The organism is Vibrio sp. FF266 (assembly GCF_041439695.1).
GTDB lineage: Bacteria > Pseudomonadota > Gammaproteobacteria > Enterobacterales > Vibrionaceae > Vibrio > Vibrio tasmaniensis_A.
The window spans coordinates 1-57671 of record NZ_JBGOOO010000007.1 but is presented as its reverse complement, the minus strand read 5'-3'; the positions used below and the strand labels follow the sequence as shown (position 1 = coordinate 57671).

The window sequence follows — 57671 nt, the reverse complement described above, 5'->3', positions numbered from 1 at the left end:
AAGCGATTGAAGATAAACAGCGTGGCTTGGGTGATGTGTCGGCTGATTTTGCTGATAACGTATTAGATCGCCTCGCTGAACTGGTCAACGGTGATGCTCGTATGTCGCTCAACTATCTTGAGCTGCTGTATGACATGGCAGAAGACAACGACAAAGGCGAGAAAGCGATAACATTGCAGTTGTTAGCGGAAGTGGCTGGTGAGAAGGTTGCTCGTTTCGATAATAAGGGTGATATTTGGTACGACCTAATCTCTGCCGTTCACAAGTCGATTCGTGGCTCTAATCCCGATGCCGCGTTGTATTGGTCGGCGCGAATGATTGCGGCGGGTTGTGATCCTCTGTATATCGTAAGGCGTTTATTAGCGATTGCTTCTGAAGATATTGGTAATGCTGACCCAAGAGCAATGCAGGTTGCGATGTCGGCTTGGGATTGCTTCACACGTATTGGCCCAGCAGAAGGGGAGCGTGCGATTGCTCAGGCGGTTGTCTATTTAGCGTGTGCACCAAAGAGTAACGCTGTTTACACGGCTTGGAAGCAAGCCTTAACGGATGCTCACAACCTTCCTGAATATGAAGTCCCTCATCATTTACGTAATGCACCCACAACTTTGATGAAGGACATGGGCTACGGGCAAGAATACCGTTATGCTCATGATGAACCAGGTGCCTACGCGGCTGGCGAAAAGTATTTGCCGCCTGAAATGGGCGAAACACAATACTATTTCCCAACAAAACGAGGCTTAGAGACCAAAATTGGCGAGAAGCTAGATTATCTGGCGGATTTGGACGCAAAAAGCCCACAAAAACGCTATGAAAAGTAGTCTTTTTTGGATATCGTTACCTAGTCATAAAAATTCAATTAAATCGTTACAAATTGGTCGAAATAGCACCAGTTTTAGGGGTTTAGCAGTGATTCAGTAGCAATCTACTGAATATTCAAATAACTAAAGCATAGGATTAGCAATGCTGGATTCTAAATTACTTCGAGCTGAGCTGGATGAAACAGCGGCAAAATTAGCACGTCGAGGCTTCACCCTTGATGTAGAGACAATTCGTGAACTTGAAGAAAAACGTAAGTCCCTTCAGATGAAAACTGAAGAGCTACAAGCGTTACGTAACTCTCGATCGAAGTCCATTGGTCAAGCGAAAGCAAAAGGCGACCATGAAGAAGCTGAGCGTATCCTTGCAGAAGTAGGCAACTTAGGCGCAGAACTAGACCAAGCTAAAGTAACATTGGCTGAGCTTCAATCTGAGCTAGAAACGATCACAATGTCAATTCCTAACCTACCTGACGCAGAAGTGCCAGATGGTAAAGATGAAGACGACAACGTAGAAGTTTCTCGTTGGGGTCAACCTAAGACTTACGACTTCGAAGTGAAAGATCACGTGGATCTTGGCGAAATGTCTGGCGGTCTTGATTTTGCTAGCGCAGTTAAAATCTCTGGTTCTCGTTTTATCGTGATGAAAGGCAAATTCGCACGTCTACACCGTGCTATTGCTCAGTTCATGCTGGACCTTCACACTGATGAGCACGGCTACACAGAAATGTACGTACCGTACCTAGTGAACCACGATAGCCTATACGGTACTGGTCAACTTCCTAAGTTCGGCGAAGACTTGTTCCACACAAGCCCGCTAACTGAGCAAGTAAGTGATGTACCGCTTAAGACGTTATCGCTTATCCCTACTGCGGAAGTACCGGTAACGAACATGGTTCGTGACACGATTACTGATGAAGCTGAACTGCCACTTAAGATGACAGCTCACACTCCATGTTTCCGTTCTGAAGCGGGTTCTTACGGTCGTGACACTCGTGGTCTTATCCGTATGCACCAATTCGACAAAGTTGAATTAGTACAAATTACTAAGCCAGAAGACTCAATGGCAGCGCTTGAAGAGCTAACTGGTCACGCTGAGAAAGTACTTCAACTTCTAGAGCTTCCTTACCGTAAAGTGATTCTATGTACGGGTGACATGGGCTTCGGTTCTGCGAAAACTTACGACTTAGAAGTCTGGGTTCCAGCACAAGAGACATACCGTGAAATTTCTTCTTGTTCAAACATGTGGGATTTCCAAGCGCGTCGTATGCAAGCTCGTTTCCGTCGTAAAGGCGAGAAGAAACCTGAACTTGTACACACACTTAACGGTTCTGGTCTTGCTGTTGGTCGTACTATGGTTGCTATTCTTGAGAACAACCAAGAAGCAGATGGCCGTATTGCTATCCCAACAGTACTTCAACCATACATGGGCGGCGTAACGCACATCGGTTAATACCAATTTAGGTTCATCGAATTTAGATTAGTCTATCTCGTTAGAATTGTTAAAAGGCTTTGCTGTAATGGCAAAGCCTTTTTTGTATGCGGACGTTGTTTAAATAGAAGCTACATATATGAGAAGGCAGCCTCGGAAGTATTGTTTGCTTGTTTCCAGGCCAAATCTGCTTGCTTGCATGCCAGAAGCGCCTTTCGGTAATAGTTTTGATAGTTGTTTTGTGTCAGCTCATCAATCGTATAAAGCTGTGTGATCACTTCGTCACATTGCTTGATGATGGTTAGCACTTGTTTTGCACCCATTGAGTCAGGCCAAATAACAGAGAGCAGTTTTATCGTATTCATACATACGTTCTTGATCATCGGACATCGTTTATGAATATCTAAGTAAGTCACAAGCACCTGTTTGTAGTCTGACTTTGCTAGTTTGATGCCGATATTCTTCTCTTTGAGCCAGTTCATTTTTGCGGTGTTGCGATGTTTCAACTCAGTGCACATCGTTATCTGACTTGAAACCACTGTCTCGCTCGCTGTTTTCACTATCAACATGCTGCAACGGTTTTCCGCAATTTTAAACTCGTTTTCACAACTCATCCTATCCAATAACCATGCATGGTGATAAATCACAGGGAAGGCATCAAAGTCATTCTTGTCGTGCAATGCGGTTAGTATAGTGACTGCTTTTTGATATTGGTTAGCTTCCATCGCGATGTGAGCTGCGATAAGTGCTAAGTCAGTTTGAAGCCCTGATCTTGCCTCGGTAGGGATCTTCGAAATTAAGTAGTTGACGTGACCCAAATTTGCTTGCTTATCGATGCCATCTGAGGCGCAATAGAGCAAAAATCGTATATGATTTAGCTTCATATATAGGTTGTCTCGAAAGGTGTCCTTATTGATTTGCACATGGTTTTGGTAGTGGAATAGCGCTGTTTTAGTATCATTAACCGATAAGCATAGATTTGCGATTGCCAGTTCTCTCTCAGAGTTACCTGGTGTTAGTTTACTCGCTAACTTGAAGTGAGCAATGGCTGCCGGAACCTTATTGCTGATCAGGTTTACTTGAGCTGCTTGGTCTCGATACAAAGTGCAGGTTGGTGCAGAATTGATCAAACTTTCAATCATCGACTGTGCTTCGCTAAGCTGCCCCAAATTCGCAAGGCTGTTTGCTAATCCTGCTTGAGCCCAATCAAAACTGCCTTCATCTATCGCTTTCTGATAGACATTCTTGGCTTCCTCGTAGAGCTCTAGTTTTGATAGAAAGCTCCCTCGAAATTGCTGGATTGTTGCGAAGTATTCGGGATGAAACGCGGCAAGCTCTTCGCAATGCTCTAGGCCCGCTTCATAGTTATTCTCTCTCTCAGCTTTATAAATGTCTTGTAAAATCAGCTTCTTCCTTAAGGAACTGGTGATGCGCTGCTTTAGAGTTTCGCGGTTAAACGGTTTTAACAAATAGTTGTCAGGTCGTAGTTCAAGGATAGGGCGTATCGATAGAGCTGAATTTTCACCTGTAACAAGAATAAATATTCCGTCATCTCTTAATCTGTTGGCTTGCTTTAATTCTTCAAATAGCTGTTTGCCGTTGATCGTGTTACCAAAGTTATAATCACAAATGATGACATCAAAAGTTGTGTCATTCGTGATGGTCATTGCAACACGAGGCGATTTCGCAATGGCAATCAAACGTTCTGAAAAACCAATATGAACCAGCATGTTACGAATGGTTGATAACACTATCGTTGAGTCATCAATGATAAGTGCATTTAGTTGGGTTAATTTCATGCTTACTTTAAATTATTTACTGACGTGAATTACGTAGCTATTGCGGATTGTCTTGATGTCTTGCACGACCGACAAAACAAGAAGCGTTAGGTTTCTACGAAGTTGATATAAGCCTTCGCTAGAATTGGATTCTTTTTTTGCGAATATTTTTATCTAATAGGAGTTAAAAATATTGGCTAATTTGATTCTGAGATGAACTCGAATAAGGAAGGTCATTCATTATATTCAGTCCCAAAATGGCGCGTATTTTATGACGGCTTTTTACCCGATAGGTAACACTCTTTTGCTAATTGTTTTTATGGAGACGATTAAATTTATTTGTGGGGTTTTTCGAGTTCAAATCAAAGATAAAACAATGGCTTGGGGTGTGTTTGTTGGCTGGTTTTTCACGTGAAGGATAAGCCGCCGTTAGTATTTTATGGGCGGCTTATAGGTTTTCTAAATGATGTTTGTTAAATCAACTTGGTTTGAAGCAAGCAGATTGTTGGAGGGCTTTATCAATAGATGAAACAAGTTGTTCGATGTGCTCAGCCTTGCTAATGAAAGGAGGCATCATATAAATCAACTTCCCGAACGGACGTATCCAAACGCCTTGTTCAACAAAGTGAGCTTGGATGGTTTCCATATCGACAGGTGTGTGGGTTTCAACGACGCCAATGGCGCCCAACCAGCGAACACCTTTGACAAGAGCATGCTTGAGTAGAGGCGGTAGTAACTCAGAAAAGAGTTGTTCAATCTGATGAGTCTGATTTTGCCAATGACCTTGCTCTATGATGGACAAACTTGCCGCACCTACTGCACAAGCTAAAGGGTTGCCCATGAAGGTTGGCCCGTGCATAAAGCACCCGGCTTCACCGCCACATACCGTGTCGGCGACATCTTTACTCGCAAGCGTCGCTGACAGCGTCATGTAGCCACCAGTTAAAGCCTTCCCTACGCATAAGATATCAGGTTGAACATCGGCATGTTCGCAAGCAAACAATTTCCCTGTACGGCCAAAGCCGGTCGCAATCTCATCCAAGATCAGTAAGACGTTGAATTCATCACACAGCAAGCGTACTTGTCTCAGGAATTCAGGGTGGTAGATGCGCATACCGCCAGCGCCTTGAACGATTGGTTCTAAGATCACAGCTGCCACTTCTTTGTGGTGGACCGTTAGCTTTTCTCGAAAGCTATCGATGTCACTGGAGTTCCACTCATCCCAGAAGCCGGTTTTTGGTGAATCGGCAAAGACGTGTTCAGGCAAAAATCCCTTGTAGAGACTATGCATTGAGTTATCAGGATCGGTCACTGACATTGCCGCAAAGGTATCACCGTGGTAACCATCTCTTAGTGTGAGGAACTTTGAACGAGGTTGTCCTTTAGCGTGCCAATATTGCAGTGCCATCTTGAGGCTAACCTCTACGGCTACTGAACCTGAATCAGCCAAGAATACGTGCTCGAGATTATTTGGTGCTAGGTTCAAAAGTTTCTTACATAAATCGATAGCAGGCTGGTGGGTGATACCTCCAAACATAACATGCGAAACCTTATCGATTTGGCTGTGAGCTGCAGCATTGAGCTCTGGATGATTGTAGCCGTGGATGGTTGACCACCAAGAGGACATACCATCAATAATTCGTTTTCCGCCCTCTAATTCTAGGTAAACGCCGTCTGCGTTAGTGACTGGGTAGCAGGTCAGAGGTGTCAACGTTGATGTATAAGGATGCCAGATATGCTGGCGGTCAAAGGCGAGATCCATAGTAACTTCCATTCTTGGTGTGGTTAAAAAGTAACCAGATGTAAACTTTTGATATTATCAATGTGTTGACAGTCTAAAGCTTGTCGGTAGACTATCCAAGCATAAATACAATCTCTATTGATAGAGATGTAACATCAAATAATAAAAAAGGATCGACACGTGGAAGTTCGTCATGACTGGACAGTTGCTGAAGTAAGAGCACTGCTTGAAAAACCGTTTATGGATTTAATGTTTGAAGCTCAAGTGGTTCATAGACAGTACCAAGAGCACAACCACGTGCAGGTGAGTACACTGTTATCGATTAAGACAGGTGCTTGTCCTGAAGATTGTAAGTACTGCCCTCAGAGTGCTCACTACCGAACGGATGTCGACAAAGAACGCTTAATGGAAGTCGAGCGTGTTTTGGATGCGGCGCAAAAAGCTAAGAACGCGGGCTCGACTCGCTTCTGTATGGGCGCCGCATGGAAAAACCCGAAAGAACGCGATATGCCTCACCTAACTGACATGATCAAAGGTGTGAAAGGCATGGGCCTAGAAACATGTATGACACTAGGCATGTTAACGCCTGATCAAGCAGGTGAGTTAGCGGACGCAGGTTTGGATTACTACAACCATAACCTTGATACGTCTCCGGAGTTCTACGGAAGCATTATCACCACTCGTACTTACCAAGACCGTTTAGATACGCTATCTCATGTGCGTGATGCCGGTATGAAGATCTGTTCTGGTGGTATTATTGGTATGGGCGAAAGTACTAATGACCGTGCAGGCCTGCTGGTAGAGCTTGCGAACCTTCCTGTTCACCCAGAAAGTGTACCAATCAACATGCTCGTAAAAGTCAAAGGCACACCGATGGAAAACGTCGATGATGTTGAGTCTTTCGACTTCGTCAAACTGATAGCGATTGCTCGTATCATGATGCCAATGTCTGCGGTTCGTTTATCAGCAGGCCGTGAGAACATGAACGAACAGATGCAGGCGATGTGTTTCATGGCGGGTGCGAATTCTATCTTCTACGGCTGTAAGCTACTGACTACGCCAAACCCAGATGAAGACACGGACATGCAGCTGTTTAAGAAGTTAGGTATCAACAGCCAACAGGTGGCTCAGAAGCCAGACGAAATTCAAGAAAATGAACTGTTAGATCAAGTGGTGGAGCGCGTTGCTGCTCGTCCAACGAAAGATGACATGTTCTACGATGCCACTGTTTAAATCTCGCATCAAAAGTGCCCTTGCTCATCGCCGTGAGCAAGGGTTAACTCGTCAACTTAAGGTGCTCGAAAACAGCAATAGCCCTTTGCTCAATAGTGAAGGTTCTCGCTTTATTAACTTTTCGAGTAATGATTACCTAGGCTTGGCAAACGATCCTGAACTGGTCGATGCATGGCAAACCGGACTTTCCAAATATGGTGCTGGAAGTGCAGCATCGCCATTGGTCACGGGTTTTAGTCCTGCTCATCGAAATTTAGAGGCTCAGCTGTGTGAATGGCTTGGCTTTGAACGTGCCATTCTATTTAGTTCTGGTTTCAGTGCTAATCAAGCTTTGTTGTTTTCTCTGCTCGATAAAGACGACTCTCTGTTGCAAGACAAACTTAACCACGCCTCATTGATGGAAGCGGGGATGCTTTCACCTGCAACCATGAAACGCTTTAAGCACAACGACACGCAACATTTAGAGTCGCTATTGAGTCGCACTCCACAATCCTTGGTCGTGACTGAAGGTGTGTTCAGCATGGATGGCGATCAAGCGCCTCTCAGCCGGATATCTAACCTAACTCATCAATACGACAGTTGGTTGGTGGTTGATGATGCCCACGGTATCGGCGTATTAGGTGATAAAGGGGCAGGGAGCTGCAGTGCGGCACAAATCTCCCCCGATATTTTGGTGGTGACCTTTGGTAAAGCATTTGGCCTTTCTGGTGCTGCGATTCTTTGTTCGTCAGAAGTGGGTGATTACTTAACTCAGTTTGCTCGGCATCATGTGTATTCGACGGCGATGCCACCTTCACAAGCGGTGGCTTTATCTCATGCGTGTCAGATGATTCAGACGCAAGAGTGGCGTCGTGAGAAGTTGACAGAACTTGGCGCCCTTTATGCTGAGCAGATGAGTGGCGTGAAAGGCTTTATTGATACTCAGACGCCGATCAAGCCATTTTTAATCGGCGAAGCCCAAGCTGCACTATCTATTGCTGAAGAGTTAAAGCGCAATCAAGTTTGGGTAACGGCAATAAGGCCACCAACGGTGCCTATTGGGACTGCTCGTTTGCGTATTACCTTAACGGCGAACCATAGTCAGGAACAGATTCTTCAGTTAACTGACTCGTTGCTTCAAGCAATAGAGCGAAGCAACGACTCTGGAAGCAAACCAAGCATAGAATCAAGCTTTGAATTAAAGAAAGAGGCTCAGTAAATGTCACAAGAAGCAGTAGTGCATAATTACGTAAGCCAAGATAAGAGTGCGATTGCTGAAGCCTTCGGCAAAGCAGCTGCAACCTATGACAAACACGCTGAGTTTCAGCGCGATGTAGGCCACCGACTATTGGATAAGCTACCGAGTGACCTCTCTGGGTTAAAGGTGCTCGATCTAGGTTGTGGTACAGGGTATTTCTCTGAACAGTTAGTTAAGCGAGGTGCTGCAGTGGTATGTGCTGACCTTTCCAATGGAATGTTGGACGAAGCAAAACAGCGCTGTGGTGTATCAGTCTCTTCATATCAACAAGCCGATGCCGAGCAATTACCGTTTGAAGACGGGCACTTTGACATCGTTTTCTCTAGCCTTGCGTTGCAATGGTGTGACGACTTGTCGTCGCCTTTGAGAGAGATGAAGCGTGTTACAGCGGTTGGTGGACGTGTTATTTTCTCAACTTTGCTTGATGGATCACTGTTTGAACTGAAAAAGTCGTGGTCCAAAATTGACGCACATCAACACGTTAACCATTTTATTACAATCAATCAGGTAAAAATTGCGTTAGCGCAATCTAGCTGTACTGCTCATCAACTAGACTTGCCCACCATCACCGTTTGGTACGACACTGCGTTTGAACTGATGCGCGACCTTAAAGGTATCGGCGCTAATCACGTAAGTGGTCGCTCACAAGGTTTAACAAGTCGCCGAATGTTGCGGCTTGTTGAGCGGGAATATAGAGAGTTTAAAAACCATCAAGGTTTCTTACCAGCAACATATCAAGTTTGTTTAGGGGTTATTCAATTATGATTGATGCATTATTCATTGCAGGTACGGATACCGAAGTGGGAAAAACTGTGGTTTCAAAAGCGATTCTTCAAGCTTTAGCCGCACAAGAGTTATCAACAATAGGCTACAAGCCAGTTGCCGCAGGGTGTGAACAATCCCCTGAGGGATTACGTAATAGTGATGCACTGCATCTTCAAGAAGCTGCGACGCAAGATATCGCCTACGAAGACGTTAACCCGTATGCGTTGTTGCTACCATCATCACCACACATTGCAGCAAAGCATGATGGTGTCGTGATTGATGAAACCGTATTATCAGCTAAGTTGGCAGAGCATAAGCGAAACTCTGACATCGTGTTAGTTGAAGGTGCTGGTGGTTGGCGTGTACCGGTTTCTGATGAAGAATATTTGTCTAGCTGGGTCAAAAAAGAGCAGCTGCCAGTGGTATTGACGGTCGGTATTAAGCTTGGCTGTTTGAGTCATGCACTGCTAACCGCAGAAGTAATTCGTGCTGATGGACTGAACCTAGTGGGTTGGGTTGCAAACCGCATTAACCCAGGTACTGAACATTACGCTGAAATTATAGCGATGCTTGAAGATAAGCTAGGTGCACCGAAGTTAGGTGAAATTCCGTATGTGCCAAGAGCAAAGTCTAAGAACATTGGTAAGTATATTGATATACAGCCATTGCTCGACCTTTAAACTTCGAGTTATACGTTAAACAAGAAAAGGGCTGCGATTGCAGCCCTTTTGCTATGTTAAGCCTTTTGGCCATGAGTTTATAAACAACTGGCCTTTGAACAAGTCGCTATGGGTTAGTGTTCTTTTGTAAGTCCCATTAGTGCTTGCTGTGTTTCTGTGATTTTTGTCTGTGCCGTTTGCGGTGTTAGGATCCCAATCTGCTTTTTTGCTTCTTCTTCAGTAATCCCTAGGTGACAGCACAGTAAATCGATAGCCATTTGAGTGTTAGTACCTTCAACCATGATTCTTCCCTTTTTGTACATGGACTAGCCAATAAATCATCTGAAGCCACTGTAAACGGATTGTTATACCGACACCATACGACTTAGGTCTAATAGACTGGAGGTGATTCGAATATGGTCTCGTAATCAAATGTTGCAATTTAATGCTTAACCTTGTTTTCTTAATCTAAGACTATATGTATAAGTAAGTATAAGTCTTCAAGGTTGGAATAAATTGCTGTCTGCCTTGTCTATAATAATAAGTTTTATAAAAACAGCTTTCATGCGGAGATAAGTAATGAAGCGAGTAATGTTGTTCCTTGCAACCAACCTAGCGGTTGTATTGGTACTAAGTGTTGTTCTTAATATTGTATACGCAGTTACAGGTATGCAACCTGGTAGCCTATCAGGCTTATTGGTGATGGCTGCAGTATTTGGCTTTGGTGGCTCATTCATTTCATTGATGATGTCAAAGAAAATGGCGCTACGATCGGTAGGCGGTATGGTCATTGAAAGTCCACGTAACGAAACCGAACATTGGTTGATGGAGACAGTAAGCCGTCAGTCTCAACAAGTTGGTATTGGTATGCCAACGGTGGCGATTTACGATTCGCCAGACATCAACGCGTTTGCGACGGGCGCTAAGCGTAATGATTCATTAGTAGCAGTCTCTACGGGTCTGCTACACAACATGACGCGTGATGAAGCTGAAGCAGTGTTAGCGCATGAAGTGAGTCACATCGCGAACGGTGATATGGTGACCATGACGCTAATGCAGGGCGTGGTGAACACGTTCGTTATCTTCCTATCTCGTTTCATCGCCAACATTGTTGCGTCGAATGACAACGAAGAAGAGGGTGGCAGCAACATGATGGTGTACTTTGGTGTGTCTATGGTGCTGGAATTAGTATTTGGTTTCTTAGCAAGCTTCATTACGATGTGGTACAGCCGTCATCGTGAATTCCATGCCGATGCAGGTGCTGCGCACTTAGTAGGTAAAGAGAAGATGATAGCAGCACTAGAACGTCTTAAGGTGAGCCATGAGCCACAACTAGAAGGTTCTATGATGGCATTTGGTATCAACGGCAAGAAATCGCTTACTGAGCTTCTGATGAGCCACCCACCACTAGACAAGCGTATTGCATCTCTACGTAACATGTAATCGCTACGTAATTCTCAGTCGCTAGTCGACAAGAGACCTTTTAAAGGCTTCCTTCGGGAGGCCTTTTTTGATTTTGGTGTTCAAGACAGTAAGTATCCGAGGGATATGTGTCTGGTGATAGAGGGTTACTAGTGATGAAGCGTTGCGATATTTATTGGTTGATATCGCACGGACTGACATGTATAGGGTAATTAGGAGGGGGGCTATGTTCTTTTGATTACAGCTCTTGCTCAGTGCACTTTCTTCCGCTCAACAAAAAGGCTTCCACATGGGAAGCCTTAGTCTATTCTGTGATTCGAAATTCGAATCTTACAGCTTGTCAGTTAGCTCGATAGCTTGACCGATGTAGTTCGCTGGAGTCATCTCTTTCAGACGAACTTTCTCGTCTGCAGGGATTTCAAGGCCGTCGATGAATGCACGCATGCCTTCGCCATCTACACGTTTACCACGAGTTAGCTCTTTTAGCTTCTCGTATGGCTTCTCGATGCCGTAACGGCGCATTACTGTTTGTACTGGTTCTGCTAGTACTTCCCAGTTCTTGTCTAGTTCAGCAAGTAGCGCTTCACGGTTAACTTCTAGCTTACTAATACCTTTCAGAGTCGAAGTGTATGCAATGATAGCGTAGCCAACACCAACACCTAGGTTACGAAGAACCGTAGAGTCAGTAAGGTCACGCTGCCAGCGAGAAACTGGAAGTTTTTGTGCAAGGTGGCTGAATACTGCGTTTGCTAGACCAAGGTTGCCTTCAGAGTTTTCGAAGTCAATTGGGTTAACTTTATGCGGCATTGTAGAAGAACCGATTTCGCCAGCAATAGTCTTCTGCTTGAAGTGACCAAGAGCGATGTAGCCCCAAACGTCACGGTCGAAGTCTAGAAGGATAGTGTTGAAACGTGCAACTGCATCAAAAAGCTCAGCGATGTAATCGTGAGGTTCGATTTGAGTTGTGTACGGGTTCCAAGTTACGCCAAGAGATTCAGTGATGAACTCTTCGCTGAACTGGTGCCATTCAACTTCTGGGTATGCAGAAAGGTGTGCGTTGTAGTTACCTACAGCACCGTTGATTTTCGCTAGGATCTCAACGTTTTCGATTTGCTTGTATTGACGTTCCATACGGTACGCAACGTTAGCCATCTCTTTACCCATAGTAGAAGGAGAAGCAGGCTGACCGTGCGTACGAGACAGTAATGGAATGTCACGGTACTCGTTCGCAAGCGCTTTGATAGCATCAATTACGTTACGGATTTCTGGAAGAATCACTGTGTCACGAGCTTCTTTAAGCATAAGCGCGTGAGATGTGTTGTTGATGTCTTCAGAAGTACATGCAAAGTGAATAAATTCGTTTACAGCGTGAAGTTCAGGAGCGCCAGCAACTTTCTCTTTCAAGAAGTACTCAACCGCTTTAACGTCGTGGTTAGTCGTGCGCTCGATCTCTTTGATACGTAGAGCATCTTCTTCACTGAAGTTAGCAGCTAGTTCATCAAGAAACTGGTTAGCTTCTGCACTGAACGCTGGTACTTCTTTGATTGCATCTGTAGCTGCAAGCTTTTGTAACCAACGAACTTCAACGATAGAGCGGTACTTTAGTAGGCCAAACTCACTAAAGATGCTGCGTAATGCAACAGTCTTGCTTCCGTAACGGCCGTCTACTGGTGAAACAGCAGTCAATGCTGACAGTTCCATGGTGTTCTCCTGAATTGAATTTTCTAAATTTTGAGAGGTTTATACCAGTAACAATCTCAATTGTCACGCATATTGCGCAATCGTTTGCGTGAGAGTTGTGTTGGTACAAAAAACAAGCTCGCGACGAGGCGCGAGCTAATAAATCACATGCGAGCTAGCAGGATTTGAGCCTGCTCGATCATCTTCTTGCGACCGAAGATAAGGTGGCGACGTTTACCGCCAACTTGACGCCATAACACAGCGCTTCGAATTCCTGATAACAGCAGGGCACGAACCTTATGCTGGCTCGACGTCTGTTGAAGTACAGCTGGCGTACCAGAAACCTGAATACGCGGGCCGATAGGGCTCACAACATCAAGGTAGATACTGGCTAGGTTGCTGATCATTTGCTCGTCAAACAGATCAAAGTGTTCAGTTTGACGTTCTGCAGTTTGAATACGGTCGCCAAGCTGAGACATAGAGTCGTTACGAGAAGATAGCTTACGCTCAAGTGCCATCAAGCTGATGATGTAGCGAGTAATATCGCTACCAGCGGGAGTACTATCGATACCTTTTACTAAGCACTTAAGGCCAAGCTTTAGGTTCGCTTCACGTCCAAAGACACCCACGGTGTTCGCTGGATTGGTATTTAAAATGGCACTGAGTGAAGCTTCGAAGGCATCTTTATCACAATGGCCGTCTTTCGCTACTTGTTGAACCAAAGCCACAGCTTGGCAAATTCCAGCGAAAGCAATAGTACGGTCATAAAGTGTATTAGCCACGTAGTAACTCCTAGTTGTCTTCTATTGTTTGTCGTTCGATTATTGGTTAGATGCGCTTTTCAATGATACCACCACCAAGACATACGTTGTCTAGGTAGAACACTGCTGATTGACCTGGGGTCACCGCAATTTGTGGTTCGTCAAAAATAACCTTAATGTTATCATCATCAATTGGGATGATTGTACAAGGAATATCGGTCTGACGGTAACGTGTTTTTACCGTGCACGTCATAACTTCAGTAATTGGTGTGCGATTAACCCAATGAAGCTGAGAAGCGATCAAACCTTCTGATTTTAAAAGAGGGTGGTCTTTACCTTGTACCGCGATCAGAACATTACGTTTAAGATCTTTTTCACCAACAAACCATGGTTCTTCATTACCGCCGCCACCTTTGGTGCCACCGATATGCAGGCCTTTACGTTGGCCTAGTGTGTGGTACATCAAGCCTTGGTGTTGCCCAATAACTTGGCCTTCTGGTGTCTCGATGTTTCCCGGTTGAGCGGGTAGGTATTTGCCTAAGAACTCAGTGAACTTGCGCTCACCAATAAAGCAGATGCCTGTTGAATCTTTCTTTTTCGCAGTGATCAAGTCTTGCTCTTCAGCAATACGTCGTACTTCTGGCTTCTCTAATTCACCCACAGGGAATAGGCTGCGTGCCACTTGATCTGAGCTTAGCGTATAAAGGAAATAACTTTGGTCTTTATTGCCGTCTAGGCCGCGTAGCATTTCTGGCTTCGCACCAGCGTCTAGCTCTTCTTGTGTTGGGAAAGTACGACGAACATAGTGACCCATCGCGATGTAGTCTGCGTCTAATACTTCATCCGCAAACTCTAAGAATGCTTTGAATTTGATTTCTTTGTTACAAAGGATATCTGGGTTCGGTGTACGACCCGCTTTGTATTCTTCCAGAAAGTACTCGAATACATTATCCCAGTACTCTGCTGCAAAGTTGATAGTGTGAAGGTGGATACCTAACTTGTCACATACCGCTTGAGCATCAGCAAGGTCTTCAGCTGCCGTGCAGTATTCTTCGTTATCGTCTTCTTCCCAGTTTTTCATGAAAAGGCCTTCTACCTGATAGCCTTGTTGCTGAAGAAGATACGCCGATACTGACGAATCTACACCGCCGGACATACCGACAATTACTTTCTTTTCGCTGTTTCCAGAGCTGATATCTGACATGTCTAAACACCGTTACTATTACTTGGTCGCAGATTCTAACAGAAAGAGAAACACCGTGACAGATCCGAGACCGGAATCACAGTTTCATTTGCACAAATAATGCGCTGACTTCGTTAGAGAATCGCATGAACGCGAGGAGACTCGCTAGGATGTCAGATCTATATGTGGCATAGTCGCTCAAAATCCAAGAGCTGAGATAAAAAATGTCTGAACAAAATGAGTTTATGCAAGAAGAACAGTTGATCGAGATTATCGAGAACCAACTTGAAGATGGACAACCAGTAAAAGTTAAAGAGACGCTAATGCGTTTAATGATGACAGGTACACCTCGTGAAGAGGCAATTGCAGCGATGGCATGTGCACTGGCAATTGAAGTATTTGATGTAATGAAAAACGGCGCAGAGTTTAATCAGAAACGTTACGCCGAGCATTTGGGCATGCTGCCTGATCTTAGCTTTATGGAAGGCGAATAAAAAAATAGCCTAGCAAACGTTTGCTATAGTTTGAAAGATTGCCGCGTTAAATATAGCGCGGTAGAATCCGCCACCTATTTCCCCTTGACTTAGACTAGCCCTATGAAATTCCCTGGACAACGTAAATCAAAGCACTATTTTCCGGTTCACGCTCGTGACCCTTTAGTAAGCCAAGCTCAAACGAGCAAAAGAATGTCACGTACCCATATTATCGGTATTGACCAAACTTTGGTGGATATTGAAGCAAAGGTGAGTTCTGAGCTAATCGAGAAATATGGCTTAAGTAAGGGACACTCTTTGGTTATTGGTGATGAAGCTGCTGAATCTTTGTATCAAGAATTAAAAGAACAGTGCCTGATCACTAATGAATACGCAGGTGGCACGATCGGTAACACATTACACAATTACTCAGTATTGGCGGATGACCGTTCAACACTGTTAGGTGTAATGAGCCAAGATATTAAAATTGGTAGCTACGGTTACCGCTATTTATGTAATACATCAAGCAGAATGGATCTGAACCATTTACAAGGGGTAGATGGCGCAATTGGTCGCTGCTTTGCATTAATTACAGAAGATGGTGAACGTACTTTCGCAATTAGCGAAGGACAAATGAACCAATTAAAACCAGAAAGCATCCCTGAGAAAATTTTCAAAAGTGCTTCTGCTTTAGTATTAACGGCGTATTTAGTTCGTTGTAAACCAGGTGACCCTATGCCTGAAGCAACAATGAAAGCTATTGAGTACGCGAAGAAATACGATGTACCTGTTGTTTTAACGCTTGGTACTAAATTCGTTATTCAAGATGATCCAGAGTTTTGGAAAGATTTCCTTGAACAACATGTAACCGTTGTTGCAATGAACGAAGACGAGGCTGAAGCATTAACTGGTGAAAGCGATCCTCTAGCTGCTTCAGACAAAGCACTAGATTGGGTAGACTTAGTTCTATGTACAGCAGGCCCTGTGGGCTTGTTTATGGCGGGTTACACAGAAGATGCAGTGAAGCGTGAAACATCATTACCGTTGTTACCAGGCTCGATTGCTGAATTTAACCGTTATGAGTTTAGTCGTCCCGCACATAAAGATTTATGCGAAAATCCAACGAAAATCTATTCGCATATCGCACCTTACATGGGCGGCCCAGAAAAGATTAAGAATACTAATGGTGCCGGTGATGCTGCGTTGTCTGCTCTATTACATGATATGGCCGCTAATAAGTACCATAAAGAAAATGTGCCTAACTCAAGTAAGCATCAGCATTCATTCTTGACGTATTCTTCTTTCTCACAAGTTTGTAAATATTCAAACCGCGCAAGTTATGAAGTATTAGTTCAGCACTCGCCACGATTATCTCGAGGCCTTCCTGAAAGAGAAGATAGTCTAGAAGAAGCGTACTGGGAAAGATAAGGCATTTTTTTGATTTATATTTCTAATAGTGAAATATAAAAAAGGCTCCGAAAGGAGCCTTTTTTGTTTCTGAATATATTGAAGCCGTAAATAATACTTTAGTCGACTTAAATATTAATTCTATTGCTTAGTGGGTTATTGATTATTCACTTAGCAAACTCGATGCCTTAAAGAGCAAACTCTTCTAGAGATTTACCAGCATCTAGTTGTTCTTGGATAGCTGAAGGCGTACGGCCTTGACCTGTCCAAGTTTTCTCGTCGCCATTCGCGTCTACGTATTTGTATTTCGCAGGGCGAGGAGCACGTTTAGATTTTGTTGTTTTAGATTTTGCTTCACCAGAAAGTGCAGCAATAAGATCGGCAACATCGATTCCGTCTTTTGCAATTTGTTCTGCGATAGCAGAAAGTTTAGCTTCTTGCTCTGCTTTTGCTGCGCGTTCTTCAGCTTCAGACTCTTGACGTTCTTGTACAACAATAGTCAGCTTGTCTAGCGCTTCTTCAAGTTGCTCAAGAGTTAATTCACGTGAGAACGCACGAAGGCTACGGATATTTAATAGAGTTTTTGTTAATTCAGACATGATATTTCCCATCAAGGTAAACTAAATAATCCTCCTAATAATAAACAGAGGCTAAGAATAAAACAAATAGTATTTCTTCTATTAGTTATTTAAATAAAAAAATGAGACGAGTGCTTTAAGATGAAAAGATAGACCTCTAATGAACTTATAATAACTATTAAGAATATCTTTAAAAAAAACAGGTGAGATCTGATATGTGTTAAGTGGAGTAATCCGTAAAAGTTGACTATTCTTCTATTGATTACTTCATTAACAAAAAACTATTTTTCTCGGAATGATATGTTGCATTGTTGCTATTGATGGGTACAATTGCGGCTACCTGATGCGGTGCTTTGGTTAATCTGTTGTTAAACTCTGGTTTACACGGTTAATAATGTTACCGCACGTAGAGGTGCAATTATAAAGAGTAGTTTTCGTTGGGGTGATGCCAATGAACGGGAATGAAAGGTGTAATTGCCGAAGTAAATTGTATATCTAAGCAATTTGCTGGGGTTGTGCTCAATAGGTACAACACTGCCATAGTCTTAATTTTAAACTATGGAGCGCTACTGTAGGGTTGGGTGAAGTGTTCACTTCCCTTTCGCTTAGTTCAACATGAGCTTGATAAGCCGTATCAAGTTTATCTGCAGTAGATCTCTAGCCAAATAAAAAACTGGTTTTTGAAGATCATGAATTTAATAGATTTTGCAACATCGCCTTTATCGCTGCTTCCTCCCTTGGTTGCCTTGACTCTTGCTATTGTTACCCGTCGTGTATTAGTTTCCTTGGGTGTCGGTATCGTCATGGGTGCGATTCTACTTGCTGACTACTCAGTAGGTAACGCAGCTAGCTACGTCTTTACTAAAGTATCTGGTGTTTTCATCGAAGATGGTGGTATTAACACTTGGAACATGAGCATCGTTGCTTTCCTAATTATCCTTGGAATGACAACGGCATTATTAACACTGTCTGGCGGTACTCGCGCATTCGCTGAGTGGGCACAGTCTCGTGTTAAGAGCAAACGTGGTTCAAAACTACTTGCTGCCTTCTTAGGCGTATTCATCTTTGTTGATGATTACTTCAACAGCTTAGCGGTAGGTGCCATCTCTCGCCCTGTAACTGACCGCTTCTACGTATCTCGCGCTAAGCTAGCTTATATCCTAGATTCAACTGCTGCTCCTATGTGTGTGATCATGCCGGCTTCTAGCTGGGGTGCTTACATAATCACTATCATTGGTGGCATCTTAGTGACACACGGTGTGACAGAGTATTCTGCACTGGGTGCTTACGTTCGCCTTATCCCAATGAACTTCTACGCTGTGTTCGCACTATTAATGGTGTTTGCCGTTGCGTGGTTTGGTTTAGATGTTGGCAAAATGCGCGAGCATGAGATTGAAGCCTCTCAAGGCCGTGGTTTTGAAGGTGATAATGATCAAAAGCAAGCGCACGATCTAAACGAAGAGCTAGATATTCAAGAGAGCGAAAACGGTTCTGTTTCTGATCTCGTTATGCCAATCGTAGCGTTAATCGTCGCGACGGTTGCAGCAATGCTTTACACCGGTGGCCAAGCGCTTACTGCTGATGGTCAAGCATTCAACTTGCTTGGTGCATTTGAAAATACAGATGTAGGTAAGTCTCTGGTTTACGGTGGTGTTATTGGTTTACTCGTTGCGCTAGCAACGGTATTCAAACAGAAACTGCCTATGGCTGATATCACAAGAACAATGTGGATTGGTGCAAGCTCAATGTTTGGCGCTATCCTTATCCTTGTATTTGCATGGACGATTGGTTCTGTTATTGGCGACATGAAAACAGGTTCGTACCTATCCTCTCTAGCAACAGGTAACATCGATTACCACTGGCTACCGGTTATCTTGTTCCTTCTTGCTGGCCTAATGGCGTTCTCGACAGGTACATCTTGGGGTACGTTCGGTATCATGTTACCGATTGCGGGTGACATGGCTGCTGCCTCTGACATCGCGCTAATTCTTCCTATGCTAAGTGCGGTTCTTGCGGGTTCTGTATTTGGTGATCACTGTTCTCCAATCTCGGATACAACGATTCTGTCTTCTACAGGTGCGCGTTGTAACCACATTGACCACGTATCGACTCAGCTCCCTTACGCGCTGTCTGTGGCGTTCGTATCGTGTATTGGTTTTATCACCCTAGGAATGACATCATCAACTGGCATTGCATTTGGCGCAGCGTCTCTAACGTTTGTTGCGGTATGTTTTGCATTGGCTTATTTCTCTCGTTGCAAGATAGCAACGTGTAAAAGCTAATCATCATTTGATTGAATAATGAGAAGGGAGGCGTTTGCCTCCCTTTTTTTGTGTTCGTTAATTTAATTTTAAATTTCGTGAAAAAAGTTCGAATAAATGGTTGAAAAAGGGTGTCAGCTTAGTTAGTGTGGAGACAAGACAGCAAACAACCTAAGAGCTGATAAGTATGCGTAAATTAGTAATGAACATTCATCACCATCATCACCCTATCTAGTCTTTCGGGGAGATTTACGTATACCCGGGAGCAAGAATTCTCCCGGAGGTTAAGTCAAAGAATTTAGATTTAAACCCTCGGGACGACAAAGTCTTCCGAGGGTTTTTTAGTTTTAGCACTTTTAAATAATCAATAAATTCAAATATTTGCACAGGGATACAGCAATGCAGACACAACGCCTAAGAATCGCAATTCAAAAGAAAGGTCGCTTAAGTAAAGAGTGCCAAGATCTACTTAAAAAGTGTGGTGTGAAATTTAACATCATGGGTGAGCGCTTAGTTGTTCATTCACTAAATATGCCAATCGACTTGTTACTCGTTCGTGATGACGACATCCCAGGCCTTATCATGGATGGTGTGGTTGACCTTGGTTTTATCGGTGAGAATGAACTAGAAGAAGTTCGCCTAGACCGTGTCGCTCTAAAGGAGCCTTCAGAGTTTCGTACACTACGTCGTTTAGACTTCGGTGGTTGCCGCCTTTCTATCGCAATCAACAAAGATGAAGAATACAACGGCCCACAAGACCTAGCGGGTAAACGTATTGCGACAACTTACCCACAATTACTAAAAGCCTACATGGACGAGCAGGGTGTTGAATTCAGCGCTTGTATGCTAACTGGCTCAGTTGAAGTTGCCCCTCGCGCAGGTCTAGCAGACGCTATCGCAGATTTAGTTTCTACAGGTGCAACGCTAGAAGCAAACGGTCTAAAGGAAGCAGAGGCTATCTTCCAATCTAAAGCAACACTGATTCAACGTGTTGGTGATTTCGATGCAGACAAAACGGCATTGATTGAAAAACTACTGACTCGTATGCAGGGTGTTCAACAAGCGAAAGAGTCGAAGTACATCATGCTTCACGCACCAACGTCTCAGCTAGAGCAAATCAAAGCTCTACTACCTGGGGCTGAAGATCCTACGGTTCTTCCTCTATCTACAGACAAAGACAAAGTTGCCGTTCACCTCGTAAGTACAGAGAACTTGTTCTGGGAAACTATGGAACAGCTGAAAGAGTTGGGTGCAAGCTCGATTCTAGTATTACCAATCGAAAAAATGATGGGGTAGTGACGATGAGAACCGTTGTTTGGCAATCTTTAAGTGAATCACAGCAAGACTCGGTATTAGAGCGTCCAGCTATTACTGAAGGTGCAAACATCACAGCGACTGTTTCTGATGTTATTGCAAAAGTACGAAATGAAGGCGATGCCGCACTTAAGGAACTGACTGAAAAGTTCGATGGTGTGACTCCAGAATCTATCCGAGTTAGTTCGGGTGAGATCGAAGAGGCATGTGCTCGTCTAACACCAGAGATGAAGCAAGCGTTGGAGCAAGCTTACAGCAACATTGCTAAGTTTCACGAAGCTCAAAAGCCACAGCCAATTAAGGTTGAAACACAGCCTGGTGTTGTGTGTGAGCAGGTGACGCGCGCGATTAATACTGTTGGACTTTATATTCCGGGTGGCAGCGCGCCACTTCCGTCAACGGTTCTTATGTTAGGTGTACCTGCTCAAATTGCGGGTTGTCGTAAGGTTGTGCTTTGCTCACCTCCGCCAATTGCTGATGAAATCTTGTATGTCGCTAATCTTTGTAAAATCGATGAGGTTTACAATGTTGGTGGTGGTCAAGCGGTTGCTGCAATGGCGTACGGGACCGAGAGCGTGGCTAAGGTTGATAAGATCTTCGGCCCAGGTAACGCTTACGTAACGGAAGCTAAACGCCAAGTAAGTAACGACTTCCGTGGCGCTGCGATTGATATGCCTGCTGGCCCGTCTGAAGTGTTAGTGATTGCAGACGAAACTGCGGATGCTGACTTCATTGCTGCTGATCTACTGAGCCAAGCTGAACACGGGCCAGATTCACAGGTTGTATTAGTAACACCATCACCAGTTATTGCCGACCAAGTAACCGATGCGGTTCAGAAGCAATTGAAAGAGCTGTCTCGTGCGAACATCGCTCAGCAAGCATTGGCTTCAAGTCTAATCATCATTGCTGAATCGATCACTCAAGCGATTGCGATTTCGAATTTCTATGGTCCTGAGCACTTGATTGTTCAGACCAAGAGTCCACGAGAATTACTGCCGTTACTAGACAATGCTGGTTCAATCTTCTTGGGTGACTGGTCTCCAGAATCTGCAGGTGACTACGCATCAGGCACAAACCACGTTCTTCCGACTTACGGCTATACCAAGACTTATTCAAGCCTAGGTTTGGCGGATTTCTCTAAGCGTATGACGGTACAAGAGTTAACAGCTGATGGCTTACAAGGCCTAGCGCCAACGGTAGTCACAATGGCGGAAGCCGAAGGTTTGGACGCACACAAACGTGCGGTGACCATCCGAGTTGAAAAATTAAATCGATTTGAACAGCTAAATAAAGCGAAATAAGGGTAGGGCATGGAAAAGTTAGCAAGAAAACAAGTTCAGGCTCTAACACCTTACTTGTCTGCAAGACGCATTGGTGGCAGCGGAGATGTATGGTTGAACGCCAACGAATCTCCGTTTGATAACGAGTACACCTTAAATCTGACTCGACTTAATCGCTACAGCGAGTGTCAGCCTAAAGAGCTAATCGATGCTTACGCTCAATATGCGGGTGTTGCACCAGAGCAAACGTTGACTACTCGTGGTGCTGACGAAGGCATTGAACTACTGATTCGTGCTTTCTGTGAGCCGAACGAAGACGCTATTCTTTACTGCCCACCCACTTACGGTATGTACGCAATCAGTGCAGAGACGATTGGTGTTGAGCGTAAAGTGGTGCCTCTGACTTCTGAATGGCAATTGGATCTTCCTGCTATTGAAGCTCAACTTGACAACGTAAAAGTGGTGTTTGTTTGTAGTCCAAATAACCCAACAGGTAACTTAGTTAACCGTAAAGACATCGTTAAACTGCTTGAAATGACACAAGACAAAGCGATTGTGGTGATGGATGAAGCGTATATCGATTTCTGCCCTGAAGCATCAACGGTGGATTTGCTTGCTCAGTATCCGAATCTAGCGATTCTTCGAACTCTCTCGAAAGCATTTGCTTTAGCGGGTTTACGTTGTGGCTTTACGCTAGCGAACAAAGAGCTTATCGATGTATTGTTAAAGGTGATTGCTCCTTATCCAGTGCCAATCCCTGTTGCTGACATTGCCGTTCAAGCACTTTCAGAGCAAGGACTAGCGCGTGCTAAGTTCCAAGTTCTGGATTTAAGTGCTAACCGAGCGTATTTACAAGCAGGTCTATTAGGTATGCCTCAAGTGACGGTATTTGATGGTTGGGGTAACTACCTACTGGTTAAATTCCCGAACGGCGATGAGTTATTTAAAGCGGCTTGGGATACGGGCATCATTTTGCGTAATTCACCAATTGAAGACTGTGTTCGTATTAGTATTGGTAATCGCGAAGAGTGCGAAAAGACACTTGGATTCATTCGTAACTTTTATCAGTAACGAAAGGTTTACCAGTAATAACATTTGCCAGTTTGAGTGGATTAATTGCAGGCTGGCAAGTGAAACCAATATTTTGGGTTAGCGTTGATTTTAGCTAGGCCAGCAGATTTAAAATTAAAAGGAAGTTCAAGTGAGTAAACAACAGAAAATACTTTTTATAGACCGTGACGGCACCTTAATTGTTGAGCCGCCAGTTGACTTTCAAGTAGACCGTTTAGACAAACTAAAATTCGAACCGTTAGTGATCCCTAGCCTACTTGCACTGCAAGATGCAGGTTATCGCTTAGTGATGGTGACTAACCAAGATGGTCTAGGCACAGATAGCTACCCGCAAGAAGAGTTCGATGCTCCACATAATATGATGATGGAGTTCTTTGAGTCTCAGGGCGTTAAGTTTGATGATGTTCTAATCTGCCCTCACTTTGATGAAGACAACTGCTCTTGCCGCAAGCCTAAGCTGGGTATGGTTAAAGAATACCTACAAGGCGGTAAAGTTGACTTCCAAAAGTCAGTCGTGATTGGCGATCGAATGACGGATCTTCAACTTGCTGAGAACATGGCAATTCGTGGTATCCAATACGGACCAGATGCGCAAACTGAAGGCACGCTTAACTGGCCACAGATCGTTAAAGATCTGACGGTTAATGCTCGTGTTGCTGAAGTGGTTCGTACCACTAAAGAAACCGACATTAAGGTAGCCGTAAACCTTGATGAAACCGGTGACAACAAGATTGATACTGGCATGGGTTTCTTCGATCACATGCTTGATCAAATCGCGACACACGGCGGTTTCCAAATGAACCTGACTGTGAAGGGCGACCTGCACATTGATGATCACCACACAGTAGAAGATACCGCACTTGCTTTAGGCCAAGCATTGAAAGATGCATTAGGCGATAAACGTGGTATTGGCCGCTTTGGTTTCAGCCTACCAATGGATGAGTGTTTGGCTCAGTGTGCGCTAGACCTTTCTGGCCGTCCATACCTGAAGTTCGATGCTAAATTCAGCCGCGAGCAAGTGGGTGACCTTTCAACAGAGATGGTGGTTCACTTCTTCCGTTCTCTAACCGATACATTGGCTTGTACGCTACACCTTTCTTCTGACGGTAATAATGATCACCACATCATTGAGAGCCTATTCAAAGCGTTTGGCCGTACTCTTCGCCAAGCAATCAAAGTTGAAGGTAACGAGTTACCAAGCAGCAAAGGCGTTCTGTAAGGCTAACGTTAGCAAGGAAAAACAATGAAAGATCAAAAAGTCGTTATTATTGATACTGGTTGTGCCAATGTTTCCTCGGTGAAGTTTGCGATTGAACGTCTAGGCTACGCAGTTGAAATTTCAAAAGAACCAGAAGTTGTTCTTGCTGCCGATAAGCTATTCCTACCCGGTGTAGGCACAGCAAGTGAGGCAATGAAGAACTTGCAAGAGCGCGACCTTGTTTCTCTTGTGAAGCAAGTAGAGAAGCCCCTGCTAGGTATTTGTTTAGGTATGCAGTTGTTAGGCAAATTGTCTCAAGAGAAAGGCCAAAAAGCTGACGAGTTAGTTGAATGCCTAGGATTGTGTGATGGCGAAGTTCGTTTACTTGAAACGGGTGATTTGCCATTACCACACATGGGTTGGAACACAGTAACCGCGACACCTAACCACCCTCTATTCAAAGATATTGAAGAGGGCGAGTACTTCTACTTTGTACACAGCTTCGCAATGCCAGTGGGTGACTACACAATCGCACAATGTGATTACGGCAATCCGTTTACTGCCGCAGTGCAAAGTGGCAACTATTATGGTGTTCAGTTCCACCCAGAACGTTCGTCAAAAGCTGGCTCTAAGCTGATTCAGAACTTCTTGGAATTGTAATAAGGATTTGGCAGCGGCTAACGTTGCCCTATAAGGAATGTAAATGATTATTCCCGCGTTAGATTTAATTGAAGGCCAAGTAGTTCGCTTATTCCAAGGGGACTACGGGCAAGTAACAGAATACAAAGTAGACCCAGCAGAGCAGTTTAATCTGTATCACCAAGCTGGCGCTGGCTGGCTGCACCTTGTTGACTTAACGGGCGCAAAAGACACAACGGCTCGTCAGTTAGACTTGATTGCTAAGCTCCTTGCTAGCACGCCTGCGAACATCCAGATTGGTGGTGGCGTGCGTAACGAACAAGATGTCGTTGATCTACTAGAAGCTGGCGCACAGCGCGTTGTGGTTGGTTCTACGGCAGTTAAGCAACCTGAGTTGGTTAAAGGTTGGATGGAGAAGTACGGTGCGGAAAAAATCGTGCTGGCTCTGGACATCAATATTGACGAAAGCGGCACACGTAAAGTCGCGATTTCAGGTTGGCAAGAAGATTCAGGCGTGACCATTGAAGCGCTAATTGAAGATTACCTCACGGTTGGCCTTAAACACGTTCTGTGTACTGATATTTCACGTGATGGCACGCTAGAAGGGTCAAACGTAGAGCTCTATGTTGATCTCTGTAAACAGTACCCACAAGTGCAATTCCAATCATCGGGTGGCATTGGCAGCCTAGCTGATATCGAAGCACTTAAAGGCAGCGGCGTTGCGGGTGTGATTGTTGGTCGTGCACTGCTTGATGGCAAGTTCACCGCAGAGGAGGCATTTGCATGTTGGCAAAGCGAATAATCCAAAGTCTGAATGCTGGTTGATATAAATTCCTATAAATATCCTGACGTCTTCCTTGGTTAATTTATTGATATATATAAATAAATGATCGAAAGTTGAGCTTTTGAAGCTTCAGGATATTTATGGTTGCTAATAAATTTTGTTGAAAATCCGTTGAAAAAAGAGCAGGCTGTTGAACATATGTTGAAAAAACACATGGTCAGGAGTGAATTTTTATGCCAAAAATTGCATGTAATTTTAGCGAGAGCTGGGTGCAAGATGAGCTGAAAAAAGAAGGTGCTGGAAGTCGCTTATTTAAAGATACGCATAAGAAAGCTAATGGACTGATGCTTAGGGTTTCGCCTAAAGGTAAAGGGGCCTATTTTATTGAAGGGCGTATAAAGGGTAGCAACGGTAGTGTGCTTAGACCAAGTGTGGGCGACCCATCCAAGATGCATCTTTATGAAGCAAGAAATATCGCTTCTGAGTTCCACAATCTCATGGAGCTAGGTAAAGATCCGCGAGTTGCCTATTACTCTCAAAACTTGTCGGCAAGCCTTGAGTCCGTTCATAACGACTACATCTCTCAGCGCGACTTAAAAGATTCGAGCCTCAAATCTGTTAATGGCTTTTTGAAAGCCATGAGCCCCAAATTTAAGACGCGCAACATTCTCAGCATCAGGCAAGACGATATCATCAAAGAGCATGAGAGCATCAAAGTGCGTCACACAGGTAAAGTTGCTGACAAAGTAATGCGACATGTTGATGCTCTATATAGGATGGCTGCGGCTGTTTATCTCGATGAAGATGAAATGCCAATTGTTCAACGAAATCCCGTTGATGTCCTTCGAACCCAAAAAAAATGGTTTTTCAATAATGGCTATACAGGGCGTAAAGCTGAAACGATCGATACTGTCCATTTACCCTCAATCTTAAGTGCAATCGCTCAAATGAAGGCATATCGCGGCGTCAACAAGTTTGTGCACAAAGAGAACCAAAGTATGTTTGTGGCAGCGTGTTTTTTTGAGTTACTGCTATTCACGGGCTGGCGTCCAAGTGACGCTGTAAGTATTGAATGGCACCAAGTTTCTGATGATTGCAAAGAGGTTAGTTGGAGTGATGAAGAGGCGGCTGAAAAGCTGAAAAATGCTGAAGGAATGTATAAAGCGCCGTTAAACAGGCAGGCTCAGAATGTACTCCTAGAACTTAAAGCACGCAAATTTGACTGCAAATACGTGTTTCCAAATGCCAGCTTAAGCAATCATCTTAAAGCAAATCCCACGGACTACAACAACAAGCTAACAGAGTTGGCTGATACAGGTCAGCGTTATACTGCGGGTATTTTCCGTAAAGCCTATCAAACTTTTGCAGAGTATGTTGGGGTTAACTCGGTAACCATCAAACGTCTTGTGTTTCATACTCAAAAACACTACACAGTACAAGGTGGGTACATCTTTCCAGAGCGAGAAAACCTGAGAAAGAAGAGTCAGAGAGTTGCTGATTTTATCTTGTTGCACGGAGATCGTACTAATGAGCTAATGACAAGGGAAGTTCAGATTGATTCAAAGTTGTTTCTATATGCTCAAGAAAAGTTAAGTAAGAATGATAGCCAGTTTGACACGGCTGAAGATATTCTAGAACATTGGTGCAAGCAGGGGCGTGCTTTTGAAGAGATGAAAAATAGCTAGGCGTATAACGGAATCGAAGCTAGTGCCATTAATAATGCTACCTAGGGAATGTATATGAGTGAATTTGATCTGACGAAAGAACAAAGATCGGTGATTGCAAAGGAGCTGCAAGGCGTTGCTGAGCAAGCTGTAGCTTCAATGCACTTGACTAAAGATGGTTCAGTTGTTGTGCAGGTCGGAGCAAATATAACTGTATTACAACCTGGACAAGCTGGGTCAGCAAAAGCAGCAAGTGCGCTCTTCCAAGCTATTGAACAGTCACGTGAATGTTGAAACCTACGTCCGTTGTAAAAATGATGGTAAACACGACTCAAAATTGTTCGGTTTACTTTGTGTTGACAAGGTCTTCCCCTGAGCCTTCCCCCTGCTAAAGCAGGAATGAATCGATTTTCCTGCCCTGCTCGGGAATCTTCTCACTTTCCTTCATATATATACTATTTAAAGGCAAACTGAGAAGATTTTAAGAAGAAGCGATAGAAGCGGTAAGGTGACATCGTTTAATTCCTGCGTAGCAGGGCTTTAAAAATATTTTAATTAATTTTTTAAATATAATGTTGAGATCTGACAGTCTGTCATGTTAGTGTAAAGGTATACAGAGATGAATCATTACAATAACTATAGAGATTCAATATGAACGCTAAGAATAAAAAACAAAAAGCTATTCACACTGATCCGCATTTCACTTACAACGAGCCAGACCTAACTTCAGGTAAAAAGGTAAAGGCATACATACTAAACGGTGTTCCAGTTCCCACCTTTCTAAAAGATTACAGGGGGGTATTTGTGATTGAGCCCGTTAAGAACAAATGCACAGTTAGCCAGGTTGTTGAGTACTACAGAACCATTGAAAAGTTCGAGTTTGTGGTTGTAACCAACGATGATATGTTTGCAGATAGTGTTATTGAGCAGATGAACTCAACAAAGCTAGATATCCATTTGTTTAGTACGGGAGAAAAATTTTCATTCGATGACACTCTCAAAATGTATGCACGCATGTTTGTAATATCTAACAAAACTTGCCATCGGAGGGAGCTAGAGAAAGTTGTACAAGCTCGTATGGGCGTAGAAGAAAGTGAAGCCACAATGGTTCGAAAACTATCAGGTTACGGTATTGATGCAGATGTGGCTGTAGAAATCATGAGTAGCAAAAACTCAAGATTAGAAGAAGCTGTACAAAAAAACCTTTTTTTTGATCAGTTCAATAATTTATCAAATATAATAAATGTCTCTAACTTGTCAGAAATTGATAGAAATGGTGCATTAGCTTTAAAAGCGATGGCAGGCTTAGGCAAGCAGACACTTCTCACTGATCCGATGACTGTTGAAGCTATCGAGAAGGGTGAAAATGTAACTTTTTTCTCGCCACTTCGCGCTATAAACAGAAAAAATGACAAGGTACATGAGCACACAGGTAAGGGTTTTACAAGCTATGAAGCAGGTCATGCTGCCGTAGAAATGTATGCTCAGGCATTGTCTGTATGCGCTCCGTCGCTAAGTCGCAGAGTGTTTTTTAATCATGCTCTTGGAAGCGAGCTTGTGATTGGTGATGAGATTGAAGCCACCCTTCGAAGTAACCTGATTCCAAGCTATCAAAAAGATAAGATGATGACGACTAAAGAGCGAGAGTTGTTATTCGATGCTTTAGTTCAGGTTATAAGCAGAGCCCCAAAGCTGGCTCTTACTGATGCTGATATTTCACCAATCACTGCTCGATTTTTAGCTGAGATTCGCCCAGATATCAAAATTTACAACATCGACTCAGACTACAGCCATATCACTGCTAGCGTGGCTTCAAAAGAGGTTGTCTTGAATGAGGCTTTTGAAGCGGTAGAAAAGGGTGATGAAAAGGTCGTTGTGATGTTTGATAGTATCAGAGATCAGAAAGCATTCCTGAAGCGTCTAAAGCTAAATGAAGAAACGGCTTTAGAGAAAGGTTTTTTGGTCATCAACTCTGAAACCAGTGATAACGAACCTCAGGTCACCTTTATGAGAGAACCAGATCATGAGTTGATAGAGAAGGATTACCAATGTGTTTTTTGCTCTCCGACCACGGTTCGTGGCGTGTCTGTGACTCATCATGTTTGTGACAGAGTATTTATTATCTCAAATGGAGTTTTGGCACCAACAGACTTGATCCAGTTCCCGCGCAGATTTAGAACTGCTACTGAATTTGTATACGGATTGAACACACGATATCAGATTGAGCAAGATTATCTTGAGCCTTTCAAATCAAAAAAGTTTGTACCAACATTTGAGCGTATGCAAGCGGAGTACATGACCGAGCATGAGCTTCTGACTAGTAATATTGCGATCACTCTTCCAGCAACTCTTAAGGCACTTAAGTTCAATTTAGTCGAGCATCCATCACTTGCATTGTCTGAAGAGGAAGAAAAAGAGATGAAGGATGATCTAAAAGAACTCGAAAATGAAGCTCAGGCAGAGGAAATCGCCCTTATTTGTAGTGCTAAGCAAATAACAGAAGCTGAAGCGGATTGTCTTAAGAGGAAAAAACAAGCTAGAAAAGGGTTGACTAGGAAAGAGCGTTTTTCGCTTGAAAAGTTCACGATTCAACAAAAAACAGGTATTGAGGGAATCACTGAGGCTGAAGTTCATTTCTGCAATGACTTTTCTATAGCTGTCCATCATGCGGTAATAGATCCAGCTAGCATGCTTGCTCTTGCTCTTGAGGGCATGAAAAACATTAGGGGGGGCATCGACTCTACAGCGAAAGGCAGCAAAGGTAAGCTTGCGGATAGTTGTGTGGATAGAGGGATGGAGTTCATCGTCACGAAACAGAGAGCAGCGCAAGCACTTAAAATTGCCAAAAGGGATACACGTGCATTTAATAAGCCTTTACCACGAAACCTTTGGATCACATCGGAGACTACTATATCCTACTTTCAAAAACTGATAAGTGAAATCCTGCTCAAAGCTGGCTACGAGACGACAGGGAAGAGGGATAAGCGTGTGATCGAGGGACGGTCTTTAAACGTGTATGTCTTCAAAGAATCAAAGTACGTAAAAATCATTAAGGCTTATCTTAAATAATATATCAAATATATTGATTGTTTTTGGTTGCCGTGATACCATTTTTACATGGTGGAATTATAGTAAATGTAGGTCACGTTTATGATTGCGTCTCACGAATTGCTATCAAAAACTAAGCTTAGTGCCCAAGAGCTAGATAACTTGCTTAAGGAACTTGGTTACGTTAATAAGAAAAGAAATGCTTGTGCTCAAACACTAGCGAGTATGTTACATATTAGTTACCGAAACTCACGCAGAATGCTTGCTGTTACAGGAGTGTCGGGAATCTATTACGACCACTTGTTATTCCAACTTGACATCAAAAACCCTGAGTTTTCCATTTATTAACCAGAAGTCTTTTAGGTTTTTATTAGTTAATTTATTAAAAATAATAAATGGATTAGTGGTTGGTTTTGCTAGCTTTCGAGCCTGTTATGTCGGTTTAAAGGGCGGTTTGTTGTAATTAATAATTAAAATTAAATGAGAGAATTATGTATATAACTAAAGAAATTAATGGCTATGACGTAAGTATGGAATCTGGAGATGAAACTTACATAGGTGACGTTAAGCATGTGAAACTAACTGTTTATGTTCAGACTGAAGCGCTTTCCTGCGAGAAGAGATGGAAGTATGCGAAAGTCAACGACATAAAGAAAAACGGTGGATTTAGAAAGTACTTGCTAGGATTTGCAGAAGAAGTAGTTAATAGCATTAACTAAAGTTCAGAGTCTAAATTAAACAATAACTTATCAGCTATAGGCCCTAGTATAGGGCTCATTACTACTAATAATTAAAATAAAGGTAACAACATGAATATGTCATTCGTAATCAGTCTATTTATTAAACTAATCAAGGTTCAGTTAGAGAGCCAAGCTCGCGAAATTCAGGAGAAAATCGATGCTGGCCAACCTGCCACTCGTGAATTCTTAGAGGAGGAGATCTTTGGTGAAGATGACAAGGTTGACATTCTCATTCGCGAGTTAAACGATGAGCTTAACATCATTATTGATATAGATGATGTGCATGAGGCGCGTGAGATGCAGCATGGTTTAATTATAAGCCTTCATGACTAATGTGTAGAGGCAATAAAAAATTCGTTCGTAATGTATAACTCATTATTAGATCGACGACGTCATTGCTATACCAAGATCCCGTAGAAAGCCCCCTTTTACTGGCTAACAGTATTGCTTTTCGTATGTTATTAACGGGTATGTTTTATCGTTCTCTATATCGTAGGATGCCACATAAACTTGATGAGTCTGGTCGTCTCCCATTCGTGGGAGACCGTTTAAACTTGGTGAAGCTGGTCGTCTCCCATTCGTGGGAGACCGTTTAAACTTGGTGAAGCTAGTTGTCTCCCATTCGTGGGAGACCGTTTAAACTTGGTGAAGCTGGTTGTCTCCCATTCGTGGGAAACCGTTTAAACTTGGTGAATCTGGTTGTCTCCCATTCGTGGGAGATCGTTTAAACTTGGTGAAGCTTGTTGTCTCCCATTAGTGGGAGACCGTTTAAACTTGGTGAAGCTGGTCGTCTCGCATTCGTGGGAGACCGTCTAAACTTGGTGAGGCAAGCCGTCTCCCATTCGTGGGAGACCATTTAAACGTGGTGAGGCTGGCCGTCTCCCATTTGTGGGAGAGCGTTTAAACTTGGAGAGGCTGGTTGTCTCCCATTCGTTACCTTTTAGCAGTTGAAGCTGTTTTTATGCGTGCGAATAAGCCCAGACTACAAGTGAATTTCAACGTTATGACCGCAACAGTCTACACAACCAAGAACGAATATTACTTACTGTCAGCTTAAAAGGTTTGTTTAAATAATACTTTAAATATATTATTTAAACATGTTCGTTAAGTGATAGGCATGAAGTAAGTATGGCTGGAAGACCCAAATTATCCGAGTATGAAAAGGCTGTGCGTGCATGTAGGCGCGAATATACTAAATATCGAGATCTGGTTGATCTTGTTACCAAAGATAGTGCGGAAGCGCTTCAGCAAGTTGTTGAAATGAATAAATCCCGTAGAGGGCGTCCTGCTCGAACTGTTCAGGAACTCACCCAGAAACAGGCAGAAAAGCTTGAAAAGGCTATCGCTTTAGTTCGCTTAATTGAAGACAAAGAAGGGCGTGAGGAGATGCCCGACTATGTGATCTTCGTAACACCTGATCCAACGTTGAATAAGCAAAAAGGTGTTGGACACACAGGCCGTCCTCAGAATACAGAAATTGATGAGATTGAAGCTATGATTCGACGTATTAAGAAGCGAATCACAGCGATAGAAACTGGCAAAGAACCTTCTGGACGAATCATGTCTGCTGAGGAAAAGATCTTGGGTTGTAAGCAACAGATTTCTGACCTTGAAGCTCAGGTCAAAACTCTTGAAGAAGAGCTCTCTGACGAAGAGTTGGCGAAACTTGAAATCAGGCGTGCCCGCTATGCCAAGAGAGCTGCCAACATGCACCTAAAGGCGGTAAAAGCAGCGCGAGGGGATGAAGAGAAGCTAGTCAGTGATAAATTAGATATTGATGAAGAGCTTTTGGATGCTACTAACAAAGCTAATGCTGCTGCTGAGCTGGTGGATAGGATGGTCGATGAGTTCAATGAAAAGTACGGGGAAATCAAGAACTCAGAAAAAAGCGAAGGTTTTGTTTCCAAACAGATTCTAAGGAATCAGCTAGCGTCGAAGCACGCAAAAACGTTAATGGCTCAGAGAAAGCTAAAAGCGGAGCAAGAGAAGCAGGAGCGCAAAGAGAGGCGTTTAGCTAAGCGATCAAATGTGTCGGTTCGGAATCGACATAAGAAGGACTCCTCGGTTGAAACGAGGTTTAGAGATCATGATGAATCCTAATACAGCTCAGTTGTTGGTAAAAATCCACATCTTAGAATTTCAGCATCAAGCGAGTATACAGGCTCGATTAAATTCCAGGAAAGCACGTGGCTTTCCTGGGGACTTGGGCTGACTAGCTAACTCCCAGCGCCTTATAAACTGCATCCACTGGATCACTGTAGAAGCTAACCTGAAACTTGGTAAATGTTTCCGCAGGTACAGTCGGAATATCGGTAGCCGAGGCCATTGGGATTAGGATTTTAGTTGCACCTGCTTCTAGGGCTACCTGCATTGAACCAGCGAGGTCTTGCACAGGGTTTAGAACTCCACCTAAGGTCATAGACCCAAGTACGACCATCGACTCCTGCATCGGCTTGCCAAGCAAGATAGAGCAGTTCGCTATTAGCGCTGGTAAGCTAGAACAATGACTATTTCCAGACAGTTGCAAATCGACAAAGTGTAGGTGGAACTCATGATCTGAGAACTGGTTGTTAGCGGCAATCCTAGATAAATTGCCCTTAAAGTACTCAAATCCTACCTTTACTTGTTCTTTGGCTTCAGTATCTGAGCCAAGGCCTGAAGTTGTCAGTTTTCCATTACCAGCAGTCTTTTGAGTCTCGATTCGGAATACTCCAAGCTTTCCTGCCGTTCCTGGACTTACAAAGTGAACAACACCTGCGTTTGGCATTCCTGGAGGAATAATTTGTGAGCCTCCTTGTTCTGGAACATTTACGAAGAACTCTTCTAGTGAGTCATTATCAATGTATGAGAAGTTCACGTCGAAGAACTCCATACCACCGATTTTCTTGAGCTGCTCCTTCACTCGGCGTCTAACCTCTAATGCATAAGTCAAGCAAATGCGCACGTCTTCCTTATTGTACTCACCATGTGGGAAAAGAAGTTTTAGTAGACCAGACGTTGTTCTGCGAACCGCGATCACATCACGTTGGTTGAGGTTGTTACCTAGCTTAAAGAACTTATCTATGGCGTCCGCAAAGGTATGCTTACGCATATCTCGCATGTATTCCGCCAAGTAGTCAGTGATAAGGCCAAAGCGATTGGTAAAGAACTCTGGTCGCATCTTTGGTATTTCCCACCCTGGTATATAGGCGTGGAAACGGTCAAAGAATGCGGAGTCGATCATCTCGGTTGGGAATGGAGCTAGTAAGTGGCTAGTCTTTACTAAAGTCTCTACGCTCTGATCAATGTTACCGACGAACACCATGGAGGCTTTCGCCTCTATAGAATCGCGACCTCGGCTGAATGAGCCAGAAGCCATGTAATCTTTCATGATCTGGACGCCATCTTTATCCTTGAATCGAATACCAGCCACTTCGTCAAATGCAACGATGTCCCACATGCCTACTAGCCCCACCTGACGTGAGGACATGTTATAGAAAAGGTTAGCTACTGTTGTCTGACCGCCAGATACCAAAAGAGAGTTAGGAGAACATTCTTTATAAACGTGTGATTTACCAGTACCACGAGGGCCAAGTTCACATACGTTATAGTTGTTTTCTACAAATGGGATCATGCGAGCAAGTATGTGCCATTTGGCTCTTTGTTCCAGATTTGCTGGCTCCATACCAATAGAGCGAAGCAGCATGTCCAGCCATTGATCCATGCTGAAGTTACGTCTGGCGTCGAAGACTTCTTGCATGTTCATTGAAGGCATCTGAATAGCTTTCAGCCCGATCACCGAGAATGGCGATGTCTTTTGGCCTTCCTCATAGAAATAGCTGAGGGTTACGATGCACCAAATACCACCAGTTAAGAGTTTTTCGTTTTCCTTAACGATATTGGCTGGGATAACCGCATCTTTAATGCCTAAGTTCGACAGACTAGCTTCATAGACATCTTTCTTTTGATTGAGTCGAACAGAGACCTTATCGATAACTTTATGTGTGCCTTTCTCTCTGATAAGTGACTTAACTTTTTCTGCTTCATCTGGGCGGACGTAGTTATCAGTTAAGATCTGTTTAACACGAGCAAGGCCAGCTTCAATCAAGTCGTCTTCAGCAGAGGAGCAGTACATACCCAGTAAGTACTCAAGTACATAAACAGGAACGTTCGCGCCTTCTTTGAGCTGTTTCGTTAAATCTTTCCGAACAACACGCCCTTTAAACTCGGTAGTCATCAGATCGTCTAGATCTGCATCCTTTACTTCTTTGATCTCTTGCTCGGAGTCAACTGATGAAGTCATGTTTTCTTCGTTGTCGTAGTAATCGTTCATTAGTCCCTCTTAGAAGAAATCATCTTCAATAGCTATATCAATAGTTACTGAATGTGGTTGCAAGTCTATAGTTTTGTTTGGCTGTGTTACGTCGCGCATCATCAATTTGTATGAGATAGTTCGATCAAATCCTGATCCGCTAAGCATAATCACGACACTACGTTTACGGTCTTCTTGCCTTTCAGATGTTGCGTCAAAAAGCATTTTTTGTTTGTGAGAGACTACTTGACCGTTTGGATCTTCAATCCAAATTTCTAGCTCTCTCGCCATGTATTTGTTACCGACAGCACCAGCCTGGAAAAGCTCGATTTTATCAGCTAGGGAAACTAGGCGAATAGGATTCGATAGTGGAACGACAGGTACTCGCTCTTTGGCATGTTTAGTTTGCTGCTTCTCTGTCTTTAATTGCTTGACCTGAATGACAGGAACACAAATTTCCTGCGGCATGATTCCACCGTGGATGAACTTAGCACCGCCAACAAAATTAAAGCGGTTAGAGCCTCTAGGTACTATGAACTCTGCATCTGAGCAGTTTTCAGCACCTTGTTGGCTAGCGTCTATAGTCAGGTGTGCTGTTGCTGCCATTTTGGCTTGTCGATAAAAGTCTTCACTTGGTAAGCTTTCTCCGATGATATAACGCTTTTTAGCTTCCACTGCGCCTTTAGGTTTTACAGTTAAGGCGGTTTTATCTGACTCAACCACATCGCTGGATTTGAAAATAAACCCATGGTCAGCAGTGACTAGTACACGACTGCCGTTCAATCGGTTAATAATGCGCTCTACAAGAAGTTTGATTTCAGATATCGTTTCTGCACAAGCTTCAAACGTTTGATTTTCTGTTACTGCTTTATCGCCGATGGCATCAATTCTATCGTGATAGATATACACAATACGCGCATCATGAACCTTCTTACGGCCTTCTTCATTTGTCCAGCTCAATACCTCGGAAGCCTTGAACGCTAAGCCGTTGCGTTTCGCCAGTATCTTCTGGCGGTTCTCTGTTCCGTGGACGCTGATACCATCAGCTTTATACTCAACTTTTGAACCAATATGCGCAGTTAACTTGTTGTACGGTAGTAATGAAGCCATACCCAGTTGAGTGTATGAAGGTACTACACCAAGCTGAGATTTTAGCTCAGCAGCAAAACGCTCTTCGTTGTTTATCTCATCGCTGATTGCATGAGCCACATCATATCTCAACGCATCAGAGATGATTACGAAGACCTTTTTAACCTGAGATGTATTGAAAAGCCCTTCCACTTGATGACGATAGAAATCATATTGATTTGGAACGCCTGGAATTTTCCATTTACCTAACAGCTCTTCATCATCGACAAGCTTGTCCCACGCTATAGCAAGATCGTGGAGATACCAGTCAACATAAAGTGTTTCGATATCGCCAACTAGCCCTGTCATCTTAAGGATGTCTGAACCATTGTGAGCGACTTTTAGCGAGTGCTCACAGAACTCTCTATAGGCTGAATCGAACTTGTAAAGTTCACTTTCATACGCTCGATACATATCTTTCGCAGAGGCGTATTCAAATCCATCAATGTACTTATGCTTGAGGGAGTAGAAGTGCTTAGCTGCGCGAATGGCCTTCAAAATTGAGGAGTAGTTAGGCTGATGATATGTCCAGTGAGTTGACAGTCGGTGAGAGATTAATGCATCTACTTCAACTTGCTCCAGCTCATTAAGTTGCTGAGCAAGTAAAACGATAAACTGCTGCTCTGCGTATTCGAACGTTTCTACTCGCTGTAAGTGTCTTGGCGATTTTACCATTGACAATACTTGCTTAAGCTCGAATTCTTGTTCTACCTCTTTTGCTAGCTTGTTATAAGCAGCAGACATAGAGCGGTTCTCGCGCATATTTTTGATTAAGCTGACGGCAGTTGCTCTCTTTGAAGAGTTGACTCCAGAACGTTCAGAGTTGTCTCGTTTTCCAAACTCATTTAAAGAAATTGGCAGTAAGTGCTGAGTAAAGCGAACTAAGATATCTGAGGTATTGCTAACTCCACTGTTGGTTAGAGATTGATAGCATTCTGTAAGCAGCAGCTTCGCTGCTAAATCGGCGAGGTCAGGTTGTTGCTGACTCTCTTCACTGTCTGCTTTTTCAATATTGTACCCAACGGTATTTGAAGCAAAGTGCCAGAATGTATCTACTAGGTTGTATTTCTCTAATTCTTTGAACAGAGGATGAGATTCAGTGCCGCTAGCTAGTTTAGCGAGTAGGTCAAGAAGTATGGTTACGAATGTCGCAGATTCAACTTTTAGAGTGGCTGCAATGAGCGCCAGTTCAAGTTCTTCTTTATTAGCATTGTGAGGCAATAACTTTTTAAGGCGAGCAACACGAGATTTGTTTGTAAAGAAGGCGCGATAGTTAGCAACAACTGGTCGAAACTCCATGCGCATGCCAAGCTCGTTTAAGATCATCGAACTTGAATCAGCATAGAAGTTTTCCGAGTACAGGCGGATATCGTAGAGCCAGTCGCGCTCGGGCTTGCTAGTCTCCTTTGTGCTGTAAAGGACAAAGCGGGTATCAGGCTCAAGTAGCTCTATACGCTCCTTAACCTGGAAGTGAGAGAAGTCATCAATGCGGATCACCTCTATCCCATCGATTGACAGTTCTTCAAGTTGGCTGGTGAACTCTTCGTCTGTGTCCTGCCAAAAGACCAATCGACAGTTATCGAACTTGGCTAGAAGTCCTTGTGAAATTTGTACTATGTTCATTATTTTTTACCTGAAATTATCACAAACCAATAAGTAGCAATGCAGCTAGCTTGTTATCGAGTATTTCCTATCGTTGTAGGTATTAAAACTTAACTAACGGTACAGTGTCAGTTTCAGGTAATCGTCGGTTAGCTGGAATTCTGGTTCTGAAGTAGAGTGTTGCCTCATAAGAGGTATGATTTTAGTTCTTACTCCCATTCCACGCGCATCTACATAACCGTAGTCTCGCATAACTTCAACTATCAAAGGGTTTCTAGGCGAACGTTGTCCAGCGAGCATCTTTTCGATGGTCATAGAGTTTTGCATCGCTCCTGGACTCGATATTTCGATTCGGTTCGAGTAAACAACAACCTCAATATCAACCATTCTTGTCCAGTCTCGGTGGACAAGGGCATTAATTAGAGCCTCACGAATTGCTTCTTTTGGATAATGCCACTGATTTTCTCGTCTGAAACCACTATCGATGTTGTCAGCCTCCTCACTAACAAAAGGCGTGATTTTGTCAATAAAGCGTTCGATGACCCCGTAGTTAACTTCTTCAAGCTGACGCGTTCCGCCTTCAGTTGTCCATAAACCCACAAAAGGTGCATTAAGCACCTCGTCGAGTTCTGCTCGGTATTCCATGCTGTCACCATCGAACACCATGAGTCTAATACCAGATTGCCTTAGGTAGCGCCTCGGAGCAGTTCCGAATAAAAGCAAGCCTGCTATAGTACACACAACCTGATCACCAACACCTTCGACAAGATAACCAAGCCCAAGTAGTCGTGTAATCCACTCTTGTTCGGTTGTTGGCATTTCAGGTTCTTGTAGAATGTTTTGGAGATAATCAGTTAGCCGCTCTCTGCTTAGTGAAGCAAAAGAAGTCCCCGCTACGGGTAAAACTTCGGAGTGAAGCATTCCCCCACTTTCATACAAGCGAGCTTGTTCCTCACGACTAGCCAGGCGAGATGTACTACCTAAGCGCACGTAGACGTCTTCACGTTGATTGTGTCTTACCACATAGGGTTTGCTAGTTCCTTGGGTTAGAGATATTACGGCGACCCTTTTGCCATCTTCCATTTGTATTTCTTCATAAAATGGCAGAATCATAGGGTGAACTTTGGCGGAAAAGACAGACGTCATAACCCATTCTTCAAGGTTTTCTCTGTTGATGCCGCTGATAGAACCATCATCTTCCACACCAAGGAGAATCAGACCACCGCGTAGATTTGCTAGAGCTACCACTTCTTTGGCAAGTTGTTCTGGTCTGATGTCATCACGTTTGAATTCAACACCTGAGTTTTCACCGTTAGCAATGATTTCAAGTAGCTCTGTTCTTAACATTTTTTTCTTCCAAGTTATTTATTCGTAACAGCTTTATCGTCAAAGCCATACTTTTTCCGTCGCTGATTGAAAGCAACTTCACCGCCTTCAAGAATATCAGCGGCTAGTTTCTGTATCTGCTCAACATCAATAGCACCTTGTTGACTTTCAGGCATGACACCTTTGTCTGAGTCAGAGCTAATTACTCCGATCCACTCAGCGTCACCAAATACGGGGATATTGGCGTTATGAGTCGCAAAGATAAACTGTCTAGATGTTTTGGCAATTCGTAGCTGCGTCACGATTCTATCTGCGATGAAGGCATTGTCCAAGTTATCTTCAGGTTGATCGAGTATGAGAGGGTCGTTATTGTCCAAAAGCAGTAAATGCAAGATCGCTGTGCATTGCTGACCCGTAGACAAACTGTCAACATCTCGGAATTGAGCCTCATCCGTATGACTGACGTTCAACTCTATAGACATTCGATCACTAACTTGTACTTCTTCAAGCATAAGAAGTTGTTGCTCTGTCATTTTACATAGAGAGATTGCAACCGTAGGAGTTATTCCCCAACCACAGTTAACCAAGGCATCATGACCCTCTCTAATCTTTGTTGCGAGATGTGCTGGGGTAAAATCGTTTTCGATTACCCAAGATAATCTTGCTGCACCGACTTGTTCTAGACGACACCCAAGTAAGTACTCAACAATGTCTTGCCTTTGAGCCTCGGAGCATAGTTCTAGTTTTACTTTGTTTTCGAGCTTACGGTTTAAAGTTTTGATTTTTCGTTTTAAATCGCTAGCGTGCCTAGTTCTTTCTTCTCGTAAATCAGCTAATAAAGTCGCTCGATTTCTATACAACTCAGTCAGTAATGTGTTTCTTGTTGCTAGTTGCTGCTGCATCGGTTTGATCTGTTCAATACGAGTTAAGATCGATTTATATTCTGCCCCTAGAGCTTTTCCTGATTTTCCATTGTTCGCAGGGATTTTCCTGAAGGCTTTCTCAAGCTCATCCTCTTGAGCTTTAACTTGTGCAGCTACGCTATCCGTTATAGGGGTACAAGTATTCATTGCTGTTGTTGAGCTTTCTTGTAGCTGCTTGCTTATGGCGATACCTGCATTCTTTAGATCTTCTATAGCAGAGCGTAGTTTTCGAAAATCTTCTGCACGAGGTAAAGTTGAGATAGCTGCTTCGCTTAAAAATACTGGATCAGGAAGATTGTCATTGATTATCTCAATCAAGGAAGAGAAGCGTAAAACTTCATCTCTCGTTGTTTGAATCAAATGCTTCTCTCGTTCTAAAACAGGAATAATTTTTAACTTTTCTTCTAGCCCTAAGTCTGCGAATAGTTTCGCACGCTCTTGTAGGTTAGGGAGTTGCTCCACTTCAGTTTCGACCGTAGCAATTTCTTTTTGTTGGTCTAATATTTTTTTTCTATTGTCTGCAATATGTGTTTGTAGACGTTGAGCCATTTCATTTGGCTTTTCATCGGAGATAAACCGTTTGATTAAAACGGTTCGTTGGACATCATCCCGAACCATTTCATAGATTTCATTTTGTCCATAAATTTCTAAGTCGGGAACTAACTCAGACGGGTGGAACTGAGTTACTTGATTTTGCTCATCACGGACTACAGGGTATTCACCATATTTTCTGGATACAGTAAATCGACGACCATTTAGCACATTGCTTCGGATCGTCAGTTTTACCATCCCTTTATCCTTGCCGAGGTTCTGGTCAACAATCTTTTTATGCTGTTTGTCTGCGGAGCCTGCTTCAAACGGCTTTTTATCTAAAGCATAGCGGATGCATTCTAGCAACGTTGATTTACCTGTTCCTCGACCTCCAATGATCGTGTTTAGGTGCTCTGATATTGATATATCAACACCATCTAGATACCCGTCGATAAACTCTATTCGCTCTATAGCAGAAGCATGATTTTCAGGCATGTCGGAATGTAGCCTGACTCTTGATTCTGGGTCAACGAATGCCATTTTAAATGCACTAAATGTAGGTGTTGTCATCTTGATAAAGCAACTGGCACCTGGTTTTCTAAGGTCACCTGGTTTTGCCACATCGGCTGCATTTATGACGGCTATCTTAGGCGTTTTTCTATAATCAGGAAGCTTGTTTTGGATTGCTTTTCTGTAGAAGTCATCTTCGACGCCTTTAAGATCCTCTATCGACCCAGGGATTTGAGCCGCTAGTAATCCAGAATACTGCCAGACATGATGCATCCGTCTTTTTAATACACCATCATCATTGGTTGAATGTGCTGCATAGATAAAACCACCTAACTCAGTGACTTTGTCGATGAGTTGAATGGCCCCCAGTCTAGACGGAGAAACGCCATCGGTAGGGTCAATAAGCTCTAAGCTGCCGAGAATTCTATTCAGTTCAGTGGATGTTTTGCATTCATCAAACAGACAAACAAAGTGAATTTTTTCGCTAGACGCAATTTCAAACCCAGGAAAAACGACGATACCATGTGGCTCCAGTACGTTTTTTAGTGATGCAATTTCAGCAACATTACCGTGGTCAGCGCAGCCTATAATTTTGATACTTTCTTCAAGACAAGCTGCTAGGATAGCTTGATTATACTCATCTTCTGATTGATTTTGCTGCTCTCCTCGATACTTGATGTAACTCGCAGGGTTTACTTGCAGAGCACACTTCCAGTATTGAGCCTTATGTTCACTCATTGAAATCTCCTTCACTCACATCCTACGAGCAATTATTACATAAATACCGTAATAGGTAGAGCAGGCTACTGTAGATTTAGCCTGCTTTATCAGTTACTTAATTGTTTCTGGTTTTTTGCCATGAATGGCTTTGACATCAGCAAGTAGATTACCAAACTTGCCATAATTGACCTTAACACCGTCATCTAAGTCGATGCTGATCTTCATCTCAGCCAAGTGCTTCAGCTCTTCATCGAAGGCACGTAATTCAGATTGCTTCTTCTCAATAGACTTCAGCTCTTTGTCGATACGACGTTGTTCTGCTCCACTCGCGTTAGCTCTGCTCTCTTCAAGCACGGAATACTGAGACTCCATTCTACCCATTAGAGGAGTGACATACTCGGTACGCATACGGGCTAGTGTGCTTTCGTTGTAGCGATGCAGGTAAACCAGACATTCAAATGCTTTTTCTTTACCAGAACTAAACAGCCAGTAGATAGGACGCTTCTTGTATGTCTTTAGATGATCCTTGTAGAACTGCGAAGAGAAATAGCGACGAATGGTATCCATTGTCCGTTCGTTCTTCTTCGGTTTGATTGCATCCAAGCACAGGCTTTCAGCAATAAAATCTAGGTTCTCTTGTAGGTGCTCCTCACCCCAGACCGTTTTTACGAAATCACGGAAGCGGCTGGTGGCATCGTCTTCAAATAACCATTCTTCAGAGGCCAATGGAATGATTCCATCGTCATCAGCAGGGAATGTCTTGTATGCGCCATCAGATACAAGTTCCTTGAAGCCTTGGTTACCAGCATGAGCGTAGATTAAGCCTTCACGGTCAAGGGAGTAGCGACCCATAGCTAAGCCAATTGAGTAGCTTAGAGTAGACACAATTTGTTCACCTAGTAGGCGATTCGTTTTGTCATATTCAGAGGTGCCATCTTGAAATTTGTATATAGGATTAATATTTAGTGTAATCTGTTGCAATGGAACATCAGATGTAAGCTCACCCTCAAGCCCATATAATTTTATCAAATGCTGATTGTTTTGCTGTTCTAAAGTAATGACTTCCTCTATTAAGGTTTTATTTTGTTTAGCTTGATGCTCAATGGCTACTTCTATACTAGAGAGGTCAGTATCACAAGAAGTACGTACAATCGGATTGTTTTGGAAATCCCATGAAGTTTCGTAAGAATCCCAGTCTTGCTTATGAATATCAATTAACCGTTTGGTATTACCTGCTACTGAAGCACTATCAATATACGGAAGCCGTCCTACTGGGCCTTCATGGAAGTCGAGAGTTGGTGAAGTTGCAAGTAGAAAGTGATTTACCAATTTGGAATTTGCATAACCTAAGACATTCAACAGTGTTGCATGGTTTATCGGGAAGCACATAGCCCCCTTCGTTTCAAACATATGAGTTGAAGGTGAATATCTCATAGATAAAGATGATGAAGACAGGGCTGACCAAGTGAGGCCTTCCTTAAAGTAATATTGAGTGTTTTGAGGTCGAGATCTCAATTTTCCACTACTATCCTTAAAGTTCTTTATTTCGTCGCCGTCATTTTCCCAATTTGCTACAAAAAAGTTGTTCCCATACCATTTTCTAAATGTTCCTCCTTTGTTACAAGGATACCACTTAGCATCATCTATATGGTCATATGCTCCGAATTTATCTAATGAGACTTCATGCCAAATGCGTAAAAAACGATCATTATCACCAGTTGCTAGGCCTTGTTTTGTTGGTGCTATTGATTTTAACGAGTCTTCTTCAAAGAAAGCTCTTCGAAGGTTATCCGAGACCCAATAAGCTATTGGGCTAGATGGGATCTTCTGGAAATCATCTGGCTTTGCTTCGAAAAACCAGCCACAATCACGGTTATTGATAGCCTCAAGAGTTTTTGGGGCCTGATTCAAGTGACCTTTGAAATCGGAAAGTCGAATGTATGAGCCTTGGTAATTCGATATGTGTGATTTAGTAATAGTAAAAGTGCATACAGGAATACAAGCTGGTTCAAAAGCATTGTATTCTAGCTGAGTCAGGCTACTGAGGGTGTTTTGTGTGATTATTTGCCCTCTCAATTTCTCATAAGAGCTGATAAACATCCAAACATAGGGAGTTACCATTCCTATTTCTGCCTTGTTGTTACCGAATGACAGGCAACGTTCTATGTAAATGGCAAATAAGTCTGATTTGGAATTTGGGTAATGCTTCTTTGCGAAGTCTTTTAGTGCTGAGTTCATGCCCTTTGAACCCATATAAGGTGGGTTAGCCACACAAATATCATACTTTGCCGCTAGAATTATCGCTTGATTAACAATAGGTAACACTGCTTCACAAGCAGCACGAACTGTTGGGTTGTAGTCCTGTGCTTTGCCTTTAAGTAGAAGCTCGAAGTTATTCAGTGTGTTAGCGTACTTACTGTCAATCTCAATTAAAGAACCAAGGTTCTTACCATCAATAAACTGCACTTTTAGGTATCGAAGCAGTTCTAAGTATTGCTTATTTTCGGTTGATGGTTCTGCTAGCTCTAGCTGTGGCTCTGCAAACAGGTCATCCATAGACCCTGCTTGTTTTTTACCATCCAGATCAAGCTCAGCCCAAAGCTTGTTGATATCTAGGTGTTCTGTTGACTGGATAGAGTAAATGTTCAGCTTGATGTCGTTGTCTTCAATACGACTGAAGATACGGCGGTCATCTTCACGCGCTTTCATTAGCACCGCGAATGCAGCCATCTGTGCAGCACGATCATCGATATCCAAACCATAGATATTGTTGGTTAGGATCAGCTTTGGAATCTCTTTGATGCTGTAACCACTTTCAAGATAGATTTCGCGCAGCACTTCATACACTTCCACTAAGATGTGACCGCTTCCGACTGCTGGATCAAGCACTTTGATTTTTTCAGGATCAATGCTGTCTGGGGTAATCGCCTTGAGCTGCTCTACAACATCGCTACTTTGCTCCGCAGGAGTGATGTAATACTCCATTTTGTCTTTGAGCTCAGAATTAGGGTAGGTTGCCAACCATTGACGGCCAAGAGAGTTTTGTACCAGATATTTAACAATCCAGTTTGGTGTGAATAGCTGAGTCGCCGCAGGGATGTCTTCTTGTTTTACTACTTTGCCGATGACCGCATCTTTGTGCTCAGAAATATAGAACTGGTAAAGCCAACCGATAACTTCAATTTGTCCCTTGTCTTCATCAAAGTCTCTCCAGTTGTCTTCTGGAAGATCGTTGACAAGGTCTTTTAGTATTGAGTCTGTTTTAGTCAGGTTATCGGGTAGCAATAGCTCTGTCGCATCATCCAGTTTCTCAAACATAAAAGGCATAATACGGCTTAGCTGATGGCATTGGCCTAGTAGAAGTTCACGGAATAGCTCTTCTTCTTTATCGCCAGCCAGTACCATCTGAACAATCTCTGATTTGTTCAGATCTAGGTCTTCGGCTACATCCGCTGCATGAGCTAAAATTTCAAAACCTTCACCAAATTGGGCGTTCTCACCTTTACTTAAAACACGGAAGCCATGATCAAGGTATTCGTTGATTTCCATGTAGCGGATTGCAGTAAATCGGTTAAACCATGTGAATGCCATCTCATTGATAAATTGGTTATAACCTTCTTTGCCGCCACCAAGTGCTTCAATCCTTTTTACCAATTGTTGGCGCTGTTGGCCTTGTCGGCGGGTAAAAATACGCCCCTCAATAAGGGTGTCTGTACCTTGTGTTGAAGCTTCACTAATGCGGTCTTCGTAAATACCTAGCACAGCCGCACGTTTTCTAACTGCATCCATAAAGGCCAAACGGGCTTTAGGTGCATAAGCTTTGAGTTTGTTCGTGTTCATAAGAGACTCATTTATTTTGTTTTAAGGCTTGATTGCGTTGTATCAAGCCTTGTCTATTCGTTGATTTATCAGCGCTACGTTGGCTTACTTAATGCGCACCTTATGGTCGCTTTCAACCAGTGAGACAAGCTTCTCACGTAAGATTTTCAGGTAACTATCCACATCTTCAACCGTCTCCATGTACGTAGAATCTGAGAACTCCTTGTACACCTCCATTGCATTGATAGCCTGAGTTGGTTTCGCTTTTGGCGTTGTAGGAGCCTTCTCTCTTACTTGCTCTGGAGTTGCGGTAGTAGAACCTGAACCCATAGCGTAAGCACCTTGAGTTGATGAAGTTGAACTTGATGCTTGAGGCTCTTTTTCTTTGTTTTCTTGGTTTTTTTTCGCAATAGCTTGCTGTTGGCGAATAAAGTTATTAACCGCCGTCTCTGCATCTGTAAACCAATCATCAGCTTCTGATAGCTCGTGCCTGATTAGAGAAATGCTATTCTCGTTTTGTACTCGTTTGATAGCGTTCTGGAATGGCAAAAGTGCTTTGTTGCTGATGTCATCAGGAGCCCCTGCATTGCTAATCAGCTCTTGTACTTCTGTAATTCGGTGTTCCAGTTTTTTCACCGTGTGTGAGCGCTGTTTTTCAACAAGCTGATTATTGATTGATGCTAGCTTTTCAATCAGAGGTTTAATTTTACTTACTTCACGATATGGGCGTGGGTTATGAAATATCGCTGTTAACTTATCTAAGGCTGTTTTTGCCTCTTCACCTTTTTCAAGGAAAGATCTGTTCGCAGAAAAAGTAATGTGAATCGCACGATCAAGACTTTGCCACATGCCGAACTGAGTTTCGTAGAAGTTTTCTAGTGACTCATACTCTTCTTCAAAATCAAGTAGGTCATTGCCTTTGGCAATAAATGTATCGATAAACTGGAAGCTTGTTTTAAGCTCAGTCAGCTCTGAGAGTAACAGTATTCCATCATCAATTTGCTCAACCCCTGGGTAAGAGCCTGTAGAGGATTTAGACTTAAACTCTTTTAGCTTTTCTAGCCACTGGTCAAGCTTTTCAGTTGCAGCATTGAAGAGTTCTTTTTCCGCTGAAGGTGCAGTACCAAAGCTCAAGTCCTTAAACAGCTTTTTCGCTTTCTTGAGGTTGGCTTCTGATTGTTGCTTAATGCGTCGAATACGTAGGTTTGCACGCTTCTGCGACTTGCTTAAATGTTCGTACAAGCTTTTTAGAGGGACTTCCTGTTGGTTAGCTTGGAAGACGAGTTTATTGGCTAGCCCCAAGCGAGCAAGAATCAGGATAATTTCATCGGTGTTCCAGCCATATGGGCGCTTCGCGAATTTTTTGATGAGGTCTGCTGCTGTTACTGGGTAGCCATGATCATCACTCAGTGCGACGTGCTGCTCAATCTCCATGACTGCCAGAGGGTTAGCCTCTTCTCCACCAAGATCCAAACCGATTTGAGCTGTATCACCTGCAACAAGAGTCTGTTGGATTTCATTGATGATATTTCCTGGGAATGGTTTGATAAGTTTCAACTTACCAAATGTGTTTTCGATGATGTAGCGGTATGCACCTTCAAGCATGACTGAAATGGAGCTACCTTTAGCGTCAAATGTTGAACCTAGAGTATAGAAATCAGACTGCTTGAACAGTTCTTCGAGCTCTAGAACTAAACGTTTACGGCGATTCATGTTTTCATTTGCCTTGTCACGTCTAATTTGTTCTTGCTCTGAGCCTGATGTACTGCTGCTCTTTCGGATGAACTTTTCTGTCTTGATGTAGGTGCGGAGCTCATCAAAAATGCGTTGGTTATCACTTAACTTTATGAGTATGCAGTCTGCGGAATAGTTCGCGCACGTCGCATCATTGTAGTCATCGTAACTGTTATCGATAGGCGAAACGACTTTAAGCAGTACATCGCTTTCGAGATTACGATCAAACGGTACGCCATTACAAAAACGAGCGACTGGGAAGTCCTGCTTGTTTTCTGGGTAACGGTATGTGTTGTTACGACGAAGAATTTCATTGAAGATGATATTGCTCAGCTCAGTAGTTTCATCTGATGGCTCGATATCAGTCTTCTTGATTGCCTCTTCGATCTCTTTTTCTTCATTGGTCAGGAAAATGTACTCATCGCCCTGACGTGCAATTAAGTTGTTGCGCTCCAGTACCTCAAGACTTGCTTCAATATCTAAGCGAAGAGCTCGTTTATCTTGGTCAATCTCATTGATACAGAGTGTTACTAGGTTATCGATGGTGGACTTAACTTCATCGACGTAACGGATCATAAAGAGTGTTTGAAGAACTTGGACAGAGAAATTGTTAATTGTAGATTTATCTGATGCGTGGTTGATATCGCGAACCACAGCGTCATCAAGGAACTTCTTGATTGAGTTATAGAAGCTGTAAATTGGGATCAGACGTCCCACTGCATCATTAGCATAAATTTTGGAAGCGATTTGGAAAGCATCAATCAAAGAACGCTCACCACGACTCATGTGTTGACCTGATGCACCCGCACGGCTGATACCCGTAAATATCTTTTGAACGAGATTGAACTGATATGGGACGAATGGGTAGTTGTTTACAAAGTCGTCAGTGCTTTTGTAGTTTGCCATTTCAGCGGAGTTGCTTTGTTCAAAGCTAAGTTGACTTCGAATGATGTCACCTTTTTCTTCATAGAGAGCTGAAAGGTTTGCTTTCGCGACTTCTTTTTTGTCTAGCAGACGCTTCTCAATAACTTCATTGGTGTTTGAACTGGAGAGAGAAATACGTTCGAAACGGCCTTGGATTTTAGAGAAATCCTGGCTCTTTGAGCCTTGCATACCACCTACAATAGCATCAATATCCGCTTGGGATGTGACAATAACCCATGCTCGACCACCACAAATCGTTCCTAGGTTTTCAGTAATAGTTTGAAGTTTAAGCATCATTTGAGTGTTTTTACCGATGAACTGACCAATTTCATCGACGAAGAAAAGTAGGCGACGATCTGGATTACCGTCTAAGTACTCTTTCACCCATTTACAGAAGTTCGCAATATCAAGCGGGAAGTTATCTTCAATTTTTTCCACCCATTGACGGGTTGCATCAATAGATTGCCCTGTTACTGTGGAGAGAGCTTCTGCGATATCATCACGATAGAAGTCATAGGAGTCACGTTGTAAAAGCCAGCTTTCACCAGAGATGGATTCAAATGCTTCTTTGAAGGCTTCATACTGACCACGAGAATCAAGGTCGCGCTCTAAGTGCGCAATGTGAGCGTGGTCGCCTGAATAGCCCATCTCTTCGTTGAATACTTTTAAGAACACTTTCAGGATCGCATCTTCTTTGTCATCGGTATCTGCGCGGCTGTCGATGTTAAACAAGATAACTTTGTTGTCTTTTTGAATGGCTTTTTCGATGTCACCTACAAGGAAAGCATCCTCTTTAAGCTTCTCTGAGAAGAAATCAAACGCAGAGCGAGTACCACCGCCGTTTGTTGCTTCAACGTTTTTGAGTAGGTACGAAAGGATCTTGATAAAGTGTGATTTACCACTGCCGAAGAAGCCTGAAACCCAAATGCCAGATTTACCAGTAGCAGCCGCTTGTTCAGGATTATGGACAGACGGCATATAGAACTTAAAGAAGTTTTCGATGTGCTCTTTCAGCTCATTAGTAACGACATACTCATCCAACTCGATGAAGACTGTTTCGTTTTCTGTTTGGTCTGCTTTTACAACGCCGTTGATCTGGCGGTTGATGTCTTTCTCAAAGATTTGTTCTAAGTTCATTTTTCTCTAACCAACAAGTTCAAATTATTATTTAGTAAGTTACTAAGGAACCAGCTTAAATGCTCGGTAGTAGTTATTGGATTCGATGCGACCAAACGGCTTTAGTGCGGCCCCGTCATACTCTCCAGGGTAAAACATTACGGTTGGGACATTATCAACTTTTGCGTGTAGTGCGTTTAGCAGACCATGCCCTCTGATAATTGGCCAGACACTGCCCAAGCCATGAAGAATGATTGCATTGCATTCCTCAATATTTGCTCGCTCAACAATAAACTCAGCGAAACGATTTTGTTCTAAAGGGCCTTTTAAGGCTTTGAATAATGCATCGTCGCCTTTTTCAAGCTGCATCTTGTATGCGCGGTCAAGTAAGTTGCGAGACTTGAGTAGCTCAACCACCATCTCGAACAGGTTGATATGTGCAAATCGCTTGGCAGTGATTTGACTACGAGTAGCTAGTTTCATCTCTAAATAGTTAAGGTGCTCTCGTACCGTTATTTCATGTTCAGCAGGATAATCAAAGATATAAAAGCCGATTTCGCCACCAAGCTCTTTATTTGTCAGAAACTCGTCACTCTCAAGTTTCTTTTGAACTTTGTCTAAACGTTGCTGTAGCTGTTGTAGTGTCTGCATTATGGCTCCATTGCTCTGAGGATATCGTCTCGTTGCATATCTGATAACAACTCTCTGACATCAGGAGAAACATAAACGTTCATGAGTTTTTTGTTTTTAGTCGAGTCGATATAGCCCGCATCAGCTATTACCTTAAAAGCTACTTGGGCGATCTTGTAAGTGGACGCCTCAGACATATCAGCGAGCACTGGATATAGTCTGGTGCGCTCCTCCCAAAAATGAGCCCAATCATCAACGTTTAGTGATTCGCGGTACATGCGTTTTGCATCTGTGACAACAATGCGCATGAAATCTGCTAGAAGCGGAGAGTTGATGAGAGTAGCTGCAAACATCAGTTGAGTTGCTTCTTCAGCGCCACTGTATGCGAGTTTTTGCAGGTACTCATCGTTTAAACCATCAAGTCGCTTTCTCACAGTGGATGCATTACGCTTTGCCGACGCAGCGGATGGTTTCTGTAAAATGTTATCTACAGCAATCGCTTCATTCCACTCATCAGGAGTGGGATTTTTTAGCAATAGATCTGCAATGATTTGGCTTTCGCGGATCATGAGGCTACCGCCAATGAGATCGCCAAGGTAGCGTTTATGATCTGACATGGTTGTTTCCTGTGATGTTCTGAGGAGTGTAGTGCTCGTAACCAGCCGCTAGCTGAAGATTATCTACACCATATAACGTGGGACTATTTCGGAGCCACAACTGATGCTCGGGGGATTCAAGACTAGCTTGACTTGAGCAATCGACGTTTAGCTTTCGTAGTAAGTAGCCAGCTACCGCAGCCCTTACCTCAAGATGTAATACCCCTTCAGTCATGTTGTAATCCAGCTCAATAGCCTTTGGATACTTAATGTTTGAAGGGTGGGGAACTAGCTCCAGCGGTACGATACGAAGCCATTGGTTGTCGGCCATTTTTTCCTGATGGCTTTCTACCTTTGTATCACTAAATTTCGCATTAGTTATTCGTGTAATCACAAAGTCCCGAAACTCATTCGATTTAGTATCAAAAGCTCGGATATGCCAGCGTAAGCCGTTATCCACAATGGTATGCGGCATGATTTCTCTAGAGCTCTCACCACTTTCTAATGAGATATAGTCGATTTTAACTGCTCGCTGATTGATAGCAGCTTGAGTCAATGTCGCGATGGTATATATATCTGGAACAGATAGCTGACTAGGAGCTTCAAAAGGGAATTTAAAATCGGTAAGAGCTTCTAGGCTATCACTTAAGTGGTGGGTCAGCTTCATCAATGCTTTTTGAGCATCATAATCAAACAACGGTTTGAATGAATCCGTCTGGAAGTACCGCTTTTCTGCATTGTCATAAACGAGGTTGCTGCCCGCCAACTCCTTGTAGAGGTTGATATCGCGAGTTGCATTAGATAGCCCCATTTTGAAGTGCTCAACGACTTCTGAACGCGAGAAGTGTCCAACAAACATCAATCTAAAGTCGATGTAGGCGAGCCTTTGCTTTTGAGCGTAGCTGAGATTGTCCATTGTCTTACTACCGTTTTTTATTTGAGAGAAGTATGAACCATTTTGGGTTTTACTTCAAATCAATAGTACTGATAAGCAGCACAAAACCTGAATGGGATGTCTAGAGGAAAACTTAGCCACTGGCTCACGTGTATCTTTCCGTGAAATAACTTTTAGGTCATGGGAAGTGGCAGAGCGAAAACTCATATGAGTTAGAACATAGAGTAGTGATGTAAGATGGAGTGAAAGCCTTAAGTGTAAGCCAATCTGCCAGATGACTGGCAGATTGAATACTATCGGTTGAAGCGGAGTTTACGTAGAGTGCTCAGAAAAATAGTCAGCAGTACGAATGTATTCTCTGATCTGCTTGTGAACACATGCGATTTCTTCAATAGCATCCTGCATTTCTTTTATCTTTAGAGCTTCCGAAACGCATATTAACTTAGTTATTGTAGTGCTTAACTTTTTGTTTTCTCTTCGTTTTGTAGATACTGATCGACGAGTTTGTTTGACAATGTCGTACCTAACGTATGAATCGAATCTGGCCCCTTCCATCGCGTAGCTTTGGATGTAATTGTTGAGGCGAGATATTAGCAAGAGTTTGTCTTCAGAGTTCTTTAGTTCTAACAACCTCTCTAGCGATAAATCATGTCTGTTAATCACCTGTCGTTCTCGTTCAAGTAGTTCAGTTTTATTCTGTTGTGTTAGGTGTTTGAAGAACTGACGCTTCTCATCCATTCCTGCTCGTTTCCAATTTATTCCCATTGTTCCACTGTCCATCGCAATGACTCCTTTTGTATTCATGTTTATAAATTAATAAATTAAATATATTTAAATTGTAGTTTTGTTGAATTCAATTTTATCTCACTGCATATGAAGATCAATGATTCATTTGAAGCTGTATATAAAGTTTTATAGGTAATAATATAAGTTATAATAATTCAAATATATTACTTGAAAGGCAAGGCGTCAGCTTTGGTCGGTGTGCAGGCTAACTGGGTTCACAAAGGCCATATCCATGACGTACAGCCCTCTGATTCCCAAGTTGATGTTGACAGCGGATGGAGCTACGAGGTGTCGCTAATTGATAGCAACGACGCTGTTGTAGCTACAAGCACTGTAGTGAGTAATCAGGTGACGTTTGCTGATGCGTTGAGCCTTAACGGACTGAAAATAAAGGTTATTACACATGGTGCGGCGGGCGAGTCAGAGCCTGTTGTTATTTAGTATTCCCACGGAAAAGTGTGATTGTTTGGCAATTATTCACGGGAAAAAGTGTAGCAGTCGCCAAACTTTCCCACGGAAAAGTGTAGTAGTCCATGAACTTTCCCACGGAAAAGTGTAGTAGTTGGTGAACTTTCCCACTGAAAAGTGCGGTACTTGAAATTATTCCCACTGAAAAGTGCGGTGTTTTAAATTATTCCCATGCTGAAATTGCCAGATTGGGGTTGAAGAGTGATGCGTTTTGCTTGACTATATTGATAATGTCAGACGAAGAGTATCAATAGTGAATCCACTACACCTGGAAAAGCTAAAAGAGCTATGCATATTTACCACCTCAGATGCAGCAAAATTTGGCATAACGCGTGCAGCTCTTTCTCGCGCCGTAAAAAAGGGTCTCATAGAAAAGCTACAAAGAGGGCTTTACGGGTACGTTGGACGAGAAGAATCGGAGATGCAGTCGTTTGCTGAAGTTGGAGCTAGAGCTAAAAATGGTGTTATTTGCCTTCTGTCAGCTCTTAGATACCATAATCTTACTACCCAAGCCCCTTTTCAGATATGGCTATGCATTAAAAAAGGCGATAGGGCACCAAACATTAAATACCCAAGCATTCGAATCATTCGCAGTCGAGAGGTTGAAGATTTCGGGGTTATATCTACACGAATTGACGGCGTTCCTGTACTCGTTACAGACATTGAGCGAACAATAGTTGATTGCTTTAAGTTCCGCAACAAAATCGGTATTGACGTTGCCATTGAAGCACTTACAGAAGCAAAGCGAGCCAACAAACTGAATCAGGAGAGACTTTGGGAGTATGCCAAACGCTCTAGAATGACAAATGTAATGATGCCGTACTTGGAAGCGTTAAGCCTTAAGCTTTGACAAAAAAGAGGGCCGATGGCCCTCTCTGTTTGTTTTCAATTCTGTGCCGCCTGCGGCGAAGGGGGCGAGTTATTGTTGCTACTTCTTCCTTCTTTCTTTCTCCTGTTCGTAAGCATCGCGACATTTAGATGAGGAGCTTTTCGATATCGGATCAAGCAGATCTTCATCGCAGTTTGCGAATCGTGCAGCTCTTATTTGGTCGAGCTCGGCCTTCTTCTGCGCTTTGGTTTTTTCTCCACCTTCTCTGTTTTTGCGACTTATGATGTCGTACTTTTTATCAACAGCTTCAGCGATTTCGTCGTTTTGATACTTCTCGATATTGAAGCCTTTTGATTCGTACCCCATATTCGCAAGAATAGACTCAAGTCTAGCTGCTGCTTGCTGTATGTCTTGCGCCTCATCTGCCTTGAGCTCCACTCCCTTCATTTCCAGACCTTCAATCTCACCCAGCCATTCGCATAACTCATGAATTGGCTTTGCGCTGTTGTAAATCATGCTGCCGTCTTTATGCTTAAACTTTTCTCTGCGATCATCGAACTTTTGCGCTGCTAGTTGGTTGTGCAAAACAGCAAGCTCGCAAAGCGGTTTCATCTTTTCGAAGTAGTCGGATTTAAGGTGCATTAGCTCAGGGAGAAAGTGTTCAGTTGCGAACCGCTCAATCACTTCTTTTTTGCTAGCTGGAACCTTGATTAGCTCGTGAAGTGGAATCTTAATGATTGAGTTGCTTTTGCCTCCATTGACCGTCGCTCTTACATGCAGAGTCGTCTTTTTGCTTTTCTTGGCAGATAGCTCTTCGATTGTGGCAATAGAAGGAAATACCCTGTCGTAAGTAATCCTAGCTACAGCTTCTTCTTTCTTATTTTCAGATGCTTCGATTTTTTGTTTTGCAGCCAAGATGCGTTCTTCAATATTCATGGTGTTCACCGTTTATTATTATTATTAATTAGTGTATATGTATATATTTACATGTATTCGAAAATACGTCAATAAAATATTTGACAATCTGACAAAATAATATTGGGTGATATTCTATTTTACTCGAAAATAATGTTTAAGAATTTTTGAATATTGGAAAAATTGGCGGATAATTATGTTTGGTTGATTAAATTTAATTATTGATTATAGATTGAGAGTTCAAATATATATGAAAATTAATTAATGTCAGGCTGGGAAAATAAAATAGCATGTTTTTTGAAATATCAAATATAGTAGCTAATATTATTTATGCAAATAGAAGAGTGGCTTGAGGTTCATTATACTTTATTTTAAATCAATAGCTTATGATGGGTTGATGGCAAAAGAAAAGCCACCCGTAGGTGGCTGAAGTTAGAGGGAAGGAGAGTAGTCGAGGGTATGGGTGAGCGTTTTGGCAGGGGAAGTACTGTCTGACTTTTTGGGTTTTTCAGGTATGTTTTTGGGAAGGGTGATGACCTCGTGTTGAGACTCAGTGATGACTTCGTTGTTAAGGTTAATGCCGTGAAGCTGAACGTAGCCCTCATCAGGGCTTAGTGCGTGCATCAATTCGCCGCTGTCGTACATCTCTTTTGTCTTCACTGGGTCGGCCTCATTCCTTCCAAAAAACTCCCAAATCATCTCTATTAAGCATTCAGCGAACTTTCTGTTAATCATTGCCTCATACTCAGATTTGGTCATCTTTCCAAGCCTCTTGAGAGCAGTCATCTTGATGCGCTGGCTTACGCAGTATCTTCCATCCCTCCTGTGGACTTTGTAATTTTTTCGGTTAGGCTTTCGCATTCGCTTGGCAAAGAACTGCTCGTCCATCATCGCTTGAACATCGAACGCGACTTGAGCGAGAAGCCTGATGTCTTTGATCTTGGTAAATGCAATAACATCCGCCTCAAGTCTATCTCGCATCCTCGCCTCGCGCTCTGAGAGTTGTCTTGCAGCGTTCAATTCGTTTGTTGTGACCTTGGTTAGGCGTTGTTGAATTCCATTGAATCCAAATTTTCCCTTTAGTGTGGACGCGCTCGCAATAAAGTTTTGACCGTCTTTGGTTTTAATGCGGTAAGACATGCCAGTTACTCGAAGAGGGGGCTTTTGCGCAAATCGAAGCTGAACACCGACGCCTGACTCTCGCAGGGCTAGCATCCATTCGGTTAAGCTGGGCTTGTACTTTTCATCAAAAAGCTGAGCGTGAATAGCGTTTAGGCGGTGCGTGATCTCATTGACATGAGGTTTGCGCTTGTCTGCTTTTTGCTCGTTGTCTTCTTCGTATATGTAGCTGCCATCAGGTTGCTTGACTGGTTTGAGGAAGTCACCTGGAGAGGCTAGCCGAGTGAGGTTAAAGTCTTTTTCGATTTGTCGCACAAGGGGAAATGCTCGTTCGTGTTCTTTCCAGTCAGGAACCACTTTATGGGTGAGAGTGTTGATGCGACTTATTACAATGTGCACGTGAGGATTGCCTTTCTTTTTGTGCCGAAAGGCGATCCATTTGCAGTTCTTGTAGCCAAGCCCCTTCATGAAGAACTCCACGGCCTTGGCCCAGTCACTCTTACTCATATCTTCGCCTTCGGGATTCGAAAGAATGAGATGCTTCATTGGGCGAGAGCATCGCTTGTTTTTGCTGTTGGCCTCAATCATTTCATCGATGACATCGCTCCAATTCTCGACCATTGCATTTTCAGTAAATACCATGTCATCAGCAGATTCGAGTTCGTTTGATGTGATGTATTCGCTGACACAATCATCCTTACTGTTTGCAGCGTATAGTAGTAACTGCTCTGCTGTGAGATCTGAATCATCAGCGACTTCCAAGGGAACAAGGGCTTCCATTTTGCCCTTGCTAGTATTAGTTACGTATCGCATTGCTTGGACGAGGTCTGCTGCGGTTTGAATTTCAGCTTTGCACTCTGCTTCTTTAAAAATCATTAGTGCATCCTCCCCTCAATCCCTTCTTTGACTGTATCTAGGTCTTTAAGGGAGAGATTGTTGATAGCAAGCGCAATAATGGTTTCATTGCCAATATCGTCTAAAATCTCTGCTCTTAACTGCCTCACTTCCTTCCTAAGCTCAATACTGCGCTGGGTAAGTAGTTTGACTGAGCCTTCGTCCATAACCTCCTTGTATGTGTGAAGGTGGCGCATAAGCTGGTTTAGGTTGGAGAAGTAGCTGCGGGATGATACAAGGAAGCGCTTTGATGGCATCGATACAATCGCCTTGGGGTGGGCGGTCTTTAGAATGCAGTGTCGAATGTAGTCAGATGTCCTTTCGTGTCCAGCTTCCTCTGCCATTCTGTCTACCCACTCTTTGGTGGCTTTATTAACCTTGCAGCGCAAGTCTTGATCCATTTTGTCTTCTGGAGCTTTTTTGGGAGCTCCACCTTTATTCTTTTTATTAGTACCCATAGTGTTTACCTATTTTATAATTATTATTTTGAGGTCAGCATTTTCTGCTGTTTATTTTAATTATTGTTTGTAAATATTCTTAAAGTGCCATTGGTGGCACAGCGACTGTCATTGACGGCACTGAAAGTGCCATTCACGGCACTAAGGGTGCCCGTGGCTCCTGAGCGAAGCGAAACCAGCGCAAATTGCGAAGCGAATTTGTAAGAGCCTGCGGAGCACAAGCAGTTGGCTAGGGCGGCTTTGTTGCGTAATTAAATTTAAAGATAGAACTACCCCGTTTCGCGTATTTCT

General features: G+C 43.0%; 45 protein-coding genes, 1 riboswitch and 1 other annotated feature (1 of these 47 running past the window's edge). Of the genes, 25 read left to right on the top strand and 20 right to left on the bottom strand.

The window, feature by feature from the left end:
* Both ACED59_RS07835 and serS read left to right on the top strand, forming a co-directional pair.
* Positions 1 to 821 carry the 3' portion of a replication-associated recombination protein A gene (locus ACED59_RS07835; RefSeq protein WP_017098146.1) on the top strand. It extends 535 nt beyond the left edge of the window, so the window shows 821 of its 1356 coding nt (coding positions 536-1356); the start codon falls outside the window, past its left edge; its stop codon occupies positions 819 to 821.
* 142 nt (positions 822 to 963) lie between these two features.
* Positions 964 to 2271 carry a serine--tRNA ligase gene (gene serS, locus ACED59_RS07830; protein ID WP_004734554.1) on the top strand — a complete coding sequence of 436 codons (1308 nt, stop codon included), beginning with the start codon at positions 964 to 966 and terminating at the stop codon, positions 2269 to 2271.
* Between the two features lie 110 nt (positions 2272 to 2381).
* Here serS and ACED59_RS07825 read toward each other — a convergent pair whose 3' ends face one another.
* Together ACED59_RS07825 and bioA are read right to left on the bottom strand one after the other, a co-directional pair.
* A complete protein-coding gene (locus ACED59_RS07825; RefSeq protein ID WP_371704874.1) occupies positions 2382 to 4049 on the bottom strand; it encodes a response regulator in 1668 nt (555 codons plus the stop codon).
* 457 nt (positions 4050 to 4506) lie between these two features.
* Positions 4507 to 5790, bottom strand: coding sequence for an adenosylmethionine--8-amino-7-oxononanoate transaminase (gene bioA, locus ACED59_RS07820; RefSeq protein ID WP_017098149.1), 1284 nt, complete (start codon positions 5788 to 5790; stop codon positions 4507 to 4509).
* A gap of 159 nt (positions 5791 to 5949) precedes the next feature.
* Between bioA and bioB the strand changes: the two genes are divergently transcribed.
* Genes bioB through bioD form a run of 4 tightly spaced genes read left to right on the top strand, consistent with a single transcriptional unit; the run spans position 5950 to position 9684 of the window.
* Positions 5950 to 7002, top strand: coding sequence for a biotin synthase BioB (gene bioB, locus ACED59_RS07815; RefSeq protein ID WP_009848820.1), 1053 nt, complete (start codon positions 5950 to 5952; stop codon positions 7000 to 7002).
* Entirely contained in the window at positions 6989 to 8200 is a 1212-nt protein-coding gene (bioF, locus tag ACED59_RS07810) for an 8-amino-7-oxononanoate synthase (protein ID WP_029223964.1), read from the top strand. Before bioB ends, bioF begins: the two co-directional genes overlap by 14 nt.
* A complete protein-coding gene (gene bioC, locus ACED59_RS07805; protein WP_017098151.1) occupies positions 8201 to 9004 on the top strand; it encodes a malonyl-ACP O-methyltransferase BioC in 804 nt (267 codons plus the stop codon).
* Positions 9001 to 9684 (top strand): dethiobiotin synthase, encoded by a 684-nt coding sequence (gene bioD, locus ACED59_RS07800; protein WP_029223965.1) that lies wholly within the window; start codon positions 9001 to 9003, stop codon positions 9682 to 9684. The genes bioC and bioD overlap by 4 nt, the downstream gene beginning before the upstream one ends.
* A 113-nt stretch (positions 9685 to 9797) precedes the next feature.
* On the opposite strand, the gene ACED59_RS07795 is transcribed toward bioD, so the two are convergent.
* On the bottom strand, positions 9798 to 9965 hold the full coding sequence (locus ACED59_RS07795; RefSeq protein ID WP_017078977.1) for a hypothetical protein: 168 nt from the start codon (positions 9963 to 9965) through the stop codon (positions 9798 to 9800).
* 277 nt (positions 9966 to 10242) lie between these two features.
* Between ACED59_RS07795 and htpX the strand changes: the two genes are divergently transcribed.
* Entirely contained in the window at positions 10243 to 11106 is an 864-nt protein-coding gene (gene htpX / locus ACED59_RS07790) for a protease HtpX (protein WP_017098153.1), read from the top strand.
* A 309-nt stretch (positions 11107 to 11415) separates the two neighbouring features.
* On the opposite strand, the gene purB is transcribed toward htpX, so the two are convergent.
* The 3 genes from purB to mnmA form a co-directional block, all read right to left on the bottom strand.
* Positions 11416 to 12786 carry an adenylosuccinate lyase gene (gene purB / locus ACED59_RS07785; protein WP_017098154.1) on the bottom strand — a complete coding sequence of 457 codons (1371 nt, stop codon included), beginning with the start codon at positions 12784 to 12786 and terminating at the stop codon, positions 11416 to 11418.
* A 143-nt stretch (positions 12787 to 12929) separates the two neighbouring features.
* Positions 12930 to 13547 carry a high frequency lysogenization protein HflD gene (hflD, locus tag ACED59_RS07780; RefSeq protein WP_017098155.1) on the bottom strand — a complete coding sequence of 206 codons (618 nt, stop codon included), beginning with the start codon at positions 13545 to 13547 and terminating at the stop codon, positions 12930 to 12932.
* Positions 13548 to 13593: 46 nt separating this feature from the next.
* Entirely contained in the window at positions 13594 to 14730 is a 1137-nt protein-coding gene (gene mnmA / locus ACED59_RS07775; RefSeq protein WP_017098156.1) for a tRNA 2-thiouridine(34) synthase MnmA, read from the bottom strand.
* Positions 14731 to 14933: 203 nt separating this feature from the next.
* On the opposite strand from mnmA, the gene ACED59_RS07770 reads away from it, so the two are divergent.
* Both ACED59_RS07770 and ACED59_RS07765 read left to right on the top strand, forming a co-directional pair.
* Positions 14934 to 15203: a hypothetical protein gene (locus ACED59_RS07770; protein WP_004734567.1), complete on the top strand. Its 270-nt coding sequence runs from the start codon at positions 14934 to 14936 to the stop codon at positions 15201 to 15203.
* Between the two features lie 102 nt (positions 15204 to 15305).
* Positions 15306 to 16610, top strand: a complete 1305-nt coding sequence (locus ACED59_RS07765) for an inosine/guanosine kinase (RefSeq protein WP_009848810.1) — start codon at positions 15306 to 15308, stop codon at positions 16608 to 16610.
* Between the two features lie 167 nt (positions 16611 to 16777).
* On the opposite strand, the gene ACED59_RS07760 is transcribed toward ACED59_RS07765, so the two are convergent.
* The gene (locus ACED59_RS07760) at positions 16778 to 17188 is read right to left on the bottom strand and encodes an H-NS family nucleoid-associated regulatory protein (RefSeq protein WP_012604381.1); all 411 of its coding nucleotides are present in this window, start codon (positions 17186 to 17188) and stop codon (positions 16778 to 16780) included.
* A gap of 378 nt (positions 17189 to 17566) precedes the next feature.
* Positions 17567 to 17744: riboswitch (Lysine riboswitch) on the top strand.
* 112 nt (positions 17745 to 17856) lie between these two features.
* On the opposite strand from ACED59_RS07760, the gene ACED59_RS07755 reads away from it, so the two are divergent.
* From ACED59_RS07755 to ACED59_RS07690, 14 genes are all read left to right on the top strand, one after another.
* The gene (locus ACED59_RS07755) at positions 17857 to 19449 is read left to right on the top strand and encodes a Na+/H+ antiporter NhaC family protein (protein ID WP_029223134.1); all 1593 of its coding nucleotides are present in this window, start codon (positions 17857 to 17859) and stop codon (positions 19447 to 19449) included.
* Between the two features lie 189 nt (positions 19450 to 19638).
* Positions 19639 to 19774 (top strand) — a sequence feature (His leader region).
* A 53-nt stretch (positions 19775 to 19827) separates the two neighbouring features.
* Positions 19828 to 20724: an ATP phosphoribosyltransferase gene (hisG, locus tag ACED59_RS07750; RefSeq protein ID WP_029223133.1), complete on the top strand. Its 897-nt coding sequence runs from the start codon at positions 19828 to 19830 to the stop codon at positions 20722 to 20724.
* Positions 20724 to 22043 (top strand): histidinol dehydrogenase, encoded by a 1320-nt coding sequence (gene hisD / locus ACED59_RS07745; protein ID WP_017098157.1) that lies wholly within the window; start codon positions 20724 to 20726, stop codon positions 22041 to 22043. Before hisG ends, hisD begins: the two co-directional genes overlap by 1 nt.
* 9 nt (positions 22044 to 22052) lie before the next feature.
* A complete protein-coding gene (gene hisC / locus ACED59_RS07740; RefSeq protein WP_017098158.1) occupies positions 22053 to 23093 on the top strand; it encodes a histidinol-phosphate transaminase in 1041 nt (346 codons plus the stop codon).
* A 130-nt stretch (positions 23094 to 23223) separates the two neighbouring features.
* Positions 23224 to 24312, top strand: coding sequence for a bifunctional histidinol-phosphatase/imidazoleglycerol-phosphate dehydratase HisB (gene hisB, locus ACED59_RS07735; protein ID WP_017098159.1), 1089 nt, complete (start codon positions 23224 to 23226; stop codon positions 24310 to 24312).
* A 24-nt stretch (positions 24313 to 24336) separates the two neighbouring features.
* Entirely contained in the window at positions 24337 to 24951 is a 615-nt protein-coding gene (gene hisH, locus ACED59_RS07730; protein ID WP_008223538.1) for an imidazole glycerol phosphate synthase subunit HisH, read from the top strand.
* Between the two features lie 43 nt (positions 24952 to 24994).
* Complete coding sequence (hisA, locus tag ACED59_RS07725) at positions 24995 to 25732, top strand: 1-(5-phosphoribosyl)-5-[(5-phosphoribosylamino)methylideneamino]imidazole-4-carboxamide isomerase (RefSeq protein WP_012604374.1); 738 nt, start codon at positions 24995 to 24997, stop codon at positions 25730 to 25732.
* 215 nt (positions 25733 to 25947) lie between these two features.
* Positions 25948 to 27399: an integrase arm-type DNA-binding domain-containing protein gene (locus ACED59_RS07720; protein WP_215796785.1), complete on the top strand. Its 1452-nt coding sequence runs from the start codon at positions 25948 to 25950 to the stop codon at positions 27397 to 27399.
* A 54-nt stretch (positions 27400 to 27453) separates the two neighbouring features.
* Positions 27454 to 27672: a hypothetical protein gene (locus ACED59_RS07715; protein ID WP_168780452.1), complete on the top strand. Its 219-nt coding sequence runs from the start codon at positions 27454 to 27456 to the stop codon at positions 27670 to 27672.
* Between the two features lie 357 nt (positions 27673 to 28029).
* Positions 28030 to 30447 (top strand): hypothetical protein, encoded by a 2418-nt coding sequence (locus ACED59_RS07710; protein ID WP_371704873.1) that lies wholly within the window; start codon positions 28030 to 28032, stop codon positions 30445 to 30447.
* An 81-nt stretch (positions 30448 to 30528) separates the two neighbouring features.
* The gene (locus tag ACED59_RS07705) at positions 30529 to 30774 is read left to right on the top strand and encodes a hypothetical protein (RefSeq protein ID WP_371704872.1); all 246 of its coding nucleotides are present in this window, start codon (positions 30529 to 30531) and stop codon (positions 30772 to 30774) included.
* Positions 30775 to 30917: 143 nt separating this feature from the next.
* Positions 30918 to 31145, top strand: a complete 228-nt coding sequence (locus ACED59_RS07700) for a hypothetical protein (protein WP_045378150.1) — start codon at positions 30918 to 30920, stop codon at positions 31143 to 31145.
* Positions 31146 to 31235: 90 nt separating this feature from the next.
* Positions 31236 to 31499 (top strand): hypothetical protein, encoded by a 264-nt coding sequence (locus tag ACED59_RS07695; RefSeq protein ID WP_168780455.1) that lies wholly within the window; start codon positions 31236 to 31238, stop codon positions 31497 to 31499.
* A gap of 795 nt (positions 31500 to 32294) precedes the next feature.
* Positions 32295 to 33266, top strand: coding sequence for a hypothetical protein (locus tag ACED59_RS07690; RefSeq protein WP_371704871.1), 972 nt, complete (start codon positions 32295 to 32297; stop codon positions 33264 to 33266).
* A 112-nt stretch (positions 33267 to 33378) separates the two neighbouring features.
* Here the strand turns inward: ACED59_RS07690 and brxL are convergent, their stop codons facing one another.
* The 10 genes from brxL to ACED59_RS07640 form a co-directional block, all read right to left on the bottom strand.
* The gene (brxL, locus tag ACED59_RS07685; protein WP_371704878.1) at positions 33379 to 35418 is read right to left on the bottom strand and encodes a protease Lon-related BREX system protein BrxL; all 2040 of its coding nucleotides are present in this window, start codon (positions 35416 to 35418) and stop codon (positions 33379 to 33381) included.
* Positions 35419 to 35487: 69 nt separating this feature from the next.
* On the bottom strand, positions 35488 to 38208 hold the full coding sequence (pglZ, locus tag ACED59_RS07680) for a BREX-1 system phosphatase PglZ type A (protein WP_371704870.1): 2721 nt from the start codon (positions 38206 to 38208) through the stop codon (positions 35488 to 35490).
* 93 nt (positions 38209 to 38301) lie between these two features.
* The gene (locus ACED59_RS07675) at positions 38302 to 39534 is read right to left on the bottom strand and encodes an RNA-binding domain-containing protein (protein WP_371704869.1); all 1233 of its coding nucleotides are present in this window, start codon (positions 39532 to 39534) and stop codon (positions 38302 to 38304) included.
* A gap of 14 nt (positions 39535 to 39548) precedes the next feature.
* On the bottom strand, positions 39549 to 42215 hold the full coding sequence (locus ACED59_RS07670) for a TrlF family AAA-like ATPase (protein WP_371704868.1): 2667 nt from the start codon (positions 42213 to 42215) through the stop codon (positions 39549 to 39551).
* A 93-nt stretch (positions 42216 to 42308) separates the two neighbouring features.
* Positions 42309 to 46037 carry a BREX-1 system adenine-specific DNA-methyltransferase PglX gene (gene pglX / locus ACED59_RS07665; RefSeq protein WP_371704867.1) on the bottom strand — a complete coding sequence of 1243 codons (3729 nt, stop codon included), beginning with the start codon at positions 46035 to 46037 and terminating at the stop codon, positions 42309 to 42311.
* 84 nt (positions 46038 to 46121) lie between these two features.
* On the bottom strand, positions 46122 to 49811 hold the full coding sequence (brxC, locus tag ACED59_RS07660) for a BREX system P-loop protein BrxC (RefSeq protein WP_371704866.1): 3690 nt from the start codon (positions 49809 to 49811) through the stop codon (positions 46122 to 46124).
* A gap of 42 nt (positions 49812 to 49853) precedes the next feature.
* Complete coding sequence (locus ACED59_RS07655) at positions 49854 to 50441, bottom strand: DUF1788 domain-containing protein (protein ID WP_371704865.1); 588 nt, start codon at positions 50439 to 50441, stop codon at positions 49854 to 49856.
* Positions 50441 to 51037, bottom strand: a complete 597-nt coding sequence (locus ACED59_RS07650; protein WP_371704864.1) for a DUF1819 family protein — start codon at positions 51035 to 51037, stop codon at positions 50441 to 50443. Before ACED59_RS07650 ends, ACED59_RS07655 begins: the two co-directional genes overlap by 1 nt.
* The gene (locus ACED59_RS07645) at positions 51024 to 51932 is read right to left on the bottom strand and encodes a YafY family protein (RefSeq protein WP_215796799.1); all 909 of its coding nucleotides are present in this window, start codon (positions 51930 to 51932) and stop codon (positions 51024 to 51026) included. The genes ACED59_RS07650 and ACED59_RS07645 overlap by 14 nt, the downstream gene beginning before the upstream one ends.
* Before the next feature lie 291 nt (positions 51933 to 52223).
* A complete protein-coding gene (locus ACED59_RS07640; RefSeq protein ID WP_371704863.1) occupies positions 52224 to 52691 on the bottom strand; it encodes a hypothetical protein in 468 nt (155 codons plus the stop codon).
* A gap of 195 nt (positions 52692 to 52886) precedes the next feature.
* Between ACED59_RS07640 and ACED59_RS07635 the strand changes: the two genes are divergently transcribed.
* Both ACED59_RS07635 and ACED59_RS07630 read left to right on the top strand, forming a co-directional pair.
* Positions 52887 to 53138, top strand: coding sequence for a hypothetical protein (locus ACED59_RS07635; protein WP_371704862.1), 252 nt, complete (start codon positions 52887 to 52889; stop codon positions 53136 to 53138).
* A 280-nt stretch (positions 53139 to 53418) separates the two neighbouring features.
* A complete protein-coding gene (locus ACED59_RS07630) occupies positions 53419 to 54015 on the top strand; it encodes a type IV toxin-antitoxin system AbiEi family antitoxin domain-containing protein (protein WP_371704861.1) in 597 nt (198 codons plus the stop codon).
* A 78-nt stretch (positions 54016 to 54093) separates the two neighbouring features.
* On the opposite strand, the gene ACED59_RS07625 is transcribed toward ACED59_RS07630, so the two are convergent.
* From ACED59_RS07625 to ACED59_RS07615, 3 genes are all read right to left on the bottom strand, one after another.
* Positions 54094 to 54930 (bottom strand): hypothetical protein, encoded by an 837-nt coding sequence (locus tag ACED59_RS07625; protein WP_272236731.1) that lies wholly within the window; start codon positions 54928 to 54930, stop codon positions 54094 to 54096.
* A gap of 411 nt (positions 54931 to 55341) precedes the next feature.
* A complete protein-coding gene (locus tag ACED59_RS07620; RefSeq protein ID WP_371704860.1) occupies positions 55342 to 56904 on the bottom strand; it encodes a relaxase/mobilization nuclease domain-containing protein in 1563 nt (520 codons plus the stop codon).
* Positions 56904 to 57380 (bottom strand): hypothetical protein, encoded by a 477-nt coding sequence (locus tag ACED59_RS07615; RefSeq protein ID WP_371704859.1) that lies wholly within the window; start codon positions 57378 to 57380, stop codon positions 56904 to 56906. The genes ACED59_RS07620 and ACED59_RS07615 overlap by 1 nt, the downstream gene beginning before the upstream one ends.
* Between the last annotated feature and the right edge of the window lie 291 nt (positions 57381 to 57671).

Bases quoted from the DNA above. Each gene is read 5' to 3' on its own strand.
- serS (WP_004734554.1), top strand. From the start codon at position 964: ATGCTGGATTCTAAATTACTTCGAGCTGAGCTGGATGAAACAGCGGCA.
- ACED59_RS07825 (WP_371704874.1), bottom strand. From the start codon at position 4,049: ATGAAATTAACCCAACTAAATGCACTTATCATTGATGACTCAACGATA.
- bioA (WP_017098149.1), bottom strand. From the start codon at position 5,790: ATGGATCTCGCCTTTGACCGCCAGCATATCTGGCATCCTTATACATCA.
- bioF (WP_029223964.1), top strand. From the start codon at position 6,989: ATGCCACTGTTTAAATCTCGCATCAAAAGTGCCCTTGCTCATCGCCGT.
- bioC (WP_017098151.1), top strand. From the start codon at position 8,201: ATGTCACAAGAAGCAGTAGTGCATAATTACGTAAGCCAAGATAAGAGT.
- bioD (WP_029223965.1), top strand. From the start codon at position 9,001: ATGATTGATGCATTATTCATTGCAGGTACGGATACCGAAGTGGGAAAA.
- ACED59_RS07795 (WP_017078977.1), bottom strand. From the start codon at position 9,965: ATGGTTGAAGGTACTAACACTCAAATGGCTATCGATTTACTGTGCTGT.
- htpX (WP_017098153.1), top strand. From the start codon at position 10,243: ATGAAGCGAGTAATGTTGTTCCTTGCAACCAACCTAGCGGTTGTATTG.
- purB (WP_017098154.1), bottom strand. From the start codon at position 12,786: ATGGAACTGTCAGCATTGACTGCTGTTTCACCAGTAGACGGCCGTTAC.
- mnmA (WP_017098156.1), bottom strand. From the start codon at position 14,730: ATGTCAGATATCAGCTCTGGAAACAGCGAAAAGAAAGTAATTGTCGGT.
- ACED59_RS07770 (WP_004734567.1), top strand. From the start codon at position 14,934: ATGTCTGAACAAAATGAGTTTATGCAAGAAGAACAGTTGATCGAGATT.
- ACED59_RS07765 (WP_009848810.1), top strand. From the start codon at position 15,306: ATGAAATTCCCTGGACAACGTAAATCAAAGCACTATTTTCCGGTTCAC.
- ACED59_RS07760 (WP_012604381.1), bottom strand. From the start codon at position 17,188: ATGTCTGAATTAACAAAAACTCTATTAAATATCCGTAGCCTTCGTGCG.
- ACED59_RS07755 (WP_029223134.1), top strand. From the start codon at position 17,857: ATGAATTTAATAGATTTTGCAACATCGCCTTTATCGCTGCTTCCTCCC.
- hisG (WP_029223133.1), top strand. From the start codon at position 19,828: ATGCAGACACAACGCCTAAGAATCGCAATTCAAAAGAAAGGTCGCTTA.
- hisC (WP_017098158.1), top strand. From the start codon at position 22,053: ATGGAAAAGTTAGCAAGAAAACAAGTTCAGGCTCTAACACCTTACTTG.
- hisH (WP_008223538.1), top strand. From the start codon at position 24,337: ATGAAAGATCAAAAAGTCGTTATTATTGATACTGGTTGTGCCAATGTT.
- hisA (WP_012604374.1), top strand. From the start codon at position 24,995: ATGATTATTCCCGCGTTAGATTTAATTGAAGGCCAAGTAGTTCGCTTA.
- ACED59_RS07720 (WP_215796785.1), top strand. From the start codon at position 25,948: ATGCCAAAAATTGCATGTAATTTTAGCGAGAGCTGGGTGCAAGATGAG.
- ACED59_RS07715 (WP_168780452.1), top strand. From the start codon at position 27,454: ATGAGTGAATTTGATCTGACGAAAGAACAAAGATCGGTGATTGCAAAG.
- ACED59_RS07710 (WP_371704873.1), top strand. From the start codon at position 28,030: ATGAACGCTAAGAATAAAAAACAAAAAGCTATTCACACTGATCCGCAT.
- ACED59_RS07705 (WP_371704872.1), top strand. From the start codon at position 30,529: ATGATTGCGTCTCACGAATTGCTATCAAAAACTAAGCTTAGTGCCCAA.
- ACED59_RS07700 (WP_045378150.1), top strand. From the start codon at position 30,918: ATGTATATAACTAAAGAAATTAATGGCTATGACGTAAGTATGGAATCT.
- ACED59_RS07695 (WP_168780455.1), top strand. From the start codon at position 31,236: ATGAATATGTCATTCGTAATCAGTCTATTTATTAAACTAATCAAGGTT.
- ACED59_RS07690 (WP_371704871.1), top strand. From the start codon at position 32,295: ATGGCTGGAAGACCCAAATTATCCGAGTATGAAAAGGCTGTGCGTGCA.
- pglZ (WP_371704870.1), bottom strand. From the start codon at position 38,208: ATGAACATAGTACAAATTTCACAAGGACTTCTAGCCAAGTTCGATAAC.
- ACED59_RS07675 (WP_371704869.1), bottom strand. From the start codon at position 39,534: ATGTTAAGAACAGAGCTACTTGAAATCATTGCTAACGGTGAAAACTCA.
- ACED59_RS07670 (WP_371704868.1), bottom strand. From the start codon at position 42,215: ATGAGTGAACATAAGGCTCAATACTGGAAGTGTGCTCTGCAAGTAAAC.
- pglX (WP_371704867.1), bottom strand. From the start codon at position 46,037: ATGAACACGAACAAACTCAAAGCTTATGCACCTAAAGCCCGTTTGGCC.
- brxC (WP_371704866.1), bottom strand. From the start codon at position 49,811: ATGAACTTAGAACAAATCTTTGAGAAAGACATCAACCGCCAGATCAAC.
- ACED59_RS07655 (WP_371704865.1), bottom strand. From the start codon at position 50,441: ATGCAGACACTACAACAGCTACAGCAACGTTTAGACAAAGTTCAAAAG.
- ACED59_RS07650 (WP_371704864.1), bottom strand. From the start codon at position 51,037: ATGTCAGATCATAAACGCTACCTTGGCGATCTCATTGGCGGTAGCCTC.
- ACED59_RS07645 (WP_215796799.1), bottom strand. From the start codon at position 51,932: ATGGACAATCTCAGCTACGCTCAAAAGCAAAGGCTCGCCTACATCGAC.
- ACED59_RS07640 (WP_371704863.1), bottom strand. From the start codon at position 52,691: ATGGACAGTGGAACAATGGGAATAAATTGGAAACGAGCAGGAATGGAT.
- ACED59_RS07625 (WP_272236731.1), bottom strand. From the start codon at position 54,930: ATGAATATTGAAGAACGCATCTTGGCTGCAAAACAAAAAATCGAAGCA.
- ACED59_RS07620 (WP_371704860.1), bottom strand. From the start codon at position 56,904: ATGATTTTTAAAGAAGCAGAGTGCAAAGCTGAAATTCAAACCGCAGCA.
- ACED59_RS07615 (WP_371704859.1), bottom strand. From the start codon at position 57,380: ATGGGTACTAATAAAAAGAATAAAGGTGGAGCTCCCAAAAAAGCTCCA.